General features: G+C 41.9%; 58 protein-coding genes and 1 pseudogene (1 of these 59 running past the window's edge). 10 read left to right on the forward strand and 49 right to left on the reverse strand.

From position 1 onward, the window contains the following. Positions 1 to 57: 57 nt before the first annotated feature. The 40 genes from CA598_RS06540 to CA598_RS06735 form a co-directional block, all read right to left on the reverse strand. Positions 58 to 468: a hypothetical protein gene (locus tag CA598_RS06540; RefSeq protein ID WP_256989777.1), complete on the reverse strand. Its 411-nt coding sequence runs from the start codon at positions 466 to 468 to the stop codon at positions 58 to 60. A gap of 2 nt (positions 469 to 470) precedes the next feature. Further along, positions 471 to 968, reverse strand: coding sequence for a chemotaxis protein CheD (locus tag CA598_RS06545; protein ID WP_094869621.1), 498 nt, complete (start codon positions 966 to 968; stop codon positions 471 to 473). Beyond that, positions 961 to 1,554 (reverse strand): chemotaxis protein CheC, encoded by a 594-nt coding sequence (locus tag CA598_RS06550; protein WP_371915738.1) that lies wholly within the window; start codon positions 1,552 to 1,554, stop codon positions 961 to 963. The genes CA598_RS06545 and CA598_RS06550 overlap by 8 nt, the downstream gene beginning before the upstream one ends. 36 nt (positions 1,555 to 1,590) lie before the next feature. Further along, on the reverse strand, positions 1,591 to 2,052 hold the full coding sequence (locus CA598_RS06555) for a chemotaxis protein CheW (RefSeq protein ID WP_076285425.1): 462 nt from the start codon (positions 2,050 to 2,052) through the stop codon (positions 1,591 to 1,593). Positions 2,053 to 2,079: 27 nt separating this feature from the next. Beyond that, a complete protein-coding gene (locus tag CA598_RS06560) occupies positions 2,080 to 4,152 on the reverse strand; it encodes a chemotaxis protein CheA (protein WP_094875996.1) in 2,073 nt (690 codons plus the stop codon). A gap of 34 nt (positions 4,153 to 4,186) precedes the next feature. Beyond that, positions 4,187 to 5,518 carry a protein-glutamate methylesterase/protein-glutamine glutaminase gene (locus CA598_RS06565; protein ID WP_094869619.1) on the reverse strand — a complete coding sequence of 444 codons (1,332 nt, stop codon included), beginning with the start codon at positions 5,516 to 5,518 and terminating at the stop codon, positions 4,187 to 4,189. A 33-nt stretch (positions 5,519 to 5,551) separates the two neighbouring features. Next, positions 5,552 to 6,433 (reverse strand): MinD/ParA family protein, encoded by an 882-nt coding sequence (locus tag CA598_RS06570; protein ID WP_094869618.1) that lies wholly within the window; start codon positions 6,431 to 6,433, stop codon positions 5,552 to 5,554. Next, the gene (gene flhF, locus CA598_RS06575; protein WP_094875997.1) at positions 6,430 to 7,791 is read right to left on the reverse strand and encodes a flagellar biosynthesis GTPase FlhF; all 1,362 of its coding nucleotides are present in this window, start codon (positions 7,789 to 7,791) and stop codon (positions 6,430 to 6,432) included. The genes CA598_RS06570 and flhF overlap by 4 nt, the downstream gene beginning before the upstream one ends. After that, the gene (gene flhA, locus CA598_RS06580; protein ID WP_094869616.1) at positions 7,788 to 9,821 is read right to left on the reverse strand and encodes a flagellar biosynthesis protein FlhA; all 2,034 of its coding nucleotides are present in this window, start codon (positions 9,819 to 9,821) and stop codon (positions 7,788 to 7,790) included. Before flhA ends, flhF begins: the two co-directional genes overlap by 4 nt. A 17-nt stretch (positions 9,822 to 9,838) precedes the next feature. Further along, on the reverse strand, positions 9,839 to 10,933 hold the full coding sequence (flhB, locus tag CA598_RS06585) for a flagellar biosynthesis protein FlhB (protein WP_094875998.1): 1,095 nt from the start codon (positions 10,931 to 10,933) through the stop codon (positions 9,839 to 9,841). A gap of 22 nt (positions 10,934 to 10,955) precedes the next feature. Beyond that, entirely contained in the window at positions 10,956 to 11,741 is a 786-nt protein-coding gene (gene fliR / locus CA598_RS06590; protein WP_042194135.1) for a flagellar biosynthetic protein FliR, read from the reverse strand. A 9-nt stretch (positions 11,742 to 11,750) separates the two neighbouring features. Next, entirely contained in the window at positions 11,751 to 12,020 is a 270-nt protein-coding gene (gene fliQ, locus CA598_RS06595; RefSeq protein ID WP_036688516.1) for a flagellar biosynthesis protein FliQ, read from the reverse strand. Between the two features lie 21 nt (positions 12,021 to 12,041). Continuing rightward, on the reverse strand, positions 12,042 to 12,806 hold the full coding sequence (gene fliP, locus CA598_RS06600; protein ID WP_042189441.1) for a flagellar type III secretion system pore protein FliP: 765 nt from the start codon (positions 12,804 to 12,806) through the stop codon (positions 12,042 to 12,044). Further along, positions 12,803 to 13,330, reverse strand: coding sequence for a flagellar biosynthetic protein FliO (locus CA598_RS06605; RefSeq protein WP_042128914.1), 528 nt, complete (start codon positions 13,328 to 13,330; stop codon positions 12,803 to 12,805). The genes fliP and CA598_RS06605 overlap by 4 nt, the downstream gene beginning before the upstream one ends. Positions 13,331 to 13,339: 9 nt before the next feature. Next, entirely contained in the window at positions 13,340 to 13,705 is a 366-nt protein-coding gene (locus tag CA598_RS06610; RefSeq protein WP_036688523.1) for a response regulator, read from the reverse strand. Between the two features lie 26 nt (positions 13,706 to 13,731). Next, positions 13,732 to 15,033, reverse strand: a complete 1,302-nt coding sequence (fliY, locus tag CA598_RS06615; RefSeq protein ID WP_094869614.1) for a flagellar motor switch phosphatase FliY — start codon at positions 15,031 to 15,033, stop codon at positions 13,732 to 13,734. Beyond that, on the reverse strand, positions 15,023 to 16,021 hold the full coding sequence (gene fliM, locus CA598_RS06620) for a flagellar motor switch protein FliM (RefSeq protein ID WP_042189444.1): 999 nt from the start codon (positions 16,019 to 16,021) through the stop codon (positions 15,023 to 15,025). The genes fliY and fliM overlap by 11 nt, the downstream gene beginning before the upstream one ends. 39 nt (positions 16,022 to 16,060) lie before the next feature. Beyond that, positions 16,061 to 16,528: a flagellar basal body-associated FliL family protein gene (locus CA598_RS06625; RefSeq protein WP_094869613.1), complete on the reverse strand. Its 468-nt coding sequence runs from the start codon at positions 16,526 to 16,528 to the stop codon at positions 16,061 to 16,063. After that, the gene (locus CA598_RS06630) at positions 16,525 to 16,749 is read right to left on the reverse strand and encodes a flagellar FlbD family protein (protein WP_042128923.1); all 225 of its coding nucleotides are present in this window, start codon (positions 16,747 to 16,749) and stop codon (positions 16,525 to 16,527) included. Before CA598_RS06630 ends, CA598_RS06625 begins: the two co-directional genes overlap by 4 nt. A gap of 89 nt (positions 16,750 to 16,838) precedes the next feature. Continuing rightward, positions 16,839 to 17,657, reverse strand: a complete 819-nt coding sequence (gene flgG / locus CA598_RS06635) for a flagellar basal body rod protein FlgG (protein ID WP_094869612.1) — start codon at positions 17,655 to 17,657, stop codon at positions 16,839 to 16,841. Between the two features lie 103 nt (positions 17,658 to 17,760). After that, the gene (locus CA598_RS06640) at positions 17,761 to 18,147 is read right to left on the reverse strand and encodes a TIGR02530 family flagellar biosynthesis protein (protein WP_094875999.1); all 387 of its coding nucleotides are present in this window, start codon (positions 18,145 to 18,147) and stop codon (positions 17,761 to 17,763) included. After that, positions 18,144 to 18,638 carry a flagellar hook capping FlgD N-terminal domain-containing protein gene (locus CA598_RS06645; protein WP_094869610.1) on the reverse strand — a complete coding sequence of 165 codons (495 nt, stop codon included), beginning with the start codon at positions 18,636 to 18,638 and terminating at the stop codon, positions 18,144 to 18,146. The genes CA598_RS06640 and CA598_RS06645 overlap by 4 nt, the downstream gene beginning before the upstream one ends. Positions 18,639 to 18,670: 32 nt before the next feature. Beyond that, on the reverse strand, positions 18,671 to 20,149 hold the full coding sequence (locus CA598_RS06650; protein WP_094876000.1) for a flagellar hook-length control protein FliK: 1,479 nt from the start codon (positions 20,147 to 20,149) through the stop codon (positions 18,671 to 18,673). Between the two features lie 25 nt (positions 20,150 to 20,174). Beyond that, positions 20,175 to 21,116 carry a MotE family protein gene (locus tag CA598_RS06655; RefSeq protein ID WP_306440454.1) on the reverse strand — a complete coding sequence of 314 codons (942 nt, stop codon included), beginning with the start codon at positions 21,114 to 21,116 and terminating at the stop codon, positions 20,175 to 20,177. Positions 21,117 to 21,134: 18 nt separating this feature from the next. After that, entirely contained in the window at positions 21,135 to 21,578 is a 444-nt protein-coding gene (gene fliJ / locus CA598_RS06660; RefSeq protein ID WP_094869608.1) for a flagellar export protein FliJ, read from the reverse strand. Positions 21,579 to 21,587: 9 nt separating this feature from the next. Next, on the reverse strand, positions 21,588 to 22,913 hold the full coding sequence (gene fliI, locus CA598_RS06665; protein WP_094876001.1) for a flagellar protein export ATPase FliI: 1,326 nt from the start codon (positions 22,911 to 22,913) through the stop codon (positions 21,588 to 21,590). Next, entirely contained in the window at positions 22,894 to 23,742 is an 849-nt protein-coding gene (locus CA598_RS06670) for a FliH/SctL family protein (protein WP_094869607.1), read from the reverse strand. The genes fliI and CA598_RS06670 overlap by 20 nt, the downstream gene beginning before the upstream one ends. Then, complete coding sequence (fliG, locus tag CA598_RS06675) at positions 23,735 to 24,751, reverse strand: flagellar motor switch protein FliG (protein ID WP_042128934.1); 1,017 nt, start codon at positions 24,749 to 24,751, stop codon at positions 23,735 to 23,737. Before fliG ends, CA598_RS06670 begins: the two co-directional genes overlap by 8 nt. Before the next feature lie 4 nt (positions 24,752 to 24,755). Beyond that, a complete protein-coding gene (gene fliF, locus CA598_RS06680) occupies positions 24,756 to 26,342 on the reverse strand; it encodes a flagellar basal-body MS-ring/collar protein FliF (RefSeq protein WP_094869606.1) in 1,587 nt (528 codons plus the stop codon). 35 nt (positions 26,343 to 26,377) lie between these two features. Next, entirely contained in the window at positions 26,378 to 26,689 is a 312-nt protein-coding gene (gene fliE, locus CA598_RS06685; RefSeq protein ID WP_042189451.1) for a flagellar hook-basal body complex protein FliE, read from the reverse strand. A 92-nt stretch (positions 26,690 to 26,781) separates the two neighbouring features. After that, complete coding sequence (flgC, locus tag CA598_RS06690; RefSeq protein ID WP_094869605.1) at positions 26,782 to 27,231, reverse strand: flagellar basal body rod protein FlgC; 450 nt, start codon at positions 27,229 to 27,231, stop codon at positions 26,782 to 26,784. Between the two features lie 6 nt (positions 27,232 to 27,237). Further along, positions 27,238 to 27,645 carry a flagellar basal body rod protein FlgB gene (flgB, locus tag CA598_RS06695; RefSeq protein WP_094869604.1) on the reverse strand — a complete coding sequence of 136 codons (408 nt, stop codon included), beginning with the start codon at positions 27,643 to 27,645 and terminating at the stop codon, positions 27,238 to 27,240. 378 nt (positions 27,646 to 28,023) lie between these two features. Next, on the reverse strand, positions 28,024 to 29,424 hold the full coding sequence (gene hslU, locus CA598_RS06700; protein ID WP_094869603.1) for an ATP-dependent protease ATPase subunit HslU: 1,401 nt from the start codon (positions 29,422 to 29,424) through the stop codon (positions 28,024 to 28,026). A gap of 33 nt (positions 29,425 to 29,457) precedes the next feature. Beyond that, positions 29,458 to 30,000, reverse strand: coding sequence for an ATP-dependent protease subunit HslV (gene hslV, locus CA598_RS06705; RefSeq protein WP_042189455.1), 543 nt, complete (start codon positions 29,998 to 30,000; stop codon positions 29,458 to 29,460). A gap of 134 nt (positions 30,001 to 30,134) precedes the next feature. Then, positions 30,135 to 31,517, reverse strand: a complete 1,383-nt coding sequence (trmFO, locus tag CA598_RS06710) for an FADH(2)-oxidizing methylenetetrahydrofolate--tRNA-(uracil(54)-C(5))-methyltransferase TrmFO (RefSeq protein WP_143812119.1) — start codon at positions 31,515 to 31,517, stop codon at positions 30,135 to 30,137. Beyond that, a complete protein-coding gene (gene topA, locus CA598_RS06715; RefSeq protein ID WP_094869601.1) occupies positions 31,517 to 33,616 on the reverse strand; it encodes a type I DNA topoisomerase in 2,100 nt (699 codons plus the stop codon). Before topA ends, trmFO begins: the two co-directional genes overlap by 1 nt. Before the next feature lie 36 nt (positions 33,617 to 33,652). Beyond that, a complete protein-coding gene (dprA, locus tag CA598_RS06720; RefSeq protein WP_094876002.1) occupies positions 33,653 to 34,771 on the reverse strand; it encodes a DNA-processing protein DprA in 1,119 nt (372 codons plus the stop codon). Positions 34,772 to 34,992: 221 nt separating this feature from the next. After that, entirely contained in the window at positions 34,993 to 35,922 is a 930-nt protein-coding gene (sucD, locus tag CA598_RS06725) for a succinate--CoA ligase subunit alpha (protein WP_094869599.1), read from the reverse strand. Between the two features lie 62 nt (positions 35,923 to 35,984). After that, the gene (gene sucC / locus CA598_RS06730; RefSeq protein ID WP_042128955.1) at positions 35,985 to 37,145 is read right to left on the reverse strand and encodes an ADP-forming succinate--CoA ligase subunit beta; all 1,161 of its coding nucleotides are present in this window, start codon (positions 37,143 to 37,145) and stop codon (positions 35,985 to 35,987) included. Between the two features lie 351 nt (positions 37,146 to 37,496). Further along, positions 37,497 to 37,985, reverse strand: a complete 489-nt coding sequence (locus tag CA598_RS06735) for a MarR family winged helix-turn-helix transcriptional regulator (protein ID WP_269321761.1) — start codon at positions 37,983 to 37,985, stop codon at positions 37,497 to 37,499. A gap of 143 nt (positions 37,986 to 38,128) precedes the next feature. On the opposite strand from CA598_RS06735, the gene CA598_RS06740 reads away from it, so the two are divergent. Then, on the forward strand, positions 38,129 to 38,557 hold the full coding sequence (locus CA598_RS06740; RefSeq protein ID WP_094876003.1) for an organic hydroperoxide resistance protein: 429 nt from the start codon (positions 38,129 to 38,131) through the stop codon (positions 38,555 to 38,557). A gap of 149 nt (positions 38,558 to 38,706) precedes the next feature. Here the strand turns inward: CA598_RS06740 and CA598_RS06745 are convergent. From CA598_RS06745 to CA598_RS06770, 6 genes and pseudogenes are all read right to left on the reverse strand, one after another. Beyond that, a pseudogene (locus tag CA598_RS06745) lies at positions 38,707 to 39,417 on the reverse strand (ATP-binding protein); the annotation flags it as partial. Positions 39,418 to 39,495: 78 nt separating this feature from the next. Further along, the gene (locus CA598_RS06750) at positions 39,496 to 40,440 is read right to left on the reverse strand and encodes a Kiwa anti-phage protein KwaB-like domain-containing protein (RefSeq protein ID WP_094876005.1); all 945 of its coding nucleotides are present in this window, start codon (positions 40,438 to 40,440) and stop codon (positions 39,496 to 39,498) included. Position 40,441: 1 nt separating this feature from the next. Beyond that, on the reverse strand, positions 40,442 to 41,005 hold the full coding sequence (gene kwaA / locus CA598_RS06755; protein ID WP_094876006.1) for an anti-phage protein KwaA: 564 nt from the start codon (positions 41,003 to 41,005) through the stop codon (positions 40,442 to 40,444). A gap of 136 nt (positions 41,006 to 41,141) precedes the next feature. After that, positions 41,142 to 44,168 carry a type I restriction endonuclease subunit R gene (locus CA598_RS06760; protein WP_094876007.1) on the reverse strand — a complete coding sequence of 1,009 codons (3,027 nt, stop codon included), beginning with the start codon at positions 44,166 to 44,168 and terminating at the stop codon, positions 41,142 to 41,144. Beyond that, on the reverse strand, positions 44,165 to 45,481 hold the full coding sequence (locus CA598_RS06765) for a restriction endonuclease subunit S (RefSeq protein ID WP_094876008.1): 1,317 nt from the start codon (positions 45,479 to 45,481) through the stop codon (positions 44,165 to 44,167). The genes CA598_RS06760 and CA598_RS06765 overlap by 4 nt, the downstream gene beginning before the upstream one ends. Beyond that, positions 45,478 to 47,448, reverse strand: a complete 1,971-nt coding sequence (locus CA598_RS06770; RefSeq protein WP_094876009.1) for a type I restriction-modification system subunit M — start codon at positions 47,446 to 47,448, stop codon at positions 45,478 to 45,480. The genes CA598_RS06765 and CA598_RS06770 overlap by 4 nt, the downstream gene beginning before the upstream one ends. A gap of 196 nt (positions 47,449 to 47,644) precedes the next feature. On the opposite strand from CA598_RS06770, the gene CA598_RS06775 reads away from it, so the two are divergent. Beyond that, entirely contained in the window at positions 47,645 to 47,872 is a 228-nt protein-coding gene (locus CA598_RS06775; RefSeq protein WP_094876010.1) for a hypothetical protein, read from the forward strand. A 32-nt stretch (positions 47,873 to 47,904) separates the two neighbouring features. Continuing rightward, complete coding sequence (locus CA598_RS06780) at positions 47,905 to 48,237, forward strand: hypothetical protein (protein ID WP_094876011.1); 333 nt, start codon at positions 47,905 to 47,907, stop codon at positions 48,235 to 48,237. Between the two features lie 36 nt (positions 48,238 to 48,273). On the opposite strand, the gene CA598_RS06785 is transcribed toward CA598_RS06780, so the two are convergent. After that, positions 48,274 to 50,073, reverse strand: coding sequence for a recombinase family protein (locus CA598_RS06785; RefSeq protein WP_094876012.1), 1,800 nt, complete (start codon positions 50,071 to 50,073; stop codon positions 48,274 to 48,276). A 223-nt stretch (positions 50,074 to 50,296) separates the two neighbouring features. Then, the gene (locus CA598_RS06790) at positions 50,297 to 50,599 is read right to left on the reverse strand and encodes a hypothetical protein (RefSeq protein WP_094876013.1); all 303 of its coding nucleotides are present in this window, start codon (positions 50,597 to 50,599) and stop codon (positions 50,297 to 50,299) included. Between the two features lie 172 nt (positions 50,600 to 50,771). On the opposite strand from CA598_RS06790, the gene CA598_RS06795 reads away from it, so the two are divergent. The 7 genes from CA598_RS06795 (at position 50,772) to CA598_RS06825 (ending at position 56,009) form a co-directional block, all read left to right on the forward strand. Then, positions 50,772 to 51,605 carry a hypothetical protein gene (locus CA598_RS06795; RefSeq protein ID WP_094876014.1) on the forward strand — a complete coding sequence of 278 codons (834 nt, stop codon included), beginning with the start codon at positions 50,772 to 50,774 and terminating at the stop codon, positions 51,603 to 51,605. Further along, positions 51,589 to 51,978, forward strand: a complete 390-nt coding sequence (locus tag CA598_RS06800; RefSeq protein WP_094876015.1) for a hypothetical protein — start codon at positions 51,589 to 51,591, stop codon at positions 51,976 to 51,978. Before CA598_RS06795 ends, CA598_RS06800 begins: the two co-directional genes overlap by 17 nt. 271 nt (positions 51,979 to 52,249) lie before the next feature. Continuing rightward, positions 52,250 to 52,444 carry a recombinase family protein gene (locus CA598_RS33435; protein WP_373455810.1) on the forward strand — a complete coding sequence of 65 codons (195 nt, stop codon included), beginning with the start codon at positions 52,250 to 52,252 and terminating at the stop codon, positions 52,442 to 52,444. 128 nt (positions 52,445 to 52,572) lie between these two features. Continuing rightward, the gene (locus CA598_RS06810; protein ID WP_094876017.1) at positions 52,573 to 52,860 is read left to right on the forward strand and encodes a helix-turn-helix domain-containing protein; all 288 of its coding nucleotides are present in this window, start codon (positions 52,573 to 52,575) and stop codon (positions 52,858 to 52,860) included. Then, on the forward strand, positions 52,860 to 53,258 hold the full coding sequence (locus CA598_RS06815) for a hypothetical protein (RefSeq protein WP_094876018.1): 399 nt from the start codon (positions 52,860 to 52,862) through the stop codon (positions 53,256 to 53,258). The genes CA598_RS06810 and CA598_RS06815 overlap by 1 nt, the downstream gene beginning before the upstream one ends. A gap of 280 nt (positions 53,259 to 53,538) precedes the next feature. Next, on the forward strand, positions 53,539 to 55,692 hold the full coding sequence (locus tag CA598_RS06820) for a hypothetical protein (RefSeq protein WP_094876019.1): 2,154 nt from the start codon (positions 53,539 to 53,541) through the stop codon (positions 55,690 to 55,692). A 23-nt stretch (positions 55,693 to 55,715) separates the two neighbouring features. Beyond that, on the forward strand, positions 55,716 to 56,009 hold the full coding sequence (locus CA598_RS06825; RefSeq protein WP_094876020.1) for a helix-turn-helix domain-containing protein: 294 nt from the start codon (positions 55,716 to 55,718) through the stop codon (positions 56,007 to 56,009). Between the two features lie 774 nt (positions 56,010 to 56,783). Here CA598_RS06825 and CA598_RS06835 read toward each other — a convergent pair. Beyond that, positions 56,784 to 57,671, reverse strand: partial view of an HNH endonuclease gene (locus CA598_RS06835; protein ID WP_094876022.1) — the 3' portion only. The gene runs 78 nt beyond the window's last position; the window shows 888 of its 966 coding nt (coding positions 79-966); the start codon falls outside the window, past its right edge — the gene reads right to left on this strand; its stop codon occupies positions 56,784 to 56,786.

Below are 57,671 nucleotides of genomic sequence, written 5' to 3' on the forward strand. Positions count from 1 at the left end.
AAGTGAAACTTATACTTTCTTATATTTTAAGATAACCGATTCCGCCACAGCGCTCGCTTATTCTTCTTTCAGGTGACGAACGGCCTTGGCCAATTCTTCAGGATCTTTCATAGAGACTAGTTTTGGGGGTGTAAGAGGCTTGAACCCCTCACTGTTCCCACTCCCTTGTCCTGGCTTCGGTTTCAGTAGATTAATTAACTCTTCATCCTCATTAGGGGTACTGATGTCTAGCTTTGCACCAAGTTCTTCTCCCTCAACATCCTGTTCATCCGGAGGCGATGATTGATACACGATAAAACCCAATACCCATCTTAGGAGGAAAGCAAGCAGAAACCAAGTGATAAATCCTAATAGGCTTCGTAATAAACTAGTACCGAGGACATTATTACTGTAGGTTACAAAAAATGTGAATACAAAACCTATCAAACCAAACAGCAAGTTTATAAAAATATTTCCTATCATCTTCATATTTATATTTCCTTAGCGCCTTTTTGCACACTGCGGATGAACAATACACCAGTGTTGCAGGCAATTTCTATCGTACGGCCATAATTACCGCCCGTGTCTTCCGCAATTAACGGAATTTTCAAATGCTCAAGAGCAAGTTTACAAGATTCAACATTACGAGGCCCGATCCTCATGGTGTCGCTCCCCCCGGCAAAGGCAAACATTTGTGATCCTCCTGCCATCTTGGCTACGATCCGACTCCGGACCGCACCAAGCTCCAGCAAACGGGATAAGAGCTCCGGCACTGCAGTATCTGCAAACTTAGCGATGTTTAATTGCCCTTCCCTAGCAATCTCAGAAGTAGGGAGCATCACATGCGCCATTCCCGCGAGTTTTTTTCCAGGGTCAAACAATGTCAATCCCACGCAGGAGCCAAGACCGGTTGTACGAATCAAACTATCCTGGCTTCCAACGTTAAGATCTGCCATCCCTACTTTAATGATGCTTTGTTCTTCAATCATTTTCAAACGGAACTCCTAGCGATTTGAAGATTTTCGGGAATGATTCCGGATCGGGTATAAGGAAAAATTGTCCTTCAATTTCATTTTTCCCCTCAAAAAAGGTAGTATCGATCAACAATGCATCATCACCCATTTGCCCAAATTGCAGCAAACCGTAGCTTAGGATGGCTCCAGCCATATCCATGGCAAGTGCAGGAACTGTTGGATACATAGAAAGTGAAGTAAAGTCAGCAAGAGAAGATAGATACGATCCTGCTAATATATTTCCAATTTCACTCAGCGCGGAAAGCTCCATTTCTCCGAGTTCTTGGTCACTCAAAATCTCGATGCCTGCAATGCGACTGAGTAAGTTCAAAGCGGCTTCCGGAGAAAGAATAAAAAACAGGTTGCCCGGAGCTTCTCCCTCCACACGTAAGAAAACTGCATATACTAGTTCTTCAGCTCCACCAACTTTGTCCGTAATCTCTTCAAAGTTGAGAAGCTGTACCTTGGGAACAGCCATATCAATCGGCTTATTCAAGAGCTGTGATAATGCGGTGGCTGCATTCCCAGCTCCAATATTCCCGACTTCCTTAAGCACATCCATTTTAAAATCCTTATAGTGCTTAAATAATTCCACAGGTTAGCCCTCTAGGCTTTCTAATTGAACGATTTCGCCTTTGTTAAGCACTTCTGACAGATTAAGCATGATCAGCAAGCGCTCTTCACCTATCTTGGCCACCCCATCTAAATACTTCGCTTTGATGCCGCCAACAACATCTGGAGGTGTATCGATAGAATCTCTGTTCAAATCTATTACATCATTTGCTGAATCAACAATGAAACCTACTTCCATTTCATTAACAGATACGATAATTACACGAGACTGGTCTGTCTGCTCCGCCTCTTCGATCCCAAAGCGACCACGAAGGTCAATCACAGGGATAACAACACCACGTAAATTAATTACACCCTTGATAAAAGAATACGTTTTAGGTACACGAGTTATTGGCATCATGCGCTCAATAGTTTGTACCTTCTCAACTTCGATACCGTATTCCTCTGAGCCTAATTTGAACACTATCACTTTAATATCTTCAGCCATGGAATGAACCTCCCTGTTCTATCCTAGTTATTTAATAAAAGCGTTCGGATCAATAATAAGTGCTACTTGACCATCTCCAAGTATCGTTGCGCCAGATATCCCTTGAATTTCAGGTAAATATTTACCTAGGTTCTTGATAACGATCTCGTTCTGACCAATAAAATCCTGTACCGCCAAGGCCACAAGACGTTCTCCCTTACGTACAACTACGATCTCTGTCTCTTCTTCAGTACTCTCATCATAATCAGGCACCGAAAATAGTCGACTAAGAGATATTAGTGGAATATGAGAATTCCGGAACTCTAACATTTTGTTGCCATGAATCGTACGGATTTGAGTGTTCTTCACGATTCCAGTTTCCACAATAGAGGATAATGGAATGGCGTACTTCTCAGAGCCCAACCGAATAAGCATGGCCGCAATAATGGATAGCGTAAGTGGCAGCTGTACTGAGAAATTCGTTCCTTTACCTGGTGAAGAATAAATGGTTACATTCCCACCCAGGGAAGAAATCTTAGCTTTAACAACATCCAGTCCTACGCCACGGCCTGAGACATCAGAAATAACTTCTGCCGTGCTGAAACCTGGTGCAAATAGTAGTTGATAAGCTTCATCATCCGTCATATTTGCTGCCTGTTCTTGCGTAATCACGCCTTTTTTCACAGCAGACTTCAATACCTTCTCTGGGTAAATCCCTGTTCCATCTTCTTCAATTTCAATGAAGACATGATTTCCGCTGTGGAAAGCACGTAAATGAACTGTCCCAGTCTCTGGTTTACCAGCAGCAATACGATCAGCAATGGATTCAATACCGTGATCAACCGCATTACGCAATAAATGCACAAGTGGATCACCAATTTCATCGATTACCGTCCGGTCTAGCTCTGTTTCGGCACCCGTTACAATTAGATCTACTTTCTTATCCAGCGACTTAGCTAGATCACGAACCATACGTGGGAACCGGTTAAATACGGTATCTACTGGAACCATCCGAAGCTTCATCACAATATTCTGGAGATCTCCGCTTACTCTGCCCATATGCTCGACGGTTTCCGTAAGATCGCCATTCTGAACCTCTGAAGCCAGCTGCTCTAAACGAACTCTGTCAATCAGAAGTTCACTAAATAGATTCATTAGCACGTCTAACCGTTCGATATCTACGCGAATCGTACGTGAAGGCGCCCCTCCTGTTTTGGCTGCTCCCGGCTTATTACCCTCATCTTTGGTAGGCAATGGTTTAGATGCTACTGGAGCAGCAGGAGCTGTTTCCTCTACAGTTGCTGTTGCGGCAACCTCTGACACGGCAGCTGCCGATTCTTGACCAAGCATTTTCAAGGATTCTTGATCTAGTGCTACTGCTGTTACTTTATCAATTTCAGACAAATTCATAATCATTGCCTGAATCTGATCAGCGGTTTTTTGGGTTATGTAATAGAGTGAGAAGCTTTGGTCAAATTTCTCTTGTTCTATATCTTGAACGGATGGGAAGGATTTAACAACTTCACCCGAACGTTCGAGCAGATCAAACACCATGTATGCACGTACAGCCTTAAGTTGACAATCCTTTCGGATCGTTACGTCCACATACAATGCATGATGCCCTTCCTGAATCGATTGTTCCAGAACAGAAAATTGGAACTCATCTAAATGAATCGGAGTTTCAGCTACTTGTGCAGCAGGCGTATTAGCAGCAGAAGCTGCTCCGCCTTCAACCGGAATCTCACCCCGGACGATAGCCTGTAAGGATGAGACAATGGCTGATACATCTGCTTTACCTTCGCCGCCTCTAGTAATATCCTCAACCATAGACTCTAAGGCATCCAAACTTTTGAATAACGTATCAAAAATAAAATCCTGCATGCGCAGCTTGTTATTACGTACAAGATCTAACACATTCTCCATTTGGTGTGTAAGTGAAGCTAAATCTTCAAAGCCCATAGTCGCTGCCATACCTTTTAAGGTGTGCGCAGAGCGGAATATTACCTGTACGATACTAAGATCCTCAGGATTCGCTTCCAGCCCCATCATGCTCTCGTTCAATGACTGCAGATGATCATTCGACTCATCAATAAACATGGATAAATATTGGTTCATGTCCATAGTAGAGCTCCTCCCCTTCGAGTTCGCTTTTCCGTTATTTAACGGCTTGCACTAGCCTTGGAGCAATTTCTTGCAAAGGCAGTACATATTTGACGCACTGCAATTCCACCGCAGATCGCGGCATCCCGTAAACGACGCAGGTCTCTTCACTTTCAGCAAATGTTGAGGTAACCCCTGAGTCATAGAGAGATTTCATCATCCTAGCACCATCACTACCCATCCCTGTCATCAACAACACGTGCCGATCCAGAGATGTGAGTGGAAGCAACGATTCGAATAAAACATCCACTGAAGGTCGGTGGCCATTTCGCGCCTCCTCCTTCGTGAGTACAACTGCATATTGCCCTTTAGATGTTGGGGTAACTTGTAAATGATAGCCTCCAGGCGCAATGTAGGCTGCTCCTTTTCGTAATATCATCCCCTGCTCTGCTTCTAACACTTCTAGCGGACTGAATGTATTCAGACGCTGAGCTAGTGATTTCGTAAAGTTAGGCGGCATATGCTGCACAATGACAATAGGAGCCGGAAAATCCGCTGGAATTTTCTCCAGGAGTACCTTCAGCGCACGAGGTCCGCCTGTAGAACAACCGACAGCAACTAATTTGTGCAAATTCTTGCTACCAACCATTCGATCCGGAGAAAGTCCCGGAGGATCAGAAGATACCTCCACTAAAGACTCTATCACCGGTTTGGGCGGAATGGATTTATTCTCTACTTTAGTCTTTGGTTTAGACTTTTCGATTAACGGTGTTTTAGCAGAGATGATTGGTTTGGTTGCTTTTTTAGGGATAATACTATCTACTGGCTGTTTCCCCCGAGGTTTTCTCATTCCTTCATCTTTGAGAGAAGATTTGAGTGCTGCCTTGGATTTTTCCGGTAACAATCTCGGTGCAGTCGGCAGTAATGGCTCTAAAGGCGTGATGTCAGGCATCCTAAAAGCAGATGCTCGCGCTTCACGTTGCTCTCGAGCCAGCATAGCTTCTTTCATTTGCTCTCTTAGAGATTCCCCTACGACCGTTATATCCTGGGAATTTGATATCGAAGGTTTACGAATGAAATCAAAAGCGCCCCATTCCAGTGCAAGAATGGTTTCCTTCATGCCCTCTTCATTGATGCCTGACAGCATAATCACTGGCAGCGGATCTGACGCCATTATTATTTTCAGCGCTTCCAGGCCGTTCATCTCCGGCATTTCCACATCCATAGTAACTAGATCCGGCCGAAGTTTGTTTATTTTCTCGATAGCCTCGCGACCATTTGTGGCTGTTGCCGTCACCTGAAAGTCAGCGTCATTTTCAATTAAATCGGAAATGATCTTGCGCATAAATGCAGAATCATCAACAACCAAAACTTTATATGGCTTCATATCATTTCCACCTCTGTTCCAGATTCAGAACAATTATTTACTTCGCTTCAACCATTTATGGATAAAGCCTTTAATGCCTTGAACTTTTGTATCTTTTTTACCATCTATGGTCAAATAACTTAGGGCTAGCCGATGTATATCTTTTGCAGCAACACTGTTTGGAAAAGCCAATGAAAATGGCGTCTGCCTTTTGACAGCCTGCACTACATGGGCATCTGAGCTTATATGACCAAGATAGGAAACATCTAATTGTAAAAAACGACTGGCTGCCATACGGATCTTATCACTTGTCACTGATGCTTCTCTCTCATCACCCGCTTGATTTACGATCAGTTTAAAAGAAATCTCCGGATACGTCCGATTCACAACCTTCATTAATGCGTAAGCGTCTGTAATAGCAGTTGGCTCTGGTGTTGTAACTACTAGGCAATCGTCCGCAGAGGTTATAAACTTCATCGTTTCCTTAGATAATCCAGCACCTGTATCAAACAAAATATAATCCATGCTGTCCCCAATAAGGGCTATCTGAGCTGTGAAATAATTAAGGTCCGATTCCGAAAGAGAAAACAACTCATCCATGCCCGATCCACCTGCTATAAAAGGAAGCCCGTTCGGTCCTAACTGAATAATCTGCTCAATATCCGCTTCTCTTTTTAACAGATGATATAGGTTATACTTCGCCGACACGCCCATTAACACGTCTATGTTAGCCATGCCAATATCTGCATCAAACAGCAATACCCTCTTTCCCATTGCTTTTAAAGTTAAAGCGAAATTAAGTGTAAAATTCGATTTCCCTACGCCACCTTTACCACTACAGACAGTAATAATACGGGCGGATGTTTCCCCTTTTTCAGCTAGTTTAGGCTCCTGACTGGATACAAGCTGTCTCAAGGATTGTGCCTGATCCATCATGATTCACCTGTTCCAAGAAGCATCTCACTAAGTTGTTCTTTGGAAGCCATCAATAAATCGTCAGGTACATTTTGACCATTGGTCATATAAGATAATGTGAGAGGGAAATCATTCAGGACGTTAAAGAGTGGTCCATAACTTCCCGTCTCATCTAGCTTGGTAAAAATAACTTTATCCAGCTTGTACCTGCCGAAGTGCTCTGCAATCAATTTCATATCACGGCTTTTCGAAGTTAAGCTGAGCACAAGATAGGTCTCACTTCTTAATTCCTTCGCTAACAAGCTTTGAAGTTCTGCTACCAGCATATCATTACGATAATTCCGTCCAGCTGTATCCATAATTACAAGATCACAACTCTCCAATCGAAAGAGTGCTCTTTGTAAATCTCCGGGAGATTGTACAACCTCTAGCGGAACATTCAGGATAGCTGCGTATGTACGCAACTGCTCCACAGCTGAAATCCGATACGTATCAGAGGTGATAAAACCAACCTTGCGTCCGTTTTTGAATAGCTGTTCAGCCGCAAGCTTGGCTATGGTAGTAGTTTTCCCTACTCCTGTGGGCCCTGCAATATATACGATTTGGGTATCATGTGCAATTCCATCAGCGATTCGCCCTGACAGGAATCCATCGAGCTGTTCTTTTAAGGACTCCTGAAATTTCTCAGGGCCCCAAGTACGCCCTTCTTCCGCCCAACGTTCGGAGATATTACTGATCCACTCTTCAACAAGTACAGTGTCCATCTCCTGCTCAATCAAAAGATCTCTAAGCTGCTGGAGACTATCGGGTAATTCTCTTGCCCCTGAAGACTGCCTCGCGATTCGTTCCATCCAAAGCTTCATATCTCTAATTTCACGAAGAACATCATTCTCGAGCGCCGAGGCAACCTCTGGCGTTTGTTCTAACCCTAAAGATTCATATAAGGCTGATACTGAGGTAGCTTCATCTGAATTGGATTCAAGCGATTTCTGATCAGGCTCTGGATGTTTGGCTATCGATTCTTTTACATCAATAGCTTCCGACAAGGCAGCGGCGATTTCTGCAAAGGACCGAGGCTCTTCCGGCTTTTCCAATATGACAGTAGAAGCAGATGATGAAGATGCAGCTTTTTGATAGGCTTGCGGGACAGCGCTGCGCGGGATGTTCATCGCAGGCTTCACAGGCTTTTCAGGAGCACTCTCCTTTTGAGCTTTTTCTACAGCCGCTACAACCTCTATTTTTTTCTTTTTAAACAATCCTAAAAATCCGCCAATCTTGATTTCTTTCGTACTTAAAATTACAGCCTCGCTTCCAAGCTCACTGCGAATGGAATGCATGGCGTCAGGCATCGTATCCACCACATAACGCTTCACTCTCATAAATTCACCACTCCGACGCTTTGTATTTCAATGTTAGGCTCTAGTTCGCTATAAGACAGTACAGGAATATCCTGCATGGTCCGTTCAATCACCTGCCGCAAATACATACGAATCGTTGGTGATGTGAGTACAATGGGCTGTTGTCCTGACTGCAGCAGTCGGTTGATCTGTTCACTTAACCGCTGATAGATCGTTTGAGTCGATGCTGGATCCAATGCCAGATAACTGCCCTGCTCAGATTGCTGCACACTCTCAGAAATTTTTTTCTCTAGGTTAGGTCCCACCGTAATAACTTTCAGAGTCTCTCCAACTTGCGAGAATTGCTGAGTAATCTGTCTGGACAAGGATTGACGGACATATTCGGTAAGAATATCAGGATCCTTGGTGTACGTCCCGTAATCCGCCAACGTCTCAAAGATAGTAACCAAATCCCTGATGGATATTTTCTCGCGCAGCAACTTGGCAAGTACCTTTTGAACATCCCCAACCGCTAATACCGAAGGAATAAGATCATCAACAAGCACAGGATAATTGTCTCTTAGGTTATCCACCAACATCTTAGTTTCTTGTCGTCCTAACAACTCATGTCCATACCGCTTAATCAGCTCCGTCAAATGTGTTGCAACAACGGATGGTGGATCTACTACGGTATAGCCGGACAATTCAGCCCGCTCTTTAACCGATTCGTCAATCCATAACGCAGGAAGCCCAAAGGATGGTTCAATGGTCTCAATACCGTTTATAGATTCATCATCATAGCCTGGACTCATGGCTAAGTAGTGATTAAGTAATAATTCACCGCCGCCGACAGTATTTCCTTTAATTTTTATGACATATTCATTCGGTTTTAGTTGAATATTGTCGCGAATGCGAATAACAGGCACTACAAGACCCATTTCAAGGGCACATTGCCGTCGAATCATGATGATACGATCTAGTAAATCTCCACCCTGACCTGTATCTGCCAAAGGTATAAGACCGTAGCCGAACTCGAATTCAATAGGATCTACAGAGAGTAAATTAATTACACTTTCCGGACTTCGTACCTCTTCAATCTGTTTTTCTTCAACAAGCTGCTCTTCGGCAATCTGTTTTCGATTTAAATTTTGTCCCATACTATAGGCTGCAAAAGCCAGCAAAGCAGCTAGCGGGAGCGTAGTAATCATATGTATAGGTGTAAATAGACCTAGAAAAGCAACAGTAACTGCAACAATATATAACAACTTTGGATAGGACAGTAACTGACCTGTTAATTCTTCTGCCAGATTACCTTCCGATGAAGCTCTAGTAACGATAAGACCTGCTGCAGTCGAAATGAGCAAAGCAGGAATCTGGCTGACTAGACCGTCCCCGATCGTCAATACGGAATAAGTAGATAACGCAGTAGAGAAGTCCATTCCGTGCACAACCATACCGATAATAAATCCACCAATAAGATTGATCAACAGAATAATGATACTCGCAATCGCGTCTCCTTTAACGAATTTACTCGCACCATCCATGGCTCCGAAAAAATCCGCTTCCCGCTCAACATTGCGGCGACGCTCACGTGCCTGTGTTTCGTTAATCATGCCTGCGTTAAGATCGGCATCAATACTCATCTGCTTGCCGGGCATTGCATCCAGGGTAAATCTCGCCCCTACCTCAGCTACACGCTCTGAACCTTTAGTAATAACAATAAACTGAACGACTACCAAAATCAGAAACACGATAAATCCAACGGCAATTTGTCCGCCGGCGATCCAGCTACCGAAAGTAGATACCACGGAACCGGCATCTGCATAAGTCAGGATCAATTTCGTTGTCGAAATATTTAGTGAAAGACGAAACAATGTCGTAACAAGCAATAATGAAGGGAAAATTGAAAATTCGAGTGCATTCTTCGTGTTCATAGCCACTAATATGATAATTAATGCTATAGAGATATTAATAACTAGCAAAACGTCCAAAAGCCAGGACGGGATAGGCAGAATCATCATAAGCACGATACCGATGATGCCTAGCAAAACTGTTAAATCTTTAGCTTTCAATGTCCTAACCCCCCGCCTTATTTCCTCTTACCTTTAAGTTTATATACATATGCCAGCACTTCAGCTACAGCCTGAAACAGATCATTTGGAACGACATCTCCAATTTCTGCTCTTTGGAATAATGCCCGTGCCAGCGGTTTGTTTTCCATAGTCACGACGCCATGCTCTTTAGCCAGCTCCCGAATACGAAGTGCTACATAATCCTGCCCTTTTGCAATAATCTGTGGCGCCTCCATTTTGGAGCCATCATATTTTAGCGCAACAGCAAAGTGAGTTGGATTCGTAATAATTACATCCGCGTTAGGAACTTCCTGCATCATACGCTGCATGGCCATTCTGCGTTGGCGTTCCCTGATCTTACCTTTAATTAGAGGGTCACCCTCCATTTTCTTGTATTCATCCTTAATATCCTGCTTAGACATTTTCAGGCTTTTTTCGTGCTCGTACTTCTGATACATAAAATCTAGAATAGCCATAATTAGCAGGGCAACCCCGATTTTCAGTCCAAGACTCATCGTCAGCTTGGCCGCAAACTTAAAAATCCCCTCCGCACTGATATGCGACAGGGATGCAAAGTTCTTCTTTTCTCCCCATAAAGTGCTATATACCAGATAAGAAATAATTAGAAGCTTAAATATTGATTTCAGGAATTCTACAAACGAACGCATAGAGAAAATATTTTTGAATCCTTTTATCGGATTAATCTTACTGAATTTAGGAGTAATCCCCTCTCCTGTAGCCATAAAGCCCACCTGCGCCAAGTTGGAAACAAGTGCCATAACAAACGTAATTCCAAGTAATGGGGCTAGCAAAATCAAGATTTGCAAGCCATACTGATTAAATAGCAGCGTTATATTCTCAGGTGTAACATCCAGCATCATTCGATTCTGAAAAACGTCCGTGTATAGCTTCATAAAACGCTCTTTCATAAAACCACCAAACATCATCAAGCTAACTACCGCAGCTAGCAATACAACCGCACCAGACAGCTCAGCACTTTTGGCTACTTGGCCTTTTTTACGAGCATCCTGCCGTTTCTTCGGGGTTGCTTTTTCCGTCTTTTCACCGGCGAAGAGTTGAAGATCTAGTCTATAACGCTTCGTCTTAGGCATAATACTCTCCCCTTACGGTCACCTACGGCTTCTTCCCCATGAGACCCAGTAAATTCTCCATGGATTCGAACATGATTTCGAAGAGATTCTGAAACAACACAGCCAGACCTGGCATCAGCACTAAAAGAAGTGCAATACCTATGATGATTTTTAGCGGAACCCCTATAACGAATACATTATATTGCGGAGCCGTTCTCGCCAAAAAGGCAAGACCAACATCGGTCAGAAACAGTGCAGTCACTAATGGAGCCGACATCTGAAAAGCTAATACAAACGACTGCGCAAATGTTCGGACCAGAAACTCTGACAAACTTCCATCAACCATGCGTAGAAATAAATCATTATTCATAGGAATCCATTTATAGCTGTACACAATGGCATCTAGTAAATGGTGATGTCCATTCATGCTCAAAAACATTAGCAGGGCTATCATATATTTGAAATTACCGAGAATAGGTGCTGACGTTCCTGTCATAGGATCTATGACGTTGGCAATACCGAAACCAATCTGAATATCAATGAAAGAACCTGCTGTCTGTATCGCCATAAACATCAAATATCCAATGAAACCTAGCAATAAACCTATTAATACTTCTCTCATAATCAGCAAAATATAACTAAAATCCTGCGGAATCGTAATCCCTGTTCCATTAGCACTAAAGACTACCAATGCTACAAAAAAAGATATGCCTATCTTAAAAGTTGTCGGTACCCCTTGAGAAGAAAATACAGGAACGACAACAAAAAAGGCTGTAATTCGACAAAAAATAAGCAAAAAGACGGGTAAACTTTGCAATAAGGTATCCATGTTCATTGGTTAACCAATATACATGTAGAGATTTCCTAGAATTTGGCTAGTAAAGTCAATTAGCTTCGTGATGATCCACGGTCCAAATAGCAATAAAGCCAGCAGTACTGCGACGATTTTTGGAACAAACGCTAGCGTCTGTTCCTGAATCTGTGTCGTAGCTTGAAAGATACTGATTATTAGCCCTACCACCAGACCAAGAATCAGCATGGGAGCGCTGACTTCCAGCACTAAATATACGGCTTGGCTTGCTAGACCGATAATAAACTCCGTACTCAATCCTCATGCCTCCTCTTAAGGTCAGGTGTTAAAACTAAGAAGTAGTGATTTAATGACTAAGTACCAGCCGTCTACCAGTACAAAGAGCATAATTTTAAAAGGTAATGAAATCATGACCGGGGGAAGCATCATCATTCCCATGGCCATCAGCGTACTCGCCACAACAATATCAATAATCAGAAATGGAATGAAAATTAAGAAGCCCATTGTAAAAGCTTTTTTCAATTCTCCAATTGCGAAAGCTGGCACCATCACCGTCAGTGGAATATCACTGTATGTAGCCGGTTTAGCCGATCCCGTATAACCGGTATATTTCATAAATAACAAAAGGTCTTTGGAATTGGTCTGTTTAAACATAAACTCTTTCATCGGATCAGCAGCTTTATCAAAAGCCTCAGTCTGGGTAATCGTCCCCTTCATATACGGCTGTAATGCCGTTTCATTTACTTGCGCCAAAGTTGGCGACATAATAAATAGGGTCAGAAATAGAGCAAGCCCTACCAGCACCTGATTGGGAGGCATGGCCTGAGTACCAAGTGAGGTTCTAACAAAACCGAGCACGATTACAATTCTAGTAAAACTGGTCATAAGAACTAGAAACGCCGGAGCAATACTCAGAACCGTAACGAGAAGAAGAATGGATATGGAACTGGTACCACCGCTTGAACCATCTTCATTACCGACCTGAATATTAACATTAGGTATAGGATCAGCATGTATCGGCCGCATCATGACTATACTAATGAACCCGAACAGCAGAATAGCAAGAATTAGCTTCTTTTTCATAAATTCCTCGACTCATCCTTAGTAGCATCATCCCGGAACAGCTCTTCCATTTTCTCTTTACGCTCTGGTGCAGAACGAAGCTTGGATTGCAGTGTCTCGTAAAAAGATGATGTTTCACTAAGCTCGATTTCTTCTGATGGAACCTCCCCACGCAGCTTAACCTTAACCTTGGCAATAAGCGGTGCGAGAAAATTATTCTGGTTGGAGGACTGATCCTCAAATGCTGCAATGATCAAAGCCACCTCATCTGGATCAGTGACTTTATCCAAGATGGATATGTTCTCACCAATCCCGATTAAGTAAAGGCTGCTTCCCAGTTCAATAACCTGCATCGACTTGTTAGGTCCCAGCCCTACAGCACCAAGCGTCCGAATGGAGCGCCCGCTCATAAAGGTCTGATTACGACGTCCAAGAAAACGGATCAGCAGCACAATAAGTACAATGATTACCGCAAGGACAATAATAACGTTAAGCAAATTCAGCAGGGTGTTATTGCTACCGAGCGGTTCTGAATTGACGGGCATGTCTTTTTCCTACACACCCAACGTCTTGTTGATAGCTTCGATAACGCGGTCTGCCTGGAAAGGCTTCACAATAAAGTCCTTCGCTCCCGCTTGAATAGCATCGATTACCATAGCCTGCTGGCCCATGGCTGAACACATGATGACCTTAGCAGCCGGATCTACTTTCTTGATTTCTTTCAGGGCGGCGATTCCGTCCATCTCAGGCATAGTAATATCCATCGTGATGAGGTCCGGACGCAGTTCCTTGAATTTTTCTATCGCTTGAGAACCGTCCTGAGCTTCGCCCACTACTTCAAATCCGTTTTTCGACAAAATGTCACGGATCATCATTCTCATAAATGCTGCATCGTCCACGATTAGAATTCGGTTAGCCATTTTTACAAAATCCTCCCTAAGTATGCTTATTGTAATTTCTGAATTCGGTCCCACTGGCTGACGATATCCGTAACGCGTACGCCGAAGTTTTCGTCGATAACTACGACTTCACCTTTGGCAATAAGCTTGTTGTTAACCAAAATATCTACAGGCTCACCGGCGAGCTTGTCCAGCTCAATGATCGAGCCTTGAGACATTTCTAAAATATCTTTAATCTGCTTCTGGGTCCTTCCTAATTCTACGGTTACTCTAAGCGGTATGTCCATCAATAAATTTAAATTGTTTTCATCAATATGACCAAAAGCTCCACCGTTAAGGTTAGCAAATTGTACAGGCTGTACATTTACATTGCGATTCGCTTCAGGACTAAGCGGTGGTGTCTGCCCATAAGGCATGCCTTGAGGCGGCATTCCGTAGGGTGGCATCCCTGGCATGCCATACGCCGGCATTCCTGCTGGAGGATAATAATATCCGCCTTCTGGCATTCCTGGATAACCAGGCATCCCCTGCGGCGGGTATGGCGGAGGTGTTTCTCCTGTGGGCTGTGAAGGCGCCTGTTGCACTGGAGGAGCTACAGGAGGCGTCTCTTGAGCTGGCTTAGCAGGAGTCTCTGTCGACGTAACTGCAGCCTCCTGCGCTGCAGGGCTTACATCACCCAGAAGCATCGTCACCATATCCTTAGCAAACTGGACAGGCAAGAGCTGCATAATAGTAGAATCTATTAAATCTCCTATCTTAAGTCGGAACGAAATCCGAATTAAGGTTTCGTCATTGGGTAAGCTGCCAACACCTTCACCGCTGGACATGTTCAGAATGTCGATACCCGGAGGCGAAATATTAACAAATCGATTGAAGATAGTAGACATTGATGTGGCAGAAGAACCCATCATTTGGTTCATAGCTTCCTGCACAGCACTAATGTGGATTTCATTCAATTCTTCATCTTTAGGTTCGCCTTCTCCACCAAGCATTAAATCTGCGATAACCTGTGCATCCCTAATTTTAATAACAAGTGAGTTAATACCCTGAAATCCATCAACATATTCCACGTGTACAGCTACATGCGGCTTAGGAAAGGCCACTTCAAACTCCCCTCGTGTAATGATGGAAACTTGAGGGGTTGTAATATCAACCTTTTTCCCCAGTAATGTGGAAAGAGCTGTAGCTGCACTGCCAAACGTTATATTACCGATTTCACCCAAAGCATCCTGTTCAAACGGTGTTAAATAGTCATTTACCGTTTTCTCTGAAGGAGCCAATGAGCCTTCCGCAGATTGTCTCAGAAGGGCGTCGATTTCTTCTTGGGATAAATAATCTTTACTCGTCAAATTCTTCAACTCCTTCACTGACAATCTCGTCTATTTGCACGGCTACCCGGTCCTTCACCATTCCAGGACTTCCGATGAACTTAAGCTTCTCCCCTACCTTAATCGAGAGTCCAGAATCTACATTCCTGTTTAGTGAGATCACGTCACCGACGCTAAGCCCAAGAAACTCAGATATAGATAAGCTCGATTCTCCCAGTTCAGCGACAATCGGCAGTTTCGCCTTATGAACTCTAGCCTTAATGGCTTCAAGTTCATCTGCATCCCGCGTCTTCTTCTCTGTTACAAACCATTGGTGAACAGATAGTCTAGACATTATTGGTTCCAGAACGACGTGCGGTATGCAAAGATTAATCATACCTGTTGTATCTCCAATTTTGGTGCTTAACGAGATTAATGCAATAGTCTCATTGGGCGATACAATTTGCATGAACTGTGGGTTCGTTTCGAGCGCTTCCATGCGCGGATGGATATCCAGCACAGTCTTCCAAGCTTCCTGCAAGCTCTCAAAACATCTGCTGAAGATACGCTCCATAATCGTTGTTTCGATTTCAGTTAAAGCATTAATCTTAGATGGTGCAGTCCCAAAACCGCCCAGCAATCTGTCCAGCATAGCGAAAGCGATGTTTGGATGAACTTCCATTACCATTCGACCTTCTAAAGGTTCGGCTTCAAAAATGTTCAGTATTGTCATTTTCGGAATGGAACGAATGAATTCATCATAAGGGAGCTGCTCTACTTGAACGACATTAATCTGCACAAAGGTGCGTAATTGGGCTGAAAAGTACGTTGTAAGATAGCGTGCGAAATTGTCATGAATCCTTGTAAGACTACGGATATGATCTTTAGAAAATCGAACGGCCCGTTTAAAGTCATACGATCGGATCTTCTTCTGAGTTTCTTCCTTTTTAAGCTCATCGGCATCCATCTCACCTGAAGAAAGTGCAGCAAGTAGAGCATCTATTTCGTTTTGTGATAGTACATCAACCAATTCAATCACCCCCCTATCAAAGAATTATCATGCCTGAAGCTACATAGAAGCCAAAAGGTATTTGGTGACTTCGATCTGAGTGATTTTGCCTTCGGTCAATGTCTTATTGATCAGATTAACAAGCTTGCTGCTAAGCTGGTCTTTGCCATTTGCTCCATTAAGCTCCTCAGGTTTGGTATCTGCAAGCGTTTTGATAATAATCGGTTTGATTTTGATCTCTTTTATTTTTTCGAATGCTTCCTTTGATTTCGCAGAATTCAGTTGGAAAGCGAAATCTATCTGAACGATATAATCGGGATCAGCAAGATTTGTTTTGATATCTTTGATCTCTGCCGTTAATTCGACGATTTCATCAGCAGTTAAATGTTTGGTTTCCACACTTTGAACCGCAGCATTTACATCATTCGTATCATTCGGAAAGATCTTGTCCATTAATAGAAATGCGGCTATCACGATAAGTGTAATCGCAAGTAAAATCGTAAGTAACCATGGCAGCATCTTCTTCATGTTAGCTCCTCCATTGACTGGACTTTAATGGTGGCAGCATATGTGCCTATGTCCCTGTTATAATCCCGGATCTTCGTAATAACTTCATCCGCTTTTTCAAGCACGATCAGTCTTTTTCCGGTTACTAGTGTAATATATGTATCCGGGCTTTCTTCTACCATTTCTACCAGTAGGGCATTGATCCACATCGGTGTTCCATTTAATCTCGTTACCGATATCATAACAGGCCTCCTAACAAAAATAGGGGGAGGGGTATCTCCCCCACGACTCCGCGTTAATCTTTAAAAAAGAAATTAAATTATTGATAAAATTAACGCTTCAGATTAACTACTTCCTGCAGCACTTCATCAGAAGTCGTAATGATACGGGAGTTCGCCTGGAATCCACGTTGCGATACGATCATTTCTGTAAATTCATTCGTAAGATCCACATTGGACATTTCAAGCTGACCCGAAATGATAGCGCCTGTTCCAGTTTCAGTATCATTCGCTGTCGTAGGAACAAGTTCGCCTTCTGCATTCGCATTAAGTGACATCCGGTACAGATTGCCACCGATCTTCTCAAGTCCAGATGGATTAGTAACCTTAGCCACTCCGATCTTTACACCTGCTTCAGTCGTTCCATCCGCCATGGTCTGAACAATCGTTCCATCATTGGAAATGGAGAATGCTGTTACATCATCACCCAGTTGAATGGCAGTGCCATCGGCATCTAGCACATGAAGTCCGTCAGAAGTAACAAGATTACGTGCAGCATCTACATGAAAATCTCCTGCACGAGTCAAAAAAGCAGTTTCCTGATCCGCAGTAAGCTTCACTAAGAAAAAGCCATCTCCGTCAATACGCAAATCTGTAGGATTGTTAGTAGTTTGAGCACTACCGGCCAAATGGAGTGTATCAATAGAAGCGATACTTACGCCCAGTCCGATTTGTTTAGCATTCACACCACCTTGGGCATCGTCACTAGGAGCTGTTACACCAGAAACGGTTTGACTCATAATGTCCTTAAACATAACCCGTCCTGATTTAAAACCAATTGTATTGACATTGGCAATGTTATTACCGATTACATCAAGCTTAGTCTGAAAGCCTCTCATCCCCGAAACCCCTGAATACATAGATCTTAACATTTGTGTTGTCCTCCCAGATTATAGAGTCCTAATAACTTACTAAGTGAATGGGACCGCGTCAGTCGGTCAGCGGCCGCCTCGGCTTTCCGTTAGGACCAGCCGGTTATGAAATCACAATTGCACTATCAATTTGCGTAAACACGTTATCTTTAATCGAACTTCCATCCATTGCGGTTACAACCGTACGATTCGGGACACTTACGATAAATGCCAAATCCTTCATTAATATCAAGGATTCTTTACTACCTTTGGCAGCAGCTTTATCCACAGCTGAAGAAATCTGATCCAGTTGTCTGCTTCCAAGTTCAATTCCTCTTTGTTCAAGACGCTTGGCAGCATGATTACTGAATTTTAGTAGTTTCTGTTGCAGTACGCTCTCAAAGGTGGCTTCTCCAGTCACAGTCTGCTTCGGTACCGAAGATCGCTGTAACGTTGAGGAATGTAGGGACGACGCAGGATACAGTTGGCCTATGGTCAGCCTGTCACTCATATTGTCGCCTCGCTTCCTCCGTTATTCTCCGGAGTATTACTATCTGTACCAGAACCATTCTCTGTTGTTGCAGGATTCTGAATTTGTGTAATATCGGTTAAAGCAACTCTGTCTTTCCCCACAACCGCATATTGAATCCCCTTGCTGACAACGATTGATTCAACATTCCCTGTCTTAGGCAGATTTGTGGCGGTATCCGTCCATGTGATATCTTTACCAATCAAGCCGGATACTGAGCCAAGAGACTGATTCATTGATGTAAGCTGTGTAGAGATATTCATCAGCTGCTCAACAGATGTAAACTGTGCCATTTGAGCAATAAATTCTTTATCTTGCATCGGTTGCATCGGATCTTGATTCTGCAGCTGGGTGATCAATATCTTCAAAAACTGATCCTTACCCAAAGCAGAATTTCCTGTTGTTTTAGTAGATTCAGGAGTTGTATAATTCCACTGGTCTTTGGTAGAAACAGGAGGAGTTGTTGTCGTCATAACCGTTCACCTCTCTTTCACTTATGATAAGTTTAAGCTTTGGCAGAGAAGGAGTTCCCTTGATTATCTTCTTCTTGCCCTGCGTTTGAAACCCAATCTTTCCATTCACCATTTAGCTCTGCGGCAAGAATGGCATCATTAGCTTCCTCACGACTTTCTTTGGAGCGTCTTCCCTGCTGGCCACTTCCAGAACCAGGTTGGCGTCCTTCTTGACCCCATTGTGAATTGAGGGGGGTATTATTTTGTGTGACTTCTAATTTTTCTACTTGGAGGCCTTGAGACTGCAATGCCGCTCGAAGCTGGTTCATTTGCTGTTCCAACATATCCTTAGCTCCGGAATGTTCAGTCATAAACTGTGCTACGAGATGGCCGTTTTGCATAGTAATCTTAACATCTACTTGTCCGAGGTTTTCTGGAAAGAGTGATATCGTAGCCTCAGCTACTCCGCCTTTTTGCACAATCTCCAATTTACCTGTAATAAAACCGGTCATTTCCTGTGCAAACTGATGAACGGGTACAGGAGCTACTGGGACTTCAGCCTTCAATGGAGCCGTAATTCCTCCCCGAAGAGCTAGTTGACCAGCCGTTACAACCTCATGTTCTCCTTCTATGATAGTAGTTCCTGATGTGGAATCTTGAGTGGATTCTGCCTGCTTTGTTTCTCCAGTTGCACTGCTTTTAATCAATGGAGTGGTAAGCTCTGCTTCAGCATCTTGAACAGCTCCTGAGGTCACAGGCGAAGTTAGGACTGCTTCATTCTTAATTGCAGCTGCTTCTCCAGCACGGTTACTAAGGTTTTGAATGGTCTTGTCCGGCGTACTGCCTTTGCTTTCAGTCACTATAGGTTGTTGTACAGATACACCAGAATTTTCATTTGAGCCGGTGTTCTTTCCCTTCCCCTTAATAGTGTTAGCGGAGGACTGTTCTAGTATCGCTGTGAAATTATTTAACAGGCTTATCCCTTTACTAGCAGCCTCTTCGTTCCCACTGACAGCAGCTTCCTGAATCATAGTAACTAAACTTTGCAAATCATCTTGAACAGCAAACCGCAGCGTATCTGCATGCTGAGCTAACGGTGACAAGCTTCCTGCCGACTCCATATCAGATGTAGCATCACTCTCGGTCACTTGACTTCCTGATAGAAGAGCTGATACCTGAAGAAGCCAAGCTTGCAAAGCTGCCAGCACAGCAGGATCGCTATTAATGCTTTCATCCAGGTTTTCAACATCAGCAGTTAGCTTCTCGATAAGATCAGAATTCTGCGTATCTTGTCCTCCTTGATCTTCTCCAGTCGTCTGCACTTCCTTTAAAAGACCTTGCAGTAAAGAGGTTAGATTTCCCAGAAGCGGATCAGTAGGTACCGATGTGGTGTTAGCTGTGTTTCCTCCCATAGTTTGCACTAATGTCTGAGAGAAAGGTACAGCAGATGCTGTTGTGCCAGTAGAAGTTGATGAGCTACCACTTGCAGCAGCTGTATTTGCGTTCACAAGCGATTGAACCACTAAACTCATATTATTTTTCACCTCCTTTCATTATTTATTTAGCACCCATCAAACGGTTAACAATCTTCGCGGTTTGCGCACTATCATTTTTAGTCATTTCGCCCAAAATTGATGAACGAACACTATCACTTACGGTATTCATAATCGTTACTACTTTATCAGGGCTAATCTTGTACATTTCCCCTAGTAGAGAAGCTGCATTGGCAGGCGTCATTGAACTAAAGGTTTGATTCAACTTTTCCTTATCCAGATTTGCACTAGTTTTAGTCGTTTGAGTAGCGCCAGCTTCTTTTTTCAATCTAGATTGAAGAGCAGCAATAGCCATATCACTCGAAGAGGTTGTTTCTTTCAACTTAATCGTGACATCTGCCGCTTTTTTAGGATCCATTTTTTCCAGAATCGCAGTTTTACTCGCTTTATTCATTACGCTGAATATCTGCACCATCTCTTCTGTAGTCAAATTCTCCATAATCGGTGCAGCTTTGGAAGCCTTCATGCCCGCGTACAGCTTCGCCAGATCAGTAACCTGCTTCTGATAAGGGTCTTCTGTTGCCTCCGTGTTTACTTCAGCAGCTGCAGCGGCTTCCGTCTTCATTCCCTCAATTTGCGACTCTAGCGCCTGAACCTTGGTATCCTGGGCTGTTTTTTCATCGGAGATCTTCTTCAACTCATCTGCCTGCTGGGCAAGCTGAGCTTTGAGCTCCTTAATCGTTGAGTTTGAGCTCACTTCCTGTTTCTTGCTTTCTTCCTTCGGTTTAGAAGGATCTGTTGGCGGATCAGGAACCCATTTTTCCAGAATCGGAATTTTATTCGCAACTTCAAGCACGTTATTACGAATGTCCATATTAAAAAGCGTCAACAGTACTCCAAGCAGTACTAGCGTGAAGATAATCGGTATCATTAGAAATAAGAACCGCTCAAATTTCCCCGCTGACCCTTCATTTTCAAGTTCCATGTCATTATCAATATTAGCCACTAGCGGAAACCTCCCGGGTTAGAGGGATTTCATCGCGAAGCGGACGGTTGCCATCTCATCCAGTTCGTTTTGTTCCCGTAAACTCATACTTTGCTGAAACTGTGTCTCAGCCTTATCTTTTGCTTTCAACCATACTTTTTCGTCTAATACCTTTGTGCTTAACTGATCTTGCTTCTTCAAGACTTCCTGATGTGCACTTTTAATGTCCGTATGTTTACGAGCAATGCATATATCCAGGTATTCTACATATTCTTGCATTTCACGAATCTTCGCCATAGGTGCCTTTTGTTCTGCGGCATTTTGTAAAGATAACATAATAGCGCTCCGCTGAAAGGTGAGTTCATCCAGGCTTCTTTCTTGTGCCTGCAATTCTCCAAGCGCGCTTGAGAGCATCCATTCTGCCTGTGTCTTCTCATTGCCCTTCAAGTCAACGACTTTTTGAAAAGTATAATGAAATCTCATGATACTGAATCAACTCCTCGAGAAGTGTGAAATTAAAGACTGTTGAACTTCAGCCAGCGTAACTTTTTCATTCACTCTTTGTTTGGTGAATTCCCATATACTGTCTATATACTCCATCGACTCATCGATTTGAGCATTGGAGCCTCTCTGATACGCTCCGATATTAATTAAATCTTCTGAATCCTTGTACACGGCCATTAGTCGCTTAACATTCTCTGCTGCGGCGATCTGTTCTTCTGGCGCAATATCCTTCATTACACGACTAATACTGGAGAGCACATCTATTGCTGGAAAATGTCCTTTGTTCGCAATACTTCGGTTAAGGACGATATGTCCATCGAGTATCCCTCTCACTGCATCAGCGATCGGCTCATTCATATCATCACCATCAACCAATACAGTGTAAAAAGCTGTGATAGAGCCTGTAGGACCAGTTCCGGCACGTTCTAGTAGTTTAGGTAAGCTTGCAAAGACCGATGGTGTGTAACCTCTCATAGCTGGTGGTTCTCCGACTGCAAGTCCAACTTCACGTTGAGCCATAGCATAACGAGTCACCGAATCCATCATCAGCATCACATTAAGCCCACGATCCCGGAAATACTCAGCAATCGTAGTAGCAATAAGTGCTCCCTTAATTCGAATTAATGCAGGCTGATCAGATGTAGCGACAATAACGACTGACCTCTGCAAACCCTCAGGTCCTAAATCGCGTTCGATGAAATCCAGTACTTCCCTGCCACGTTCCCCAATCAGAGCGATAACATTAACATCTGCTGATGTATTACGTGCAATCATTCCCATGAGCGTACTTTTGCCGACCCCTGAACCAGCGAAAATCCCCACCCGCTGACCTTTACCAATGGTTAGCAAACCATCTATCGCTCTTACACCGATGCTAATAGGTTCTTGCACTCGTGGTCTGTTGAGTGGGTTGGACGGAATGTTAAAGGTCGAACTATGTGGCATTCGAGCTGGGATCAGGGAACCATCAAGCGGTTGACCTAAACCATCCAGTACCTTACCCAGCAATTCTGAACCCACCTGAACACTAAGCGGCTTGCCTGTTCCCACTACATCACAACCAGGTCCAATTGCCTGCAGTTCTCCAAGTGGCATTAATAGCACATTGTTGTCACGGAAACCAACGACTTCAGCTTGCAGCGGCTTATTTCCTTTAGAAGGATAGATATAGCACACATCACCAATGCTAGCATCAGGTCCTTCCGATTCAACCATAAGACCGATAACCTGCGTCACTTTCCCATTGATCCTCACCGGATCGAGATTACGAAGTTGCTCCTTATAACGGTTACTATCAAGCATCTTCTTCCCCATTTCTCTGCTCATCGGTGTCCAGCGCGATTCTAACCAGCTCTTTCTTGATTTCTGCAAGCTGAGTATCAATTCGGGCATCTATGCTGCCAAAGGAGGAGCGGATTACACAACCTTGATCTTTCACAGTCGAGTCAGGCAAGATCTGTAGTTCAGCCTGCGAGTCAACCGCTAATGACAATTCTTCCCTTGCTGCGTTTACGAAAGCGAACTGCGCAGGTGATACACACAGTGAGATCAGCCCCTGCTCACGTTTACGAGCTAGATTCTTTCGAATCAAATCCATTGCAAACTGCGGCTCAACCGTTAACTGCCTATCCACAATTTTCTCCGCAATATCACAGCTTAGCTCAACCAAGAAAGGTTCAGCTTCCTGAATAATGACATCCCTTGCCTTATAGGCTTCAGTTAAAACAGCACGCGCTTCGTCCATCATCGCAGCAATTTTGAGCTTCATCTCTTGCTCAGCTTGAGAAACACCTTCTTGATACCCTAGCTGATAAGCCTCCGCTTTGACGGCCTCTACCAGATGTTCATCCTGCTCACGCCGCTCTTTCCACCACTCTTCTGCCTCCGCTTTTGAGGATTCAACAATCTGTTCCGCTTCAAGAGAGGCATTCCGAACTTGCTCTTCAGCAAATTCTTGGGCATCTTTAAGCATTTGCTTGCGTGCGACTTCAGCCTCTTCACGAGCGGGATCATGATAGTGAGTCTCGCTTACAGTCTCCTCTAGAACGGGCTCCTCAGTTAGGCCCGCATAGTGCCGGGCCTGCTCCAATCTTTTCAGTACATCAACTGGAACATACTGAGAATGCTTAATCAGCTTAGACAATGATGTCATCTCCTCCGCCACGAGCGATGATAATTTCTCCAGACTCTTCGAGTCTGCGGATCGTACCTACAATACGCGTTTGCGCTTCTTCTACATCACGCAACCGCACAGGACCCATGTACTCCATTTCTTCTCGGAAGGTCTCTGCCATACGTTTGGACATATTCCGGAAAATAACATCTCGTACTTCTTCGCTTGCAACCTTAAGGGCAAGCTGCAGATCCGCATTATCAATATCACGAATAATACGCTGAATCGAACGATTATCCACATTGACAATATCCTCGAATACGAACATCCGCTTCTTGATTTCCTCGGCGAGCTCTGGATCTTGAATTTCAAGAGAATCCAGAATTGTGCGCTCTGTCCCACGGTCAACCCCATTCAGGATTTGTACAATTGATTCGATACCGCCAGCATTTGTATAATCCTGAGTTACTGTAGCAGAAAGCTTCTGCTCCAGCACTCGTTCAATTTGTGTAATGACCTCCGGAGAGGTGCTGTCCATTACAGCAATTCTTCTAGCCACCTCCGCCTGCTTCTCTTGAGGTAACGAAGAGAGAATAGCTGCGGCTTGTTCAAATTGTAGATAAGACAATACAAGTGCGATAGTCTGGACATTCTCATTCTGAATAAAGTTCAAAATCTGGTTTGGATCAGCCTTGCGTGCAAAATCGAAAGGTCTTACCTGCAAAGTCGCAGTCAGACGGTTAATGACCTCCATTGCTTTTGCGGAACCAAGTGCTTTCTCCAGAATCTCTTTGGCGTAGTTAATACCGCCTTGTGATATATATTCCTGGGCGAGGCATATCTGATGGAACTCAGACATGATCGACTCTTTTTCACTGCTGTCCACTTTACGGACATTGGCAATTTCAAGAGTTAATTGTTCAATCTCCTCGTCTCTTAAATGTTTGAATATTTGCGCCGATACCTCGGGCCCTAGTGTGATAAGCAGGATCGCGGCCTTTTGACGGCCACTAAGCCCCTGCTGACTAGCCTTTGCCATTAGTTCACCTCTGTTCGTCTGCAAGCCATGTACGCAGCAAATTAACGAATTCGTCTGGCTTTTTCTTAGCCAAACTTTCCAATTGCTTACGAACTTGACTGTCATTCGTCACACTTTCCAAATTAATAGATGGAAATTCGGTAGGAACCTGTAATGGAATGTCTTCATCTTCCTCTTCCACAGTCTTCTTACGACTCCGATAGATTAGATATCCTCCACCTGCTCCAACCAGCAATGCAGCTGCTCCGATAGCCCATAACATCCATGTGGCAAGACCACCTGGTGTTGTGTTAGCAGCGGTTCCGCCAAATTGTTGAGAATATACCGAAACCTTTTTGGTTAAATCAGCGTCTGTATATGTAGTACCTGAATCTGCGAGCGAAGCACGAACAATATTTACCAAAATGTTTTGAATTGCTGCTGATGTAGCAGCGTCCAAAGTATTTTGTCCTGTAGGTGGTTCAACTGCAACATTTATGGTTAAATCTTTAACAGTAAAGGGACTTGCGATAACATCCTTTGTAATTCGGTTTACTTCATAGTTCCTCGTTTCAGAAGATTCTTCCGAAGTTGAAGTATCCGTACCGGCTTGTGAGGGATAGCCCGCTACATCTTGTGAACCAGTGCCTGCCACTCCGCCAGTTGTATTCCCTTGACCCGAATACGAATTACTAATGATTTGTGAACTGATCTCAATCCCCTTCATGTTCTCTGTATCCACAGGGGTTACGAGATTCTCCTTCCGGTTTTCCTTGTCAAAGTTCAGCTTCGAAAATACAAGAACATCAACTTTATCCGGACCCGTAAGAGTGCTAAGGAATTGTTTCACATCTTTCTTTACTTCTTCTTCGAATTTTTTCTGAAGAGCGAAGTTCTCTTCGACTTGGCTGGAAACTCCTGCTTGTCCACCTTTGGCCGTAGGCATTAACTCGACTTCATTATTAGCAATCGTAATGTTATCGATTGGTAGATTTGGAACAGCCGTCTTTACAAGGTTGAAGTACCCATCGATATTATCTTGACTGGGTCTAAATCCCGGATTAAATGAAAGCACAACGGATGCAGATGCTTGCTCTTGGTCAGCCTGGGAAGCAAAAACTGTTTCTTTAGGCAGATTAATCAGCACTTTAGCATCCTTAATTCCTTGCATACGTCTCATTAACTGTTCTACTTCACCGTTTAATGCATTATTATACTTCACATTAAACTCACTATCTGTCGTCCCTATCATTGACGAATTTTCATTAAAGACCTTATAACCGATAGAGCCCCCCTGAACAATCCCCTGAGAACCGATATCCACCTTTATTCGAGCCGCTTCTGTGCTTGGCACCGAGATGCTCTTTCCATCTTGGCTTAATCGGTATGAAACACCCGCTGTATCCAAGTAGTTCATTACTCCAGCTGAATCTGTGCTGTCCAAATCTTGAAACGCTACTTCATATTCTGTCTTTGAAAGTTGCATGGTTAATACTACGATTATTATTAGAATGATAAACAATGTTGAAAAAAATAAAATCTTCTGTTTACCACTAAATCTGTTCCAATAAAGGGTCACCTTCTCCCGATATTGGGCAAATCTTTCATTCACAGTGTCACCCCATCCGGAACTAAGCTAGGAATTAATTAAATTTGAGTTCTCATAATTTCTTGATAGGCTTCTATCACTTTGTTCCGGACTTGTGTAGTCAACTGCAAACTCAGTAAAGCCTGTTGGGAAGAAATCATCACTTCGTCTATATTCACTTCTCCCAATACAAATTTATTACTCATATCCTTTGCTTGTTGTTCCTGATCTGCTACTTTAGTGAGTGCATTCTCAAGATAAGAACCAAAGCTCTCCATGGCATTAGCAGGAGTGGATGAAACTTCGGTAGATGTTGGTTTCATGGCAAGCTGCTGTACAGCTTGAACCCCATTAGTGATATTCTGTATCAACTGTTTCCCTCCTAAAAGTTTTGTAAGCATATGCTTCCTAGATTCACTTCGTACAAAACTCACTTCGGAAGCGTTCTATCTGTTAATTACGTTTAGCGCCCAATTTCGAGTGCTTTACTTACCATAGCTTTAGATGCATTCAGCATCGTGACATTGGCTTCATAAGAACGTGATGCAGATAACATATCTACCATTTCTTTGGTAATATCTACGTTTGGCATATAGACATAACCTTCGGCATCCGCATCAGGATGGCTTGGGTTGTACACTGGCTTTAACGGTGAAGTATCTTCTATAATGGACTGCACCTTTACACCTTCATTACTACTACCATTTAATTTCGAATTTAGTATATTCGAGAACTTATTGCTTTCGGTAGCTTCCATAACAACAAGCTTTCGACGGTATGGAACGGCTTTGCCATCAACCACCGATGCTCTTGTAGTTTCCGCATTGGCCACGTTGGAGGAAATCACGTCCATCCGCAATCGTTGAGCTGTTAATGCTGATGCACTTATCCCAAAACTACTCCCAAAGTTCATGCAATCTTATCCTCCTTGAATTACAGCTCGCATCATCGAAATTTGACTGTTGATCTGCTCGACATAAGAACTATACCTGAGTTGGTTCTCAGCACTTAACGCCATTTCTCGTTCTACATCCACATTGTTGTCGTTATTATTCATCGAGGTAGTTTCATCCGTACTAACGACAGCTGCTGGTACAATTCTGTTGGTACCAAATTGAAAATGTCGGGAGTCCGTTACCTTCGCGTTAAGTGTAGGTTTTATTCCACTTTCTTGTTGCTGAAGGAAACTTTCGAATGAAACATCAGAACGTTTGAAATTTGGCGTATCTTCGTTAGCCACATTATTTGCTAGAACATTTTGTCGTTTGTAGGCAGCATCAATGCCTCCCTGCAATCGTTGAAAACTGACACTATTCAGCAATCCCAAGATAATTCCTCCTTTCAAAGCTATCATAATGAAATGAATTCCACAACTTTCCTTAAAAAACCTGCTTGTTTTCGACAAATAAAGTATAAAAGTCCTCAATTTATCGATTTCTACGTCGAACCTTGTCGCAAAGTATAACTTATTAGTATTTTCACATACATTGATTTTCATTTAATTTGTATATTATTACAATAAGAAATAAGCCCTATCTTTTTAAAAAAGACAGGGCTTTAAGCACTTTATTGCTATTTTATTCCTTTTTTAACTCAAAATTATCTTTTTAATTGCATTTTTTTACATTTTTTCACCTATTAATGACACTGAATTGTAATTTTCTAATTCAATATGCCCAAATTCAAAAGAATATAATTTGTCGCATTAAAGAATATACTGACTTAAATCACGATCCTGTGCAATACTTGCCAATTTCTCACGCACATACTCTGGTGTAATAACCATAGTATCCAGAGTTAGCTCAGGTGCTTCAAAAGAAAGATCCTCCAATAGCTTCTCCAAAATCGTATGAAGACGCCGAGCACCTATGTTTTCCATATTTTGATTCACTGAAGCAGCTATTTTGGCAATTTCATAAATAGCATCTTTCTGGAACTCCACTTCAATGTCCTCAGTTTTTAACAAATTAACATATTGTTTCGTCAAAGCATTCTCTGGCTCAGTTAAGATGGATACAAAATCCTCCAGTGTCAGACTGCTTAGCTCTACGCGAATCGGAAAACGCCCCTGAAGCTCTGGAATCAGATCAGAGGGTTTAGCTACATGAAAAGCCCCGGCAGCCATGAAGAGCACGTAGTCCGTCTTCACAGGACCGTATTTTGTCATGATTGTAGAACCTTCTACAATTGGAAGGATATCTCTTTGCACACCTTCACGTGATACATCCGGGCCCGAACCCTTACCTTGACTTGCAACCTTATCAATCTCATCGATAAAAATAATACCCGATTGTTCAGCGCGTGTCACAGATTCCTGAATGACATCATCCATATCAATCAGTTTAGTTGCTTCATCCTGAATTAGCACTTTACGAGCCTCACGGATAGGAAGCTTACGCTTCTTCGTCCGCTTCGGAAGCAAGCTACCAAACATTTCTTGCATATTCATCCCCATCTGGTCGTTCCCTTGCCCTGCAAACATATCCAGCATAGATGGCGCTGTATCCTCAACATCTATTTCAATGATATCTTCTTCCAATTGACCAGCAAGGAGCTTAAATCTAATCCCGCGACGGCGCTCGCTTAAGCTTCCATCTGGTTCGGAATCTTCTTTAGAATCCTCTTGTGCAGAATTCCCGCCAAAAATCATCTCAAAAGGATTCTTCTGAGATTTGTTCTTTGAAGACGAAGGCACTAAAATAGAGACAATCCGCTCATTAGCCAGCTCTTCTGCACGGTCCTTCACCTTTTCCGTGCGCTCTAGCTTCACCATACGAATAGAGGTCTCAACTAAATCACGCACCATAGACTCCACATCTCGACCTACATAACCCACCTCAGTGAATTTGGTAGCCTCCACTTTGATGAACGGAGCATTAACAAGCTTTGCTAAACGCCGGGCAATCTCGGTTTTCCCCACACCAGTAGGTCCGATCATCAAGATGTTCTTAGGAACAACTTCATCACGCAGTTCCTCAGCCAGCAGACTGCGCCGATAACGATTACGAAGGGCAACAGCTACCGATTTCTTAGCTTGTTTCTGACCTACAATATATTTATCCAATTCAGCTACGATTTGACGGGGTGTTAGCGATTGATTCACCATCGTGAATTCCTCCTTGTCTCTATGGCACTGAGCCTATAATTGCTCAACAATAATATTGGAGTTAGTATACACACATATTTCTGATGCAATCTGAAGAGCCTCACGAGCAATATCCGCAGCAGCAAGATTTGGAGCATGACGTTTGAGCGCGCGACCGGAAGCAAGTGCAAAATTACCACCGGAACCAATAGCGAGCACATCATCATCTGGCTCGATAATTTCACCATTTCCGGAGATTAAGAGCATTCCTTCCTTGTCCATAACAATCATTAATGCCTCAAGTTTACGAAGAATACGATCTTGACGCCAGTCTTTCGCTAATTCTACGGCAGCCCGTTGCAGGTTTCCATGATGCTCCTCCAACTTACCTTCGAATTTTTCGAACAAAGTGATAGCATCGGCAACAGATCCTGCAAACCCTGCTATTACTTGTCCCCTGTATAAGCGACGAACCTTTCTGGCCGTCGTCTTCATAATTACACTCTCTCCGAATGTAACCTGACCATCACCTGCTATAGCTGCCTGTCCGTTATGTCTTACAGCACAAATTGTAGTCGCATGAAAGCTGGGTACCATGATTGCAGTTACCTCCTTAAGATGGGCTTTGTTAAAATATAAGAAAAGTATACGTTTCACGTTGTTCTTCATTATCCTTATATTTTTCGCTTAAACGCTAACGCTTATCATCCTTATTAGGACGCCGAAGGCGCTTATTCTTGGGTATCGATAACCTCCGGCTCTATATAAGCGAGGCCCGTACGATTGGCGTACTCGGCAAGACTGTCTAGTGCACGATGCGCTAACATCTCATTTTTTTCTTTCTTATTACGGATTTTCTTCTCCACCTTCGGTAGAAGACCAAAATTGGCATTCATAGGCTGAAAATGCTCCGGATCAGCGGAAGTGATATAAGCAGGCATACTACCGAGCACCGTGTCTTGCGGGAAGATCAGTCCTTCTTGACCGAGTGCGGCTCTAGCAGCGTTAATGCCGGCAATCAGACCTGAAGCTGCTGATTCCACATAACCTTCCACGCCAGTCATCTGTCCAGCAAAGTACAGCCTTTCTTTACCCTTCATTTGATAAGTAGGATGCAAGAGTTTAGGAGAATTAATAAAGGTATTTCTGTGCATTACACCATATCGAACGTATTCAGCGTTCTCAAGACCTGGAATCAGCGAAAATACCCGCTTTTGTTCGCCCCATTTCAAGTGCGTTTGAAAACCCACCAGATTATAAAGCGTTCCAGCAGCGTTGTCCTGACGAAGCTGTACCACCGCGTAAGGTAGCTTACCTGTGTGCGGATTGATAAGACCTACTGGCTTCATCGGACCAAACAATGCTGTTTGCTTACCGCGCTTCATCATGATTTCGATAGGCATACAGCCCTCAAAGTATATCTCTTTCTCAAAATCCTTGAGCGCCGCCGTCTCTGCAGAGATCAACGCATCATAAAACACGTCAAACTCCTCTTCAGTCATAGGACAGTTCAGATATGCTGCTTCCCCTTTGTCATAACGGGAAGCCAGATACACTTTATTCATATCAATACTGTCCTTCTCAACAATCGGTGCAGCAGCATCATAAAAATAGAAATACTCTTCACCTAATAGACCCTTAATTTCAGCAGATAATGCAGGGGAAGTTAGTGGACCCGTTGCAATAACAACAATCCCTTCCTCCGGTATATGCGTAAGTTCTTCATTTATGACTTCCACTAGCGGATGATTATGCAATGTACTCGTAATTTCTCCCGAGAAACCATCCCGATCCACGGCAAGTGCACCACCAGCAGGTACAGCGTGGCGATCCGCAGCACCTAATACAAGAGAGTTTAAGCGCCGCATTTCTTCCTTTAATACACCCACTGCATTGCCTAAACCATTTGCACGCAAGGAGTTGCTGCATACTAGTTCTGCGAATTGATTCGTGTGGTGAGCTGGCGTTTTCACCACGGGTCTCATTTCATACAATCTTACCGGTACGCCTTGAGAGGCTATTTGCCAGGCCGCTTCACTTCCTGCGAGACCTGCTCCAATTACTGTTACCTTTGCTGTATCTGTCACTGTCTTATTTCCTCCTGTAGAGACTATTATTCTGCTAACTCTTCTTCGTTGTCTAAAACTGCCTCTGTATGGTCACAAGACGTACATTGCAGTTTGGTGCCTTGCTTATTGCGTTTCTCAATCATCCAAGCCCCGCAAGATGGACATGGCTTAGTGGATGGTCTATCCCAAGAGACGAAATCACAGCCAGGATATTGATCGCAGCCATAGAAGACACGCCCTTTTTTGCTACGACGCTCTACAACTTTACCTTCATTACATTTAGGGCAAGTTACACCTATATCTTTGATAATCGGCTTTGTATTTCGGCAATCTGGAAAACCAGAACATGCTAGAAACTTCCCAAAGCGTCCTAATTTATATACAAGTGGTTTACCACATTTCTCGCAGATCTCATCAGAGACTTCATCTTCAATCTCGATTTCTTTCATTTCTTCTTCAGCAAACAATAAGCGCTTCTCGAAAGACTCGTAAAATTCGGCAAGAACCTTCACCCAATCTTCTGACCCTTCTTCCACATGGTCAAGATCTCCTTCCATATTAGCCGTAAACTCTACGTTCAATATTTCCGGGAAAAATTGTTCCATCTGCTCGATAACTAGTTCTCCAAGCTCTGTAGGCATGAATTTTTTCTCTTCAATCGCTACATAACCACGCTTCTGAATCGTTTCAAGCGTTGGTGCATACGTACTTGGGCGTCCTATCCCTAATTCCTCAAGTGTCTTTACAAGCCTTGCTTCTGTATATCGCGGTGGTGGCTGTGTAAAATGCTGCTTCGGCTCGATCTCTTGCTTATTTAAAGCATCTCCCGCTTCAAGAGGCGGTAAATACTTATCTTCATCTGTAGTTCCATCATCATTACCTTCCACGTAAACCTTCATGAACCCTGGGAATGAAACCTTCGAACCCACCGCTCTGAAAGTGGCTGTACCTGCTTCTATATCAACCGAGAGTGTATCCAGAAGAGCCGAAGCCATTTGACTGGATACGAACCGCTCCCACACCAGCTTATAAAGACGGAATTGATCCCGGCTTAAGAACTCTTTGACCATTTCCGGTTCCCGAAGTGCCGAAGTTGGTCGAATCGCTTCATGCGCTTCTTGTGCTCCAGCCGCTTTCTTCGAATACTGGCGGGGGGTTTCAGGTAAGAACTTTTCACCATACTTAGCAGTAATCAGCTCTTTAGCTTCATCCTGTGCAGTGACAGATAAGCGTGTCGAGTCCGTACGCATATAGGTGATCAAACCTACGGTTCCCTCTTTGCCTAGTTCCACACCTTCGTATAATTGCTGGGCAACAGACATGGTCTTAGCTGCACGGAATCCAAGCTTACGAGCTGCTTCCTGTTGAAGTGAACTTGTTGTAAAAGGAGCCGAAGGATGTCGTTGTCTTTCCTTCTCCTTCACTTTACTTACCTTAAAAGCTGCGTTCTTGATTGCCTCAAGGATCTCTTGAACATCGCTTTCTTGATTAAGTTCTTTCTTCACACCATTCAGCTTATGGAACTTAGCTTCAAAGACGGAATCTCGAATCCCAAGTTTAGCGGTAATACTCCAATATTCAGTAGGTACAAAAGCGGAGATTTCATTCTCACGATCCATTATGATCTTTACAGCTACAGATTGAACACGACCAGCAGATAACCCTTTTTTGACTTTCTTCCATAATAGGGGGCTAATCTTGTAACCTACCAGCCGATCCAGTATACGTCTTGCCTGCTGTGCATTCACAAGATCCATGTTAATCTTACGTGGCGTCTTAAAAGCATCCTTCACCGCTTGTTTGGTGATCTCATTAAATACAACTCGGCATTCCTGTGTTTGATCTAAATTTAATGCATGCGCCAAGTGCCATGCGATCGCTTCTCCTTCGCGGTCAGGGTCAGCTGCGAGATAAACTTTTTTCACTTTTTTACTAGCGTCTTTCAATTCCTTCAATATGGAACCTTTACCACGGATAGTAATATACTTAGGGTTGAAATTATTTTCAACTTCGACGCCGGTTTGACTCTTCGGCAAGTCCCTAATATGTCCCATAGATGCCTTTACAATATATTTACTACCTAGATATTTGCCAATTGTCTTCGCTTTCGCGGGCGATTCGACAATAACCAATGCATCTGCCATAGACTCTTCCTCCTCGTTAACACTCGTACCTCTATATTAAATTACCTTATAAATAGCTCCTGGTAATTGTGCTACCGCTTTTTTTATGATTAAAGATAACAGAACTGAATGCAAATGTCCAAAATCCCATCCTGTCCTCACAAGCAGATCGTCCAAAATAAAGGGGCCTTGATGCAGTATATGGTATAGGTGTAACTCCTCATTTGTCAATTTCTTTTCAATTACCAAATCGTCAACCACCTGTTTAGGGGGACCGCTTTCACCCGTTTTTGAGAGGTTTGTCGGGAGAATAGAAGTGTATTCTTCTAAAATATCTAGTGCACCGGTTACCAGCTTTGCCCCCTGTTTAATCAGATCAAGAGCCCCTCTACTTTTGGGAGACGTAATAGGTCCAGGGACAGCAAAAACATCCCGTCCTGCCTCCAAGGCAGCATCTGCAGTAATGAGTGATCCACTTCTACTATCCGCCTCTACAACCACTGTCCCGTATGTGATACCCGCAATAATTCGATTGCGCTGCGGAAACAACCCTGGATGGCTTTTGGTTCCAAGGGGATACTCTGTTAGCACTAGCCCATCACGGGAAATCAATCGTTCAAGCTCCTTATTCTCAGGCGGGTAGACCCGATCCAGACCTGTAGCTACTACCGCTATTGTGCCTCCACCGCTTCTTAGCGCAGCTTCATGACAAACGCTATCAATCCCCCTAGCTAATCCGCTAACCACTGTCAGACCTGCTTCACTAAGCTCTTTCGTGAGGATCTCCCCTACCTTCCGTCCATAAGCTGTTGGCACACGAGTACCGACCATCGCTACACTGGGTGTCGATAACAGATCCAAACGCCCACGATAATAAAGAATCCATGGTGGCTGAGCCGTCTCCTTCAATAAATCTGGATAGTCTGCATCAAAAATCGTGATCATGTTCACAAAACTTTCTTCCATTAGTAAGCGGCGGCTTGCTATCCACTCCAACGTATATATAGAAGCAAGCTGAATCGACATTTTCTCACTCAATCCAACCTTTTCCCAGTCTTCCGGGCTACAAGAAAATGCTTTTTCTGACAAGAGCCCAGCTCTGCGAATCTTGTCGATCGTTTTCCAGCCAATGCCTTCCACTTCATTAAAACCGAATAGTAGTTCCCGTTCTTCCATAGTCTTTTTCGCCCCTTAACACGGAAGGCCTAGCCTTCCCTATTTTGTGTTACACATCTTGAAAACGCAAGTATTTCTTTAAATTCAATAAATTTCTATTTAAAATAAAAAAAGCAACCTTTCATCCCTAAATAGGAACAAAAGGTTGCTTACCTCTTTAATTAATTATACACGAAATAACCTCACTACGCGGAGCGATTTCTCTGTCTTAATTACACTAATTAGTGCGATGTAAAAGCATTGAGAATACCGCGCTCTTCAAGCACACTTACGAGTGTCGAACCCATTTCAGCAGGCGTAGGGGCTACCTTAATTCCGCAAGCTTCCAGTACGGCAATTTTTTCGCTAGCTGTACCTTTCCCTCCAGAAATGATAGCACCAGCATGCCCCATACGCTTGCCTGGAGGTGCAGTTGCCCCTCCAATGAAGCCTACTACTGGCTTGGTCATGTGTTCACGAATCCACTCCGCTGCTTCTTCCTCAGCCGTACCACCGATCTCTCCGATCATGATAACTGCCTTCGTACCCGGATCTTCATTAAACAGCCTCAAAATATCAATAAACTCGGAGCCTTTAACAGGGTCCCCGCCAATACCTACAGCCGAAGACTGCCCAATTCCACGCGTGGTCAGCTGATGAACCGCCTCATAGGTTAGCGTTCCGCTGCGCGAGACCACTCCTACATAACCAGGCATATGAATATAGCCAGGCATGATTCCAATCTTACACTCTCCAGGAGTGATAACACCCGGACAGTTTGGACCGATCAACACTGTAGAACGACCTTCCATATAACGTGAGACTTTTACCATATCAAGCACAGGAATACCTTCAGTAATACAGATAACCAAATCCAGCTCTGCATCTACAGCCTCCATGATGGAATCTGCTGCAAATGCTGGCGGTACATAAATCACACTAGCAGTTGCACCAGTAGCTGCTTTAGCAGCTGCGACTGTATCAAATACCGGAAGACTAACTTCACTGCCATTTTCAAGGGTGATATTAACTGTTGTTCCACCTTTACCCGGCGTTACTCCTCCAACCATCTGAGTTCCATAATCAAGCGCACCCTTAGTATGGAACAAGCCCGTTGCTCCCGTAATACCTTGCGTGATAACTTTCGTATTTTTATCTACAAGAATGCTCATGCCTTAAGTCACATCCCTACTTATATTGTCAAATACGATAACTGGCTTCAACTTCCGAGCCATTATTGCACAAGAGATACAATCTTACGGGCACCGTCCGCCATAGAATCAGCAGCTACAATGTTTAGTCCCGATCCAGCCAAGATTTGCTTACCTAAACCAACATTTGTTCCTTCAAGACGTACAACAAGCGGTTTAGTCAATCCCAATTGACTTGCCGCTTCCACAACACCGTTAGCAATAACGTCACAGCGCATAATACCGCCGAAAATATTAACGAAAATTCCATTTACCTTTTCATCCGACAGAATAATTTTAAAGGCTTCTGTAACTTTCTCGGTAGTTGCACCGCCCCCTACATCAAGGAAGTTGGCGGGTTCGCCTCCGTAATATTTAATTATATCCATCGTTGCCATCGCTAGACCTGCACCGTTCACCATACAACCAATATTGCCATCAAGCGCAATATAGCTCAGGTCATACTTAGAGGCTTCGATTTCTTTCAAATCTTCTTCATCTAGATCCCGAAGCTCTTGAATATCTTTGTGGCGGAACAAAGCATTGGGATCAAAATTCAATTTAGCATCTAGAGCCATCACATTACCATCCGCAGTAACTACCAATGGGTTAATTTCGGCAATAGAGCAATCTTTATCCACAAAAGCTAGATATAGCGCTTGCATGAATTTCACAGTCTTGCCTACCAGTTCATTCGGAATAGAGATGCTGTAAGCTAGTTTACGAGCTTGGAATGTCTGCAAACCTACTGCCGGATCAATGATTTCTTTAAAAATCTTCTCCGGATGTGTAGCTGCAACCTCTTCAATCTCTGTGCCACCTTCTTCAGATGCCATCATAACCACCCGACCAGTTCCTCTATCAACAACAATACCGATATAATACTCTTTAACAATTTGACAGCCCTCTTCAATAAGCAGCCGCTTTACAACCTTACCCTCCGGACCAGTCTGGTGAGTAACTAAAGTCTTGCCGAGAATTTCGGTTGCGTAAGTACGCACTTCATCGATATTCTTAGCAACCTTTACACCTCCAGCTTTACCGCGTCCACCTGCATGAATCTGAGCTTTAACTACAACAACCGGTGTACTCAGTGACTCTGCGGCTTCTACCGCTTCCTCCACTGTATAAGCTACTTTTCCATTCGGTACGGCCACACCGTACTTCTTAAGCACTTCTTTTCCCTGATACTCGTGGATATTCATAGCGGTAGCCTCCTAAAGTAGCGTGGTGACTTAACAGGCAGCCTGTTGTCATCTCGCCTTCCGTTTTGATTGCCGCGGGGTTAGGGATAGGCTGATGCTAAACATGCAGCACTATTCCGGAACCAACAGAAACTGCTCTACCACTCGTAAAAGAATGGCCTTATTTCTGTGAGAGACATTGAGTAAATCTATAAGACTAAGCTTATACTTACCTATATGCCATATAAAGGAACCCAGAATAGTGTAACATGTTTTTAAAACGCTTTCCTTAAATATATTCATGATTCGTACACATTTTTTCGCTTGGTTTCATGCCGGAATGCGAACGATCGCATTGACTACTGTTTATACTTACTTTTTACTATCTTGAGTGTTCGCCTCATGAACACGATTTAACAAGCTTTTGAACTGCTCAAGCAGCTCTACAGTCTCATCGCCGGACATAGTCGTTTCTTCCATCATTTTCCCAGGAATACAAGCCGCATTGCTTTGAAGTGCCCAGCCCTGTTCCGTTAAGGAAATCAGAACTTTCCGCTCATCTTGTGTTGAACGTTCACGTACGATCAAGCCTGCTGCTTGTAGGCGTTTTAAAAGAGGTGTCAGCGTACCCGAATCCAAAAATAGCGCCTCACCAATTTCTTTAACCGTACATTGCTGCCGTTCCCATAACACAAGCATTACTAGATATTGCGAGTATGTTAAACCGATCTTATCCAAATAAGGTTGATACAGCTTTGTGATCTCACGAGAGCAGGCATAAATCGTAAAACAGAGTTGATTCTCAATCAGCAGCTCAGGTGTAGTCGTCATCTTTTGCATATCTTCTTCATTCATTTTCATATCTTATTCACCTGCCTTATACCCTTATTTTATCATAATTCACTCATAACATCATGTTAATAGCAAAAAATTAATTTGACATTATAATTAATTGTGATAAATTAGATTGTACACAAACTAATTAGGAATTGGAGAGATACACAATGATGACCATCCAGCAAAAAATGTATGAAACCACTGTTAAAGCCGTAGGAGGAAGAAACGGTTTTATCGAATCAGAAAACCCTAAGCTTAATCTTACAATTAGTACACCACGCGAAATGGGAGGTGCCGGTGGAGAAGGTACAAATCCTGAGCAACTATTTGCAGCTGGATATTCCGCTTGTTTCGATAGTGCACTGAACATGGTTGCCCGACTCGGAAAAGTAAAAATTGAAGGTAGCGAAGTAACGGCTACAGTCAGCTTTGGTAAAGTTGAAGATGGAGGTTTTGGCATAGCGGTTAAGCTTGATGTGCTAGTTAAAGGCGTTGATAGAGAAACTGCAGCCTCATTAGTAGAGGCTGCTCATGGCGCTTGTCCATACTCCCGCGCAACCCGCGGCAATATCGCTGTAGAATTGAATGTGCTGTAAGGGAACTATAGAGAATTATTATCTCAAACGAAGCCCTTACGGACACAGATGATCTTATCCAGAGAGGTTAACATTTTTAGCGGAGTGACATTAATAACCCAAAACAGAGCAGCGATTCGCCAATAACGGGAATCGCTGCTCTATTTAGTTTATTCTTCTGTCATTGCCTGCCGGTCTAAATTACGGTATTGCACAGCTTCCGCAAGATGCGCGGAAGTAATATCCGGTGCGCCTTCCAAATCAGCTATTGTACGGGATAGCTTAATAATTCGATCATGCGCTCGCATGCTTAAACCTAAATTTTCCAGAATGTCATACAGCAATTGGGCACCTTCACGGCTAAGGCTTGCATATCTCCGAAGGGAAGCGCCGGAAAGTTCACTATTCCAAGAAATAGGCAAGCGCTTAAACCGTTTAGTCTGTATCGCTTGTGCTGCCATCACCTCTGCATACATCTCTGCCGAAGATAGAACATTACCCTGACGATCCCAATCCTTTGGACGAGGAACATCCACCTGTAAATCAATACGATCCAATAAGGGTCCTGATATCTTTGCGCGATATTGAGCAATTCTGGCGGGGCTGCATGTACAATGTTGTTGAGAAAGATTACTCCCAAAATAACCACAGCTACAGGGATTCATCGATGCGGCCAACATGAATTTTGCAGGATAGGTAAAAGAAGCTCGAGCACGACTTATGGTAACAACCCCGTCTTCGAGCGGCTGGCGTAACACCTCAAGTACATTCCGAGAGAATTCGGGCAACTCATCTAAAAAGAGAATCCCTCGATGCGCAAGACTAACTTCTCCCGGCTTCGGAATACCTCCACCCCCAATAAGGCCTGCGGCTGATACAGTAATTTAAAGGGTGGCGATCTAAGACTATTTTTTATAAGATTAAAGGAGGACCAGTAAATTGGTCCTCCTTTACGCATATTACCTACTTCTTCTTTTAGAAGACGCCTCATAACGATTAGTTGTTGCCTCTGAGCGAAGGTAATCATCATTCAAAGCTTTCAAAAAAACGAACGCATTCTCTTTTGTTAGATTGAATTTCCGGTTTTGATTGTCTATGGTAATACCTAATGTATAGTTTTGAATCGTTGCGCTAATTTGTTCAAAACCCATTACATCTATTAGTTGATTTCTTGAAATGGCAGCTAACTTTCGTTTCTTACGGGAATCTGTCCCTACAAATAGGGTTAACTCAGCAATATCAATGAAATCATGCGTAGCGGCTATCTGTTGTAGTGCCATGCCTGATGCCGTTTCGTAATGGTCATCGAACCCAAATAAACTCTCAAAGTTGTTATTCTGTAAGATAACCAGTTCATCCTCGAAACAAAACCCGTCAATTTTACCATCAATTTGAAAGACAGTTGAATCAATTTCCGAAAACCTCCCCGCTCGGAAGAACAAAGCATCAAACGAGCCGCCTTTTAATACCTTTCCATTACTGTATTTGCGGTAGAAGATAACGTGGTGATTACCAAATTGTATTTTAACCGCATAAGCCCAAAGGTATTTAAAGAATTCCTCGTCCATATCAACAATCTGCGGCGTATTTAATGCATTTACTATTTGGTTGTTTATGTAATCCGCATTCACCACTTCATTAGTCGGTATATATTGAAAGCATTCACTTGTGTCCAAATTAATATCGTAGGGTACTATCTCTGCTGTAGACTCGATGAGTTTGTTGAGATGATAAGTAAACAACGATATAAATGCAGTTGAGACGACATCGTTACTCTCAGCACGATGAACACAGTAAGGTTCGTCTCTTCGTTTATCTTTTGAGATCATAAATAAGTGAGCACGCGTATTTTGCGCGGCTTCCAAATCTATACGCAGTTGCGTTAATTCACCGATAGTCGCCATTTCATTTCACTCCTAGATATATATTGTCTTGTATAGAATAAAGATTGATTTTAGCGCCATTTGAAATGGAGGCTTTTGTGATGACGATATGGTTATCGTTTAGCAAATAAATGTGGAAACCAAACACATTTAATAGTGGATTGATGTAGAATATGTTGGCATTAACATAAACAATGGTCAGAATAATCATGAGTAATATAAATGATATCAAGTCGTTAAGCTTGTCTGTTTTAAACGAAGCAAAAGGGATTAAATATGTTGCAATATAGTTGAGTACATCGCTATTTTTTGTGGCTACCTGTGTAATTGTCAGTTCGTGAGACCCATAACGTTTGCATCGGGTAAGAACGATAACGAGAATGACGTTTGGCACAATGCAAATGATGAGGAACACCAAAAAAAGTGTATTATTGGTGAAAACCCGATCTAATTCATATATGGAAATAGCGATTTGCTTCCAAGTCAACTTTTGAAGGTAATCAAAATTAATCAGTTGCGTGCACAATACGAGAAATAGAGGCGAAATGGAACTAAAAAACAACGTAGCTCGGACCCACGAACGCATGTTTCCTCCTCCTTTTTTATAGTGCTTTTTAACTATACAATATTACCCATTTATGTTCCACATCATTTTTAACAGCATATCTTTTTTTCGACTGACACAAAAAAATCGCCGCATCTGCATGCGGCGATTTTCTGATTTAGTCTTTTTTAAGCAAATTATAGACGATTTTCCCAACGGCTTCACTGATCATCTTGCATCCTTCATCGCTTGTCGATACAAATTGAACCAACTTGTTTAACTGATCGTTTTCATTCTCAAGTTGTTCTTTTTGCTCTTCAAAGGAATCGACAATACCATCGATGAATTGATTTTCGAATGGATATTTGAAGTCATCATACGAATTGTTGACGACTTGCTCTTTCATCCCTGGTGTGCTGACAAATTTTTCAGCCACTTCATAAAGCTGACCGCTGATGATTTCGCCATCCAAGTTTGTGCCGAAGAGCTCATTGATCTGTTTGACGATTTCAGATAAATATTTATAATCATCTTGTTTTTTACCACCTGCACCAGATCCTCCGGTAAGAGGGGCTGATGTGCCTTTTTCAAGTTCGATCTGACCTTCTTCTACTTTCTTAATCCGGTAATACTCTAGGTCCACTAAATCTTCGTCAAGCGACCATCCCGTTTTCCCAAGTGGGTCGCTGATTTTTTTATAGAATAAGCGAATGAAAGCAAAATATTGTTTCATATCTTCTTCATATTCTACGAGCTGCGAAAGAAATAAATATAGCGATACAAATCGCTTCATGAGTGCTTTAACATCGTCTTGTTGATCAGCTGAGAGCGCCTTATAGCGCTTCTCAGGCGTTTGTAAGATTTTATACAGCTTGGCTTGATCGGAACTGGTTTGCTTCGCCTTGGGCTGAAAGAAGACATCACAGAACGCTTGGATCTCGTTGTCTTCATAAATTCTTGTCTCATCAAGTTCCCGGCGATACGCATACAGCAAATTGGGATCTGTTTCTTCGTCAATTTCCGTTTTTTCATAATAAGGTTGAAATGCTTTTTTGATCACTTCACGATCGTTAACAAAATCAAGTATAAACGTGTCTGTTTTTTCCGGATGTGTTCGGTTTAAGCGCGAAAGCGTCTGCACCGCTTTGATGCCGGTTAATTTCTTATCGACGTACATGGTATGAAGTAGAGGCTGGTCAAAGCCGGTTTGATACTTATCGGCGACAATCATGATTTTGTATTCATCTTCATCAAACACTTCGGCTGTCGCCGTATCAGGAAACCCGTTCATCCCAGCTTCGGTTACGACTTCGTCAAATTCAACGTCTTCGACTTTACCGGAGAAGGCGACTAGCACCCGAAGATCGGTATACGCTTTTTGCGCTAGATAGGCTTTAAACGCATCCATGTAACGCTTGGCATGAAGACGAGAAGAAGTAACGACCATCGCTTTTGCTTGCCCACCGATTTTATCTTTCGTGAATGAACGGAAATGTTCGATTATGATTTCGGCTTTTTGTGACAAGTTTGTTGGATGAAGGGAGACGAAGCGGGCAATCGCCCTTTTCGCCTTTTTGCTGTCTACTTCCGGATCATCCGTAATCGATTTCGTGATTTTAAAATAGGTATCGTATGTGACATAATGTTTGAGCACATCATGGATGAAGCCTTCTTCGATCGCTTGACGCATGGAATAAAGATGGAACGCTTCGTACTCGTCATCTTCGTTCTTGTTACCAAACGTCTGCATCGTCTTTTTCTTCGGCGTTGCCGTAAAAGCGAAGAGACTTAAGTTTTGACGGCGTTCATACGCCGCAAGCACTTCTGCAATCTGATCATCGACATCGAGTAGATCCTCGCCACGTTCATCGACGCTTTCCGCTTCCTCGAGCGATTTATAGGTTAACATGTCTTTCATTTTCGTTGATGTCATACCGGTTTGAGAACTATGCGCTTCATCCATAATGATCGCATACTTTGAGTTATGAGGCATACCGTTTAACTTGCCCATCACAAATGGAAATTTTTGAAGCGTCGTAACGATTACCTTTGCACCTCGGCTAAGCGCCTCCGCAAGCTGGGTTGACCCTTTATCAATGTAAGCGACAAATCCAGGCGTGGAGTCAAACTGCCGAATCGTATCTTGAATTTGGGAATCGAGGACAATCCGATCCGTAATCACAACGACGGTATTAAAGATCGCTTTTCCGCTGGCGTCAGCGAGCGAAGCGAGACGGTGTGCCGTCCATGCGATCGTGTTGCTTTTACCACTACCAGCCGAGTGTTGGATTAGATAACGATTGCCAGCTCCGTTGGCGAAGACATGGTTTGCGATTTTACGAACCGCATCGAGCTGATGATAACGCGGGAAAATGAGTTGCTTCTTTTTCTTTTTTTTATCTTTTTTGTTTTCTTCAATTTTTAGTTCGATAAATCGCTGTAAAATATCAAACAAACTATCTTTTTGCAGTATTTCGTCCCATAAATAAGTGGTTTTATATCCGGTCTCGTGTTCGGGATTACCTTTTCCAAATCCATCACCTTTGTTAAAAGGAAGAAAGTAGGTCTTTTCTTTTTTAAGTTCTGTCGTCATATGTATTTCGTCGGTATCGAGCGCGAAGTGTACGAGCGAACGCTCGTTAAAACGGAAGATCGGCTCCGACGGGTCTCGATCATGTTTGTATTGATGTATAGCATTTTCCCATGTTTGCGACGTCAGCGGATTTTTGAGTTCCATGGTGATGATAGGGAAACCATTTACATCGATAACGACATCAAGGGAATTATTGTTTTTGTTGCTGTAATGGACTTGACGTGTAACAGACAGTCGATTCTTTTGATAATTCGCTATCGCGTCCGGGTTGAAATCATTATCCGGCTTCATATAAAACATTCGTAGCTCAATCCCGCGGTCTTTGTATTTACCTTGCGCGCTATCGCGAAGGAAACCAATTAATCCCTTGGGATGCGTTTGGATTGCTCGAGTGATGGAATGGATAACGCTGTTTTCAACGGATACACCGTAAATGCTTTGAAGTGCAACCCAATGTTTGGGTTGGGTTTCTTGCAGAAACCGGATCAAGCGATTTTTAAACAGCCCTAGAGGTGCATCAAATTCAGCAGGGTTACCTTTTAGGTATCCCTGCTGAATGAGTGCCTGCTCAATGGCAGTTTCAAACACAATTTCACGATAATCGATGGTCACATAGTAACCCCCTTTACATATTCACGTACATCAATTTTTCCTGTAACAGCTTCACTTATAAGTGCTTGGCGATATTCTTGAAGTTTTTCGATTTGTTGTTCAATTTTACTTATTAACTGATCATACTTTTTTGCTTCTTTTTCAAGAAAGTTAACGATTTGTTGCTGCTCCTCAATAGTAGGGAAAGCGATTTTTATATTACAAATCCGACCTGTATCTAAATGTGGATGTAATGCACCAGTACGATAAGATAATAAAGTGTTTTTTCCATGATTAGATTGAAAATACCATGTTAAGTATTCTCCTAATCCGATATGCTGTCGCAATCTTACAATTATAAGTGCATGACAATTACAGCCCTCGTACTCTGTGGTAACCACTGAGCATTGCCCTATTTCTGCACCTGTTTGTACAAATAAAACATCGCCTTTTCTCAAGATGGATTTTGATTGTTTTTTACTCCATTCTTTATCTACAAAATAATGCTTTCTATCGAACAATATTTTTCCATTTTTTATATGCATAGATTGGAGATATCTCACACCATCTTCCACCAAGATGTCTCTTGTTGGACCAACATAACCATTCGTCATTTTTTCAGCAGCAATTCCCAGCAGCATAGTTTTCCAATTACTTGGTATTTCGCCCAACCACTCAATTCCCGAATCCTTCATGGGTGCTTCGCGGTTCAAACCTTTGGTTACAGCTTCTTCTATCAAGGATTGACGTTTTTCTTGCAAAAGCTCGACGAGTTTTTGTTGTTTATTGACTAGATTATCTATTTTTTTAGTTTGTTTATCTAGGAAGTTTACAATTGCTATTTGTTCATTTTTAGGGGGAATATATATATCCAAAGTTTTTAGTAATGAAATTGACAAACCTTCCCTATGTCCGTCTCCAACCAATCCTCTGATTTCTTTGTATCTCGAATCAAGTTGATAATACAAATAAGTAGGATGTAGTTTATCTTCTTTACAAATAAATGCAGCTAGTGATTGATTGCAGGTGGATTGAACTTTTAACACTGCAACCATTCCTTTTGTTTTGCCTTGACCGTTCAACGCCATTAATATCGAATTCGCAGGAAGCATAGTAGCATTCGAATTATTCAAACCATCTACAGTAATTTTGTTATCTACTTCAAAAATTACTTTTTTATTTACTTCACCTGATGAGAGCCAATTAATTGTTCCATTCTCCCAATATGTTAGATTGTCTCTACTTGGGGTACCTCCAGTTTTAATATAAGTGTAATAATTTATTTTTCCAACAACCCAGTGATTGGGGTGCTTGATATTGATACTATTTTTCAAGATAATACCCCCTTGATCAAATCAAGGATTTCATTTTCCAACGTTTTTATTTCATTATTAATTTCTTGTGCCGAACGCAGCTCCTGATACTTATAAAAATGTCGAGTAAAAGGTATTTCATATCCTACTTTGCCTACCCCACCATCCTTATCATCTCGCACATCCATATTAATCCAAGCATCTTCCACATGTGGAAGAACTTCGGTATTAAAGTAATCATAAATATCTTGCTTCAGGGGAACACTTTCAAAATCTCGCAACTCGGAGTCAGCCTCTTTATTGCCTTTACCATCCAGACAAATATCTGCCGTTTCATCACGTTCGGCTAGTGCCGATAAAAGAGCTTTAAAGATAGGCGGTTTAATGGTAAGCATCTTTTGCTTGAAGCTTTTCTTTAAGGCTTTTTCAAATTCATCCCGATTGAGATATAGTTTATCGGCATCCATTTCCTTCAAAACGGCTTTGATTTGCTCCTTTTCGCCTTCGCCAAGCTTGGCAAATGATGTTTGCGAAGATAGTCGTTCTATCCGATCAAGCGAAGCCCGGAAATTCAGTCGCAGCGGTCGCTCAATCGTAATCCGGCGGTAGCCGAAATCTTCGTTATCGAAAACTTTGCAGTCTTCGCCTTCGGCGAAGTAACTGTAGAGTTTGATGATTTCATTAATATGTTCTTCGCCAAGCTCATTTCGCTTACTACCAAGGCTTTTGCGCATTTTCTGATACTTATCAACGGCATTGATAAGCTGTACTTTGCCGCGGCGATCAGCCTGCTTGTGATTACTAAGCACCCAAATGTACGTTGAAATGCCAGTGTTATAAAAAAGATCCGTAGGGAGTGCAATAATCGCTTCGAGCAAGTCGTTTTCAATGATCCAGCGACGAATTTCGCTCTCACCTGAGGCTGCGCCTCCGGTGAATAGCGGGCTGCCGTTTAGAACGATAGCTATTCGACCTTCACCTGGTTTCATTTTGGAAATCATGTGCTGCAAGAAAAGAAGAGACCCATCGCTAACACGAGGCAATCCGGCGCCAAAGCGACCATTAAACCCTTGTTTTTGATGTTCATCGGTAATATCTTTTTGCGTTTTCTTCCAGTCCACGCCAAATGGCGGATTTGATAGGAAGTAATGAAACTCTTCGTTTTCAAGTCCATCTTGGGTAAAACTATTGCCAAGTTTGATATTCGAGACATTCAGCCCTTTAAGTAGCATGTCGGACTTGCAAATCGCATAAGATTCCCCATTTAATTCTTGCCCGAACACTTCAACGTTCATCGATGGGTTCAGTTTACGTAGGTATTCGTACGCTACCGCAAGCATTCCGCCCGTACCGCATGCTGGATCGTAGATCTTACGTACCACTTTTTCACCGGTGAGTGCCGCTGCGTCCGCTTCAAAGAGCACGTTAACCATAAGCTGGATGACTTCGCGCGGCGTAAAATGCTCCCCGGCAGTTTCATTGGATTGCTCCGAAAAACGACGAATGAGTTCTTCGAATATGTAGCCCATTTCGATATTGCTAACTAAGTTTGGGTGAAGGTCAATTTTAAGCATTTCTTCAAGTACATTGAAAAGGATATTACCTTCTTGGAGTTTATTGATTTGCGCTTCAAAATCAAAGTATCGAATGATTTCACGTGCATTTTCGGAGAACCCTTGTACATATTGCTTGATGTTATCCCCAAGCATCCCAGGGAAATCACGCATGGAGCGCATGGTAAAGGTACTCGTATTATAGAATTTGGATCCCGAAGCTCGTTCTAGCATCCGTTGTTGGACTGTCGTCAATGGCTCTGCCATGTTCTTATAGTTGTCGAGCACCTTATCTTTGGTATCCTCTAAGGCACAATCGAGTCGTCGTAACACCGTAAACGGCAAGATTACTTTGCCGTAATCCGATTGTTTATAATCACCGCGAAGTAGTTCAGCGATGTTCCATATTAAACTGACTTTATCTGAAAAATTCATGTAAACTCCCCTTTTCACATCTGGTTGTAATTCCTATGAGAATTCTATATAGATACATAGGTTTCCTTCAATGGAGCAGAAACGACACCATTCAACATTATATCAGAAGCCCTAGGAAATAAGGATACTAAGAAAATATTGAATGTGATATATTCGAACTACGCTCTAATTAACCAAAGCGAAAGGGGTAACTATTATGACAAGTACAATCACTAAATGTTTAAGCGTAGATGGTGGATATTATCTAGAGGGACTGATCTCTAATAGGAATGAGGACGGTTGGGCGATTTGGACAGCAACGTTAGATCTCGACTTGAACATTGTTGAATTTGCTCCCGAATCTTTGACAAGTGATGAGATAGCATCTATAAAATTAGTAATAATAAAATACCGGACGAAAATAGTGTCAGGAGGTTTTGTTTAAAGGAGGGGATACCACTGAAAAGAAAAGTAATTATGTCGACTGGTTCTGAAATGTTCGATGATTCTATTGAGGAACGATCTGATATCATTGATGTTGTTGCGATCTTCAAAAACATTGATGCTTTATATCAAGGTTTACTACATCATCAACAGGTAGAAATCATCGTTTTATCTAGTTTTATTACAAACTCTATCGAAGAAATGAAAAGTGTTATTGAATTTATTGAAAAAACGAATCCTAAATTAAAAATTATATTACTGTTAAATGAGGATTACGGAAATCATATCCATTTACAAAACCCAAATATAAAAAAACTAACCGGAAAATTCACCTACAGTGAATTTGAAGCGTTATTTCTAACATAAAAAAATGGGATAGCAATTCGCTATCCCATTTTTTTATTATAAACGCTCACCGGCAATCATTTTCAAAGCTTTATCAAACTCGAATTTGGTTTTCTTATCCATGCTACTTGGATCGTAACCCTCTGGAATATTGGCTGAACTTCCTCCGAAAGGTCTTAAGAACATATCCTTTAGTAATTGCGAAAAAGGCACGTCCATGTAATTCCAAAGCACGCGGATATTTTTTTCCGAAGCAGCAAGGGTGACAATTTCGATTCTCGACACGAGTCTTCTAAGGATATTATTCGTTAATGCTTCCGTATCAATTTGAACCAATGCTTTCATAAAAGCTTGGTGTCGTAATTTGATTTGTGCGACTTCAACATCCAAGTAGTTCAATCGGTCATGTTCTTTTTTCAAAATTGAAAGGTTCTCTTTCGCGTGTCCATTAAACGTGTGAAACTGTTCGTCCGTTAAAATCTCCTTCGCAACCAGCCTCAGATTGGTTTGAATCTCTTCATTTTTTTCAGCCATTTGTTTTTCCAAGTGCACCAGTCGCTGCGGAATATTCTCTTCGTGATAATACAGCGAAAGATAGCTATCTAATAGTGCATCAAATTGGGTATGATTCTTTTTTTCAAACTCAATTTTATTTTTGATAAAGTCGATCATCGCTTCTTCCGGTATCGCGCTACGATAAGCACATCTCAAGTTCCCATACATATCATTGATTGCGCAACACCATTCATACCCCAGATCTTTCGAAGTACCATCTTTTCGTATATGTGCTTTTCTTTTTTTTCGTTTTAAGGACGTCCCGCAGTGATGGCAATATAACAGATTACTAAATAAATGAACCGTGCTGTACCTGGTTTTGGACCGATGCAACTTACGTTTTAATGTGGTTTCGATTTCTCCGTCATCGTTTACCGTCTTTTCTTCGATAAATGAAACCGTTCCAAACATTTCCTTGCGCTTTTTTCTTTCGATTTGGACAAGTTGAAAGAACTCGGGCTCTATGATTTTTAAATGATCAAACTGATGCACAATTTGTTCCTCTTTGGGAATCAACTTTTGAAGTTGTCGATTGATATCAACGGTTTGTTTGGTATGTGTCGTTTGAATGCCTGTATAAATATCGTTATCTAAGATCGTTGATAACTGTTTTTGTGACCACTGTTTACCTTTTTTCGTTGGAATGGCATCGCTATTCAAAAGTCTACAGATTCTACCCGTACCAAATCCTTGCGTGTAATATTGATCAAAGATCCGTTTTACGAGTTCCGCTTCGACGCCATTAATAACAAGGAATCCGTTCTTAATGTTGTAGCCGTAAGGCGGCGTTCCCGTGGTCCATTTCCCTTGTCTTTGCGCTTTTCGAATACCGAATTGCACAATATAAGATCGGTTATTGGATTCCTCTTGCGCTAGTGCTGCAAATAAATTAATCATAAATTCCTTTGAATTATCGAGCGAATTAATTTTCAAATCCAAGAAGTAGATACCAATACCGAGTTCCTTCAAATCCTTCACTGCTTTTGCTGTATCTTCTACGTTCCGCCCAAAACGTGAAACGGATTTGGTCACGATGAGATCGAACTTACCAGCCTTCGCTTCAATCATCATCTGCTTAAACGCTTCGCGTTTACGCAAGTTCTTGCCTGATATTCCTTCGTCTGCAAATACGCCTTGCAGCACTTCTTTATCTCCATTTTTGCGGCACAAGACACCGCAATCTCCTTTTTGATAGTTTTGCTCCTTAAAATACTCATCAAAGAAGCTTAATTGATTGCCTAACGAGTTCAACTGATCATCGGAATCGGTCGACACGCGTCCATAAGCGACTGTCACTGTCATTTATTCACGCTCCTTCCCTATGTCATGTAGTATTGCCACAATCGCCACATCATACCAAGAGCATATTTTTTTCGTCAAAAGGGATAAGCGTGAGGAAAAACATAATTTAATAATGAAGAAAGATATTTATCGTTAAAAAAAGAGCGTAATCGGAGTTTTTGAAACACAAGATGATACACAAAAGTAAAGCCCCCAAGCATTGGGGGCTTTACTTTTGTTATCTCTAATTTTCTGGAGACAATTCCCTATTATCAAAGATAAAAAGGATTTCTCGACTATCTATTTTAGATGCCTCATATTTGTTAAACTCTGCGATGTCATCCTCTACTTTATTACCGCCTGCTAATACGAACTGGCAGTTCTTCTTTATGTAATAGCTACCGTTTATTTTGACGCTTTTTAATGTCTGTAATTCAATTACGCCACCTTCATCAAGAATGACATCGTGTTGATAAACGGTTATTCGCCACTTGTTCTCGATAGCCGCACTAAAATGGGAGGCTTTAAAAAGCAATCTATTCTTCATTTCGTGAACGCTCCTTTGGTTTTGATACCAATATTCCCCTTCAACCTTACTATAATGAAATGGGTAAATAAAGTATGTATTACTTTTAGTATGTAATACAACCATGTAATACAGTATAAGTGTCATACAATTAGCTCATACTGTAGGTATACGAAAAAAAGGGGCTACTTGTGTGAGAGAAGAAAACGATAATGCAAAGACCATGCAAATTAGATCCGATGTCGAGACGGACAAAGATTTTGATCTACTGCTCAAGCTCAAGCTATCCGGGTGCAAAACCAAAGGCGAGCTGATGAAAAAACTCCTTCAATTGGGTTTCATGGAACAAATCAAAGAACGAAAACTCCAGGAAATAGATATCGAATCGGAAGACATTGCGGGAACATCCATCCTTAAGCTTCAACATTTTTTGGATGGGATTGCAAAAGCTTACGTGGATCTTTACGAAGTGAGCATAGAAAACTTGTTTAACCTGCAAGAAAAGAAACAAGAGGAAATTGCAACACGCAGGAAGGAAAACGATGTGCTGTCACGGCGTGTTCAAGAAATGGAAAAAGAATTAGAAACCGCTAAAGGAAAGGTTTTATCGTTAGAAGACGCTGCAAAAACAAATGCTGAGGTTTTGACATCCTATGAAAATTACAAAAAGCTAACCCAGCCAAAAGTCGAAGAGATTGAGCGCAAGCTCGAAGATTTTGAAGTGGGCAAGAAAGAGGAGCTGGTGCTATTGCAGCAGACCATTCATCGACTACAAGAAGAACTCCGCTTGGAGAAAGACAAAAACAGCGATTATGATCATGCCAATAAGCAATTAATTATTGAATACGAAACGAAGTTATTAGAGGAACGCGGTCGTTCCAGCGAAGCACAAGATAAAATTCGAAAGGACATGCAAGTACAGCTCGATTTGTTGCGCGAACAAATGTGGAAAATGAGAACCGAGAAATCCCCAGGTCCTGGTCGACCGCCTAAGCAAAGAAAGGAATCGGATGATGAGCAAGCGTAAACTCACACAGAAGATGATCTCCCTTAATCAGCAGTGGTGGAAAAAAAGAGATGATCCTGTTGTTTTAAAAAATTTTATGGATTGCTGCTGGGAAATCGGTAAGCACTCCGTAGAGGTCTCGGAATCAGGGCTTCTTATGCTGCGTGATTGGATTTACTCATTTGGGGGGAGTTATACGCGAGTTCATCGGTATCACGTGAGGATTAAGATTGGCGTTGATGTAATCGACTTGAAATTGAACTATCTCGATTTCGAATATTTTGCACTTGTAAACGATAAACTCGAAAAAATGTTTACTAATATTCAAGATGTGAAGCCGTGGCTAAGTACCAGATTTATACCCATATCGTGTCTCACTAACGGTGAATTTTGAGACTCGGTATGGAGTACCTTCTTATCATGAAAAGATGATTATCACAAGCTTCATACCTCGTTTCATAATCAATGTTTCATAGTAATGTAGATTTAACGTTTTTGAAAAACCTTTGAAAGGTGGTGATGTTTATGCAGTATGAAAACTGGACTTTAGAAGAAATTGAAGAGGAAATAAAAAGAGAATCGAGGATCAGCATTTAGAAGAGCTTCAAAGTGACGAATTAAAGGCTGCTGGCGTCGAGGAACGGGAACATTTTATAGAGTAGATAATATGCTCTAAAAAGGAGCGTCCAACCCTTGCGAAGCTACTTGTGTATATACAGTTAGGTGATACGATTATCGTATGGAAGCTGGATCGTATCGGTCGGAGCTTTCCACCACTATTCATTAATTCAAGGACCCCCCTCTTAAACTTTTTAAAAAAGGGCGTTCCCTCTATCACACATGGTATTATTAGTTTTTGAATTAAATACAGACTTAAGTTGACTTAAAAGAGTTAACTTGTATATTTTTCCTCAAAATTGGAAACGCTATAGATATAGCGTTTTTGGGATTTAGTAAAGATCAAAATTATTAGTTGGATAAGAAAGGAATGAATAATATTACAAAAAAAGCCCTAGGATTGGAAAAACGATTTGGACTCTCACCCAACTTGAATAATTCGTATATTGCTGCAATTCCTGATGATGCTCTTTTAACACCAACCGATATATCAAACGTTACAGGACTTTCTACTAGGCAAATCCGAAGATATTGCGAAAGTGGACAACTGCGCACATATTGTTTCGGTCGGAAATACGTCATTTACGGTGTCGATTTTAAAAATTTTATGAAGGATTCTATCGTTCGTGGAAGGACATTGAAGGAGCTAATCAATTAATGTCAAGCTCCGGGTATGAAAAAATCCTTATTTCCTTTTTCAAACATTACAAAGTGTCCTATTACTTGAAAAAACCAAGCATTAAATTTGCATGTCTTCATTGTGGAAATGAATGTAATATAGAAATAAAAACTACTCATTGGAATTGTACCTATTGTAATAACGATGGCAAGCTTCAGCAGCTTATTTCATTAGCCGACTTGTCCAACACTGCAGATAACAAGAAGGTCTATAACCCACGTGACGAGAAGAACAAAATCATAAAAGAACTAACCCGCTTGAATAAAATGTATGGAATTGAAACTACCAAAATGGCAGACCGAATTTCTAAATTGTTCGACCATTTGATTAACGAACTGCAAACTCAAGAAAATTCCAATAAAAGGATCAAAGGCTAAAACATTCCTGGTTTTTTAATTCAGGAATGTTTTTTGCTTTTTATAAAAAAGGATAAAATTACATGTACATAAAAACATATATTGGAAACTTTTATGCATTGTCTTCCAGATTGTTAGAGTCCAATATATAACCATGGAGTTTTTGAACTCCACTTTTTTTCCACGGCTTTCGGACATAAAGGACATAAAGAACTGTTTCTGAGGGTACTTCCGATATGATGCCCTCAAAAAGCAGTCGATTATGTCCATTATGTCCGTTTATTCGAAAGGAGCGATATGCTTGAATCTACCTACAAAACTTGAAATAGAACAACGTCTTAACACGAAATTGTTGGGCGTTACTGATGCTGCCATAATGCTTGGTGTGGTAAATTCCGAGCTACTTCAAATAATAGCAGAAAAGAAGTTTGAATGCGGCTCAACATATTTCGAAATTGGAAAAGATCTTCAACGATTTGGAAAAGGAAAACCTGGATATCCCTACATGTTCAGTCAGAAGAAGATCGAAGAATTGAACTTGAAATATGATTCATTAACAGCAATCAGAAAGGAAATAAACCGTTCTGAGTCGGAGATCATGACGCTTATAAGCTACATTGATCCAGACACTTTATCGAAAATTAGGCTTTCTACACGAAAATGGGATAAGGAATGGTTCTTCCGAAACATTGATCGCTTGGAACAAACCAAGTTTGAAAAATCATCGGTTCGAAACAATACACATAAGGTGTCGACTGATTACTTTTTCGAACACCTTGACAAGAAGCTTCAAAACGATATTCGTAACTTTAGGAAATATCGTTTGAAAAATCATGGAATTTCGTTTGATGGCGTCGATTATGTGAAATCAAAAATCAACAAAAAATCGACTGCCGATTTTCAAATTGCACGATTGATGCGTAACTTGTACAAAATGAAGTGCTATCGAGCAGGAATAAATCCTAACGATGCCGAGTATAAAGCAAAGCTCGAAACTGCCATGGCAAATGGCGATCCTTTGCCAACGAGTCATGATGCTCATTTTCAAAGATTGAATCTTTCTGAAGCACAATTAATGAAGGAAACCATTTTTGACGTTAGGACGCTTGATGAAGCCGATAAAGCGAATTTGTTCATTGGTCTTTCCGAGACAACTCAATTGAATGTTATTCAAATCCTTAGACCGTTTCTCTATTATCAACTGATGCTTGAAGAGGAGGCATACTTTACCGCTTTGGAAGATTCCATGTCAGAAGGCGGGGATACTTCCTTTGATAGCGAGAAGGAGTGGAAGCGAATAAAATTAATGAAAAAGCGTTTCGAACGTTTTCTGAAACAAAATGTCAACCAACGTCCAGTAGCCACTCAACCGAGAAGAAAAGTGTTTGCTACAAGAAAACAATTGGTTGATGTATTCGTAAAGGTGAGCAATTTATCCGCGACACCATTAGTTAATTTGCAACGAGCATGTCAAATTCTCATGGGATTTTTGACAGGAATACGTCCAATTGAGCTAGTTGACATCGAGATTGATAAACACTTAGACGTAGAAAGCGATCCCAATCACGTTGATTTTGGTTATTTGAGAAAATACAAAATCAAAGTATCAGGCGATGATGCAAAGTACGTAAGAACCACACTAGACGATCCTCAAGGTTGGGGGAGGATGTGGATCACAAACGAAATTGCCAAAGGCGGATATAGTCCATCGCCTGATTATGGCACATTAATCGTTCCCAGGTTAATTGATTTCATAAATCTTTATTTGCGGAAATTGTATGAAAAAGCTCCATCGACAAAAGGTAAAGGCTATCTTTTTCGCTCTAGCAGTTACATTATGAATCCTATGGCAAGATACTCCAGCCCTAAAACTTTGACATCTTGGATCTTTAAGGTCAGAAATCAGTTTGAGGGTATCTTAAGTAACGAGGAAGCAGGTAATTTTTCATACTACGAAACACGTCATACCGTTAACAATACGATCGTTAATCGTACGATTTATCCTGATCCGCAAATTAATGAATGGAAGCGAAGAGTCGCGGAGGTTCATTGCCGTCACTCGATGGAAGATAGAGACCCCCACGCCAAAAGCCAAGTAAACGTGGAATACTACCAAGAAAAGACGCCATTAAAATATTATTACTTGGTTTTAAAACACGCCTTGGACTTCCCTTTTAACAAGGAAGAATTGTTGAAATGGGAAGAAACCTATTACCCGAGTGGGGTTGAGCAATCGCTTGATGAACAAACGACTGATAACATTGATGCCAGCCATTCCAACAATGATCAATCGGAAGATGTGCTTGAAATGATCTCCAAACTGGAGGATAAGTTAAATACCCTTCGAGTTCCTCACCAAGCCAAAAGAGTCTTAGGTCTTGAAAAAGAGCAGAGACTTATCGCTTTAACCGAGACAAAGAAAGCGTTAGACAGCCTGAAAAAAGTCGAAAAATGAATTGCTCATGGGGAGAGGGTATCATGAATTACGAACAATTCCTATCACATTGCCAGCGGTTCGGTTTAGATCCGAACTGCTTTTTAATTCCGTTAGCATTATTTATCGATATAGATAATGAAGCACATTATACTACACAAGATATTGCGCATTTGTTAGCTAAAAGCGACAGACAAATTCGGAGATGGTTTGCTACTGGGAAAGTATCTGCTTTAAAAAAGCGTCCCTGGACCTGTACAGGTATTGAGTTTAAGAATTTGTTGTTCGCGGAACACCAGAAGGAGATAATAATACGAATGGAACGTTTTAATGCATAGAAATGGGTTTGTCCCTAAGATCATGAAAATCGACTGAAGGACACCCTTTTTTATTTGTTTTATCGTATGAGGAGAATCAGTTCTTTGGTAGAATGAAAATTCTCCCCCCTTTATATTACCATCTCGGCTGACGCAGTAATATAACAGGTGGCGATTTTGTATCTCTTTCGTGTATTTAAAGCTGGTTTTGCTAATGATATCCATGAATTTGGACGGGAAAGGAAATCCTAGATTATTAGAATCAAAGGAGGCAATAATATGTACAGTATATTCTTGTGGTAAGACGATAATAATTTCCGTTATCAAGAAAATAATACAAAATTATACAAAAGGTAATAAGTCATTGTGTGTAGGAAACACCAAATTAGAAAAGATAAGCGAAGACAGTCAATCTCTCGTATCTGAATACTCCGATGCGTTGAGCAAAAAGATAAAGAAATTCAACCCTTCAAAGCACAAGTGAAGGATTCAGAAAATAGAGCAAGAGAGTCTAGAAAAAGTGGAGGTGCCATTGTAGGTACTTTAAATCCCTTAATAGGTGATCTTTTTTTCCGGCAAGCGTGAGTTATCAATCTCTTTATCGTTAAGTGATTGGTTTCCTTACAGACAATTAATTGTGATTTTAAAAAAACTAAATTAGATACTGTGCTTCCGAAATGCTAAGCAAGCAATAGCAGAATAGTAAATAATGCGTTGGGGCATAGTTTATATTTCAAAAGTTGACCTTAAAAAATGATTTTGAGTAAAGATTGAACATTCTAGAAAAATCTTCTATCATAAGCCCCATTTATTTTCAAAAATTTGTTCGTGCCAAGCCATATAAGTAGCTTCCTTAAGGGAAAGTTCCATTGCCTTTTTTTGCCAGATGTTTGTTAGCATAATGGTATTTTCATTGAGTATTGGCGCATAGCGAATATAACCTTCATTTGTGAAAGTAATCAACTTTTTATCAAACAATGCGTCGTGCATGGAGCAAAGCAATAAAATATTGTAAGGATCCAATCGCTCATTGCTTGACGCGCATTTACTCCAATCTTTAATGTGACTTGCCACAAGAAGCTGAGGTAATTCGATACTGCAAATTCGGCATTTTTTCTGCCGTAACAGTGCTGTTTCTCGCAGTTCTGATGTTTTTAGTCTCGCTGTGATTAAACGCTGTTTTTCGGATTCGGACAGATCTGATTGCTCGATTATTTCAATATCTTTAATAAATGAGAAGTCTTTTAGAACTGGAGGAATGCACCAAGTGTTTTGATCCTTTGGATCAAAACGAAAATATTTTGATGGATCGGTGTGAGAATGCCAGTAATTAATCCCCCATTTGTTATCACGACCACCTTCTTCATCAAAATAAAAATATAGCGCTCCTTGTGGCTCCCCCCCCTCATTAATTGAAAATCCACCTTTTTCAGCCTGTTTTTTTAAATGAACGTTTGGAATTTCAACAATATAACACCACTCTTTAACCCAAGTTTCATTGTGTGTATAAGTGCGGGCAATAATTCCGTGATAATTTTTCACCGTATCGGGTAATTGACTTTCAAAATTTAGTATTTCATCTGTTTTGATATTCGCTGATTCTTTCGGTTTATCCTTAGGTGAATAGTGATTGCGACCTGCGATAAAAATGGCATAATCTGAATTTCCTACACAATTCGTTTT

Source organism: Paenibacillus sp. VTT E-133291 (assembly GCF_002264395.1).
In the GTDB taxonomy this organism is placed as follows: Bacteria; Bacillota; Bacilli; order Paenibacillales; family Paenibacillaceae; genus Paenibacillus_AQ; species Paenibacillus_AQ nitricinens.

Bases quoted from the DNA above. Each gene is read 5' to 3' on its own strand.
- CA598_RS06540 (WP_256989777.1), bottom strand. From the start codon at position 468: ATGAAGATGATAGGAAATATTTTTATAAACTTGCTGTTTGGTTTGATA.
- CA598_RS06545 (WP_094869621.1), bottom strand. From the start codon at position 968: ATGATTGAAGAACAAAGCATCATTAAAGTAGGGATGGCAGATCTTAAC.
- CA598_RS06550 (WP_371915738.1), bottom strand. From the start codon at position 1,554: ATGGATGTGCTTAAGGAAGTCGGGAATATTGGAGCTGGGAATGCAGCC.
- CA598_RS06555 (WP_076285425.1), bottom strand. From the start codon at position 2,052: ATGGCTGAAGATATTAAAGTGATAGTGTTCAAATTAGGCTCAGAGGAA.
- CA598_RS06560 (WP_094875996.1), bottom strand. From the start codon at position 4,152: ATGGACATGAACCAATATTTATCCATGTTTATTGATGAGTCGAATGAT.
- CA598_RS06565 (WP_094869619.1), bottom strand. From the start codon at position 5,518: ATGAAGCCATATAAAGTTTTGGTTGTTGATGATTCTGCATTTATGCGC.
- CA598_RS06570 (WP_094869618.1), bottom strand. From the start codon at position 6,433: ATGATGGATCAGGCACAATCCTTGAGACAGCTTGTATCCAGTCAGGAG.
- flhF (WP_094875997.1), bottom strand. From the start codon at position 7,791: ATGAGAGTGAAGCGTTATGTGGTGGATACGATGCCTGACGCCATGCAT.
- flhB (WP_094875998.1), bottom strand. From the start codon at position 10,933: ATGCCTAAGACGAAGCGTTATAGACTAGATCTTCAACTCTTCGCCGGT.
- fliR (WP_042194135.1), bottom strand. From the start codon at position 11,741: ATGGATACCTTATTGCAAAGTTTACCCGTCTTTTTGCTTATTTTTTGT.
- fliP (WP_042189441.1), bottom strand. From the start codon at position 12,806: ATGAAAAAGAAGCTAATTCTTGCTATTCTGCTGTTCGGGTTCATTAGT.
- CA598_RS06605 (WP_042128914.1), bottom strand. From the start codon at position 13,330: ATGCCCGTCAATTCAGAACCGCTCGGTAGCAATAACACCCTGCTGAAT.
- CA598_RS06610 (WP_036688523.1), bottom strand. From the start codon at position 13,705: ATGGCTAACCGAATTCTAATCGTGGACGATGCAGCATTTATGAGAATG.
- CA598_RS06625 (WP_094869613.1), bottom strand. From the start codon at position 16,528: ATGAAGAAGATGCTGCCATGGTTACTTACGATTTTACTTGCGATTACA.
- CA598_RS06630 (WP_042128923.1), bottom strand. From the start codon at position 16,749: ATGATATCGGTAACGAGATTAAATGGAACACCGATGTGGATCAATGCC.
- flgG (WP_094869612.1), bottom strand. From the start codon at position 17,657: ATGTTAAGATCTATGTATTCAGGGGTTTCGGGGATGAGAGGCTTTCAG.
- CA598_RS06640 (WP_094875999.1), bottom strand. From the start codon at position 18,147: ATGAGTGACAGGCTGACCATAGGCCAACTGTATCCTGCGTCGTCCCTA.
- CA598_RS06645 (WP_094869610.1), bottom strand. From the start codon at position 18,638: ATGACGACAACAACTCCTCCTGTTTCTACCAAAGACCAGTGGAATTAT.
- CA598_RS06650 (WP_094876000.1), bottom strand. From the start codon at position 20,149: ATGAGTTTAGTGGTTCAATCGCTTGTGAACGCAAATACAGCTGCTGCA.
- fliJ (WP_094869608.1), bottom strand. From the start codon at position 21,578: ATGAGATTTCATTATACTTTTCAAAAAGTCGTTGACTTGAAGGGCAAT.
- fliI (WP_094876001.1), bottom strand. From the start codon at position 22,913: ATGGGGAAGAAGATGCTTGATAGTAACCGTTATAAGGAGCAACTTCGT.
- fliG (WP_042128934.1), bottom strand. From the start codon at position 24,751: ATGGCAAAGGCTAGTCAGCAGGGGCTTAGTGGCCGTCAAAAGGCCGCG.
- flgC (WP_094869605.1), bottom strand. From the start codon at position 27,231: ATGAACTTTGGGAGTAGTTTTGGGATAAGTGCATCAGCATTAACAGCT.
- hslU (WP_094869603.1), bottom strand. From the start codon at position 29,424: ATGGTGAATCAATCGCTAACACCCCGTCAAATCGTAGCTGAATTGGAT.
- hslV (WP_042189455.1), bottom strand. From the start codon at position 30,000: ATGGTACCCAGCTTTCATGCGACTACAATTTGTGCTGTAAGACATAAC.
- topA (WP_094869601.1), bottom strand. From the start codon at position 33,616: ATGGCAGATGCATTGGTTATTGTCGAATCGCCCGCGAAAGCGAAGACA.
- dprA (WP_094876002.1), bottom strand. From the start codon at position 34,771: ATGGAAGAACGGGAACTACTATTCGGTTTTAATGAAGTGGAAGGCATT.
- sucD (WP_094869599.1), bottom strand. From the start codon at position 35,922: ATGAGCATTCTTGTAGATAAAAATACGAAAGTTATCACGCAAGGTATT.
- sucC (WP_042128955.1), bottom strand. From the start codon at position 37,145: ATGAATATCCACGAGTATCAGGGAAAAGAAGTGCTTAAGAAGTACGGT.
- CA598_RS06735 (WP_269321761.1), bottom strand. From the start codon at position 37,985: ATGAAAATGAATGAAGAAGATATGCAAAAGATGACGACTACACCTGAG.
- CA598_RS06740 (WP_094876003.1), top strand. From the start codon at position 38,129: ATGATGACCATCCAGCAAAAAATGTATGAAACCACTGTTAAAGCCGTA.
- CA598_RS06750 (WP_094876005.1), bottom strand. From the start codon at position 40,440: ATGGCGACTATCGGTGAATTAACGCAACTGCGTATAGATTTGGAAGCC.
- kwaA (WP_094876006.1), bottom strand. From the start codon at position 41,005: ATGCGTTCGTGGGTCCGAGCTACGTTGTTTTTTAGTTCCATTTCGCCT.
- CA598_RS06770 (WP_094876009.1), bottom strand. From the start codon at position 47,448: ATGAATTTTTCAGATAAAGTCAGTTTAATATGGAACATCGCTGAACTA.
- CA598_RS06775 (WP_094876010.1), top strand. From the start codon at position 47,645: ATGACAAGTACAATCACTAAATGTTTAAGCGTAGATGGTGGATATTAT.
- CA598_RS06780 (WP_094876011.1), top strand. From the start codon at position 47,905: ATGTCGACTGGTTCTGAAATGTTCGATGATTCTATTGAGGAACGATCT.
- CA598_RS06785 (WP_094876012.1), bottom strand. From the start codon at position 50,073: ATGACAGTGACAGTCGCTTATGGACGCGTGTCGACCGATTCCGATGAT.
- CA598_RS06790 (WP_094876013.1), bottom strand. From the start codon at position 50,599: ATGAAGAATAGATTGCTTTTTAAAGCCTCCCATTTTAGTGCGGCTATC.
- CA598_RS06800 (WP_094876015.1), top strand. From the start codon at position 51,589: ATGATGAGCAAGCGTAAACTCACACAGAAGATGATCTCCCTTAATCAG.
- CA598_RS06810 (WP_094876017.1), top strand. From the start codon at position 52,573: ATGAATAATATTACAAAAAAAGCCCTAGGATTGGAAAAACGATTTGGA.
- CA598_RS06815 (WP_094876018.1), top strand. From the start codon at position 52,860: ATGTCAAGCTCCGGGTATGAAAAAATCCTTATTTCCTTTTTCAAACAT.
- CA598_RS06825 (WP_094876020.1), top strand. From the start codon at position 55,716: ATGAATTACGAACAATTCCTATCACATTGCCAGCGGTTCGGTTTAGAT.